Annotated in this window: 46 protein-coding genes and 1 pseudogene (1 of these 47 running past the window's edge); 19 read left to right on the top strand and 28 right to left on the bottom strand. The window is 70.4% G+C overall.

Going from position 1 to position 57671, the window contains the following annotated elements; all coding sequences use genetic code 11:
• The 16 genes from P2Q00_RS48155 to P2Q00_RS48080 all read right to left on the bottom strand — a co-directional run.
• Window positions 1–752, bottom strand: the 5' portion of a protein-coding gene (locus tag P2Q00_RS48155) for a catalase (protein ID WP_275781314.1). Its footprint begins 721 nt before the window's first position; 752 of the gene's 1473 nt are visible here — the first part of the coding sequence; the start codon lies at window positions 750–752; its stop codon lies off the left edge, out of view.
• A gap of 170 nt (window positions 753–922) precedes the next feature.
• A complete protein-coding gene (locus P2Q00_RS48150; RefSeq protein ID WP_275781313.1) occupies window positions 923–1816 on the bottom strand; it encodes a 2-hydroxy-3-oxopropionate reductase in 894 nt (297 codons plus the stop codon).
• A gap of 29 nt (window positions 1817–1845) precedes the next feature.
• Window positions 1846–2667, bottom strand: a complete 822-nt coding sequence (locus tag P2Q00_RS48145; RefSeq protein WP_275781312.1) for a TIM barrel protein — start codon at window positions 2665–2667, stop codon at window positions 1846–1848.
• 167 nt (window positions 2668–2834) lie between these two features.
• On the bottom strand, window positions 2835–3518 hold the full coding sequence (locus tag P2Q00_RS48140; protein WP_275781311.1) for an Rv1363c family protein: 684 nt from the start codon (window positions 3516–3518) through the stop codon (window positions 2835–2837).
• Between the two features lie 32 nt (window positions 3519–3550).
• A complete protein-coding gene (locus P2Q00_RS48135; protein WP_275781310.1) occupies window positions 3551–4054 on the bottom strand; it encodes an Rv1363c family protein in 504 nt (167 codons plus the stop codon).
• Entirely contained in the window at window positions 4027–5298 is a 1272-nt protein-coding gene (locus P2Q00_RS48130; protein WP_275781309.1) for an MCE family protein, read from the bottom strand. The genes P2Q00_RS48135 and P2Q00_RS48130 overlap by 28 nt, the downstream gene beginning before the upstream one ends.
• Window positions 5295–6596: an MCE family protein gene (locus P2Q00_RS48125; protein WP_275781308.1), complete on the bottom strand. Its 1302-nt coding sequence runs from the start codon at window positions 6594–6596 to the stop codon at window positions 5295–5297. Before P2Q00_RS48125 ends, P2Q00_RS48130 begins: the two co-directional genes overlap by 4 nt.
• Window positions 6593–7699: an MCE family protein gene (locus P2Q00_RS48120; protein ID WP_275781339.1), complete on the bottom strand. Its 1107-nt coding sequence runs from the start codon at window positions 7697–7699 to the stop codon at window positions 6593–6595. The genes P2Q00_RS48125 and P2Q00_RS48120 overlap by 4 nt, the downstream gene beginning before the upstream one ends.
• Before the next feature lie 17 nt (window positions 7700–7716).
• Window positions 7717–8697 (bottom strand): MCE family protein, encoded by a 981-nt coding sequence (locus P2Q00_RS48115; RefSeq protein ID WP_275781338.1) that lies wholly within the window; start codon window positions 8695–8697, stop codon window positions 7717–7719.
• 251 nt (window positions 8698–8948) lie between these two features.
• Window positions 8949–9986, bottom strand: a complete 1038-nt coding sequence (locus tag P2Q00_RS48110; RefSeq protein ID WP_275781307.1) for an MCE family protein — start codon at window positions 9984–9986, stop codon at window positions 8949–8951.
• Window positions 9983–11218 (bottom strand): MCE family protein, encoded by a 1236-nt coding sequence (locus P2Q00_RS48105; protein ID WP_275781306.1) that lies wholly within the window; start codon window positions 11216–11218, stop codon window positions 9983–9985. Before P2Q00_RS48105 ends, P2Q00_RS48110 begins: the two co-directional genes overlap by 4 nt.
• Window positions 11219–11223: 5 nt before the next feature.
• Window positions 11224–12027: an MlaE family ABC transporter permease gene (locus P2Q00_RS48100; RefSeq protein ID WP_275781305.1), complete on the bottom strand. Its 804-nt coding sequence runs from the start codon at window positions 12025–12027 to the stop codon at window positions 11224–11226.
• 3 nt (window positions 12028–12030) lie between these two features.
• Window positions 12031–12801, bottom strand: coding sequence for an MlaE family ABC transporter permease (locus tag P2Q00_RS48095; protein WP_275781304.1), 771 nt, complete (start codon window positions 12799–12801; stop codon window positions 12031–12033).
• Window positions 12798–13742: an ABC transporter ATP-binding protein gene (locus P2Q00_RS48090; RefSeq protein ID WP_275781303.1), complete on the bottom strand. Its 945-nt coding sequence runs from the start codon at window positions 13740–13742 to the stop codon at window positions 12798–12800. Before P2Q00_RS48090 ends, P2Q00_RS48095 begins: the two co-directional genes overlap by 4 nt.
• A 239-nt stretch (window positions 13743–13981) precedes the next feature.
• Window positions 13982–15007 (bottom strand): RNA polymerase sigma factor, encoded by a 1026-nt coding sequence (locus P2Q00_RS48085; RefSeq protein ID WP_275781302.1) that lies wholly within the window; start codon window positions 15005–15007, stop codon window positions 13982–13984.
• Window positions 15008–15289: 282 nt separating this feature from the next.
• Window positions 15290–16315, bottom strand: a complete 1026-nt coding sequence (locus P2Q00_RS48080; protein ID WP_275781301.1) for a lytic transglycosylase domain-containing protein — start codon at window positions 16313–16315, stop codon at window positions 15290–15292.
• Window positions 16316–16398: 83 nt separating this feature from the next.
• On the opposite strand from P2Q00_RS48080, the gene polX reads away from it, so the two are divergent.
• The 9 genes from polX to P2Q00_RS48035 all read left to right on the top strand — a co-directional run bounded on the left by polX (window position 16399) and on the right by P2Q00_RS48035 (window position 24558).
• Window positions 16399–18141, top strand: a complete 1743-nt coding sequence (gene polX, locus P2Q00_RS48075) for a DNA polymerase/3'-5' exonuclease PolX (RefSeq protein ID WP_275781300.1) — start codon at window positions 16399–16401, stop codon at window positions 18139–18141.
• A 46-nt stretch (window positions 18142–18187) separates the two neighbouring features.
• Window positions 18188–18448 (top strand): YkoF family thiamine-binding protein, encoded by a 261-nt coding sequence (locus P2Q00_RS48070; protein ID WP_275781299.1) that lies wholly within the window; start codon window positions 18188–18190, stop codon window positions 18446–18448.
• A complete protein-coding gene (locus tag P2Q00_RS48065) occupies window positions 18445–18810 on the top strand; it encodes a helix-turn-helix domain-containing protein (protein WP_275781297.1) in 366 nt (121 codons plus the stop codon). Before P2Q00_RS48070 ends, P2Q00_RS48065 begins: the two co-directional genes overlap by 4 nt.
• A gap of 90 nt (window positions 18811–18900) precedes the next feature.
• Window positions 18901–19410, top strand: a complete 510-nt coding sequence (gene uraD / locus P2Q00_RS48060) for a 2-oxo-4-hydroxy-4-carboxy-5-ureidoimidazoline decarboxylase (protein ID WP_275781296.1) — start codon at window positions 18901–18903, stop codon at window positions 19408–19410.
• Between the two features lie 7 nt (window positions 19411–19417).
• Window positions 19418–19819 (top strand): hydroxyisourate hydrolase, encoded by a 402-nt coding sequence (uraH, locus tag P2Q00_RS48055; RefSeq protein ID WP_275781294.1) that lies wholly within the window; start codon window positions 19418–19420, stop codon window positions 19817–19819.
• Between the two features lie 5 nt (window positions 19820–19824).
• Window positions 19825–20748 (top strand): factor-independent urate hydroxylase, encoded by a 924-nt coding sequence (pucL, locus tag P2Q00_RS48050; RefSeq protein ID WP_275781292.1) that lies wholly within the window; start codon window positions 19825–19827, stop codon window positions 20746–20748.
• A gap of 115 nt (window positions 20749–20863) precedes the next feature.
• The gene (locus P2Q00_RS48045; RefSeq protein ID WP_275781291.1) at window positions 20864–22243 is read left to right on the top strand and encodes an 8-oxoguanine deaminase; all 1380 of its coding nucleotides are present in this window, start codon (window positions 20864–20866) and stop codon (window positions 22241–22243) included.
• 224 nt (window positions 22244–22467) lie between these two features.
• Window positions 22468–23859 (top strand): nucleobase:cation symporter-2 family protein, encoded by a 1392-nt coding sequence (locus P2Q00_RS48040; RefSeq protein ID WP_275781290.1) that lies wholly within the window; start codon window positions 22468–22470, stop codon window positions 23857–23859.
• A gap of 78 nt (window positions 23860–23937) precedes the next feature.
• Window positions 23938–24558: a TMEM175 family protein gene (locus tag P2Q00_RS48035; protein ID WP_275781289.1), complete on the top strand. Its 621-nt coding sequence runs from the start codon at window positions 23938–23940 to the stop codon at window positions 24556–24558.
• Here the strand turns inward: P2Q00_RS48035 and P2Q00_RS48030 are convergent.
• Together P2Q00_RS48030 and P2Q00_RS48025 are read right to left on the bottom strand one after the other, a co-directional pair.
• Window positions 24512–25132, bottom strand: a complete 621-nt coding sequence (locus P2Q00_RS48030; protein ID WP_275781280.1) for a 3'-5' exonuclease — start codon at window positions 25130–25132, stop codon at window positions 24512–24514. The genes P2Q00_RS48035 and P2Q00_RS48030 overlap by 47 nt on opposite strands.
• 64 nt (window positions 25133–25196) lie before the next feature.
• On the bottom strand, window positions 25197–25994 hold the full coding sequence (locus tag P2Q00_RS48025) for a helix-turn-helix domain-containing protein (protein ID WP_275781278.1): 798 nt from the start codon (window positions 25992–25994) through the stop codon (window positions 25197–25199).
• 96 nt (window positions 25995–26090) lie between these two features.
• Between P2Q00_RS48025 and P2Q00_RS48020 the strand changes: the two genes are divergently transcribed.
• Window positions 26091–26948 (top strand): NAD(P)H-binding protein, encoded by an 858-nt coding sequence (locus P2Q00_RS48020; RefSeq protein WP_275781276.1) that lies wholly within the window; start codon window positions 26091–26093, stop codon window positions 26946–26948.
• 175 nt (window positions 26949–27123) lie between these two features.
• Here P2Q00_RS48020 and P2Q00_RS48015 read toward each other — a convergent pair whose 3' ends face one another.
• From P2Q00_RS48015 to P2Q00_RS48000, 4 genes and pseudogenes are all read right to left on the bottom strand, one after another.
• Window positions 27124–27546: an acyl-CoA thioesterase gene (locus tag P2Q00_RS48015; RefSeq protein WP_275781274.1), complete on the bottom strand. Its 423-nt coding sequence runs from the start codon at window positions 27544–27546 to the stop codon at window positions 27124–27126.
• A gap of 65 nt (window positions 27547–27611) precedes the next feature.
• Window positions 27612–28244: a hypothetical protein gene (locus P2Q00_RS48010; RefSeq protein ID WP_275781269.1), complete on the bottom strand. Its 633-nt coding sequence runs from the start codon at window positions 28242–28244 to the stop codon at window positions 27612–27614.
• Window positions 28245–28385: 141 nt separating this feature from the next.
• Window positions 28386–28985: a histidine phosphatase family protein gene (locus P2Q00_RS48005; RefSeq protein WP_275781267.1), complete on the bottom strand. Its 600-nt coding sequence runs from the start codon at window positions 28983–28985 to the stop codon at window positions 28386–28388.
• Window positions 28986–29028: 43 nt separating this feature from the next.
• A pseudogene (locus P2Q00_RS48000) lies at window positions 29029–30223 on the bottom strand (pyridoxal phosphate-dependent aminotransferase).
• A gap of 87 nt (window positions 30224–30310) precedes the next feature.
• Between P2Q00_RS48000 and P2Q00_RS47995 the strand changes: the two are divergent.
• A complete protein-coding gene (locus P2Q00_RS47995; RefSeq protein WP_275781265.1) occupies window positions 30311–30949 on the top strand; it encodes a winged helix-turn-helix transcriptional regulator in 639 nt (212 codons plus the stop codon).
• Between the two features lie 42 nt (window positions 30950–30991).
• On the opposite strand, the gene P2Q00_RS47990 is transcribed toward P2Q00_RS47995, so the two are convergent.
• From P2Q00_RS47990 to P2Q00_RS47980, 3 genes are all read right to left on the bottom strand, one after another.
• Entirely contained in the window at window positions 30992–31801 is an 810-nt protein-coding gene (locus P2Q00_RS47990; protein WP_275781263.1) for a hypothetical protein, read from the bottom strand.
• The gene (locus P2Q00_RS47985) at window positions 31801–33066 is read right to left on the bottom strand and encodes a VWA domain-containing protein (RefSeq protein WP_275781261.1); all 1266 of its coding nucleotides are present in this window, start codon (window positions 33064–33066) and stop codon (window positions 31801–31803) included. Before P2Q00_RS47985 ends, P2Q00_RS47990 begins: the two co-directional genes overlap by 1 nt.
• 66 nt (window positions 33067–33132) lie before the next feature.
• Window positions 33133–34653, bottom strand: a complete 1521-nt coding sequence (locus tag P2Q00_RS47980) for an IucA/IucC family protein (protein ID WP_275781259.1) — start codon at window positions 34651–34653, stop codon at window positions 33133–33135.
• Window positions 34654–34745: 92 nt separating this feature from the next.
• On the opposite strand from P2Q00_RS47980, the gene P2Q00_RS47975 reads away from it, so the two are divergent.
• The 4 genes from P2Q00_RS47975 to P2Q00_RS47960 all read left to right on the top strand — a co-directional run bounded on the left by P2Q00_RS47975 (window position 34746) and on the right by P2Q00_RS47960 (window position 43541).
• Window positions 34746–36245 carry an IucA/IucC family protein gene (locus P2Q00_RS47975; RefSeq protein ID WP_275781337.1) on the top strand — a complete coding sequence of 500 codons (1500 nt, stop codon included), beginning with the start codon at window positions 34746–34748 and terminating at the stop codon, window positions 36243–36245.
• A 314-nt stretch (window positions 36246–36559) separates the two neighbouring features.
• Entirely contained in the window at window positions 36560–39547 is a 2988-nt protein-coding gene (locus tag P2Q00_RS47970; RefSeq protein ID WP_275781257.1) for a non-ribosomal peptide synthetase, read from the top strand.
• A 249-nt stretch (window positions 39548–39796) separates the two neighbouring features.
• Window positions 39797–40585, top strand: coding sequence for a thioesterase II family protein (locus tag P2Q00_RS47965; RefSeq protein ID WP_275781255.1), 789 nt, complete (start codon window positions 39797–39799; stop codon window positions 40583–40585).
• Window positions 40586–40754: 169 nt separating this feature from the next.
• Window positions 40755–43541 carry a helix-turn-helix transcriptional regulator gene (locus P2Q00_RS47960; protein WP_275781254.1) on the top strand — a complete coding sequence of 929 codons (2787 nt, stop codon included), beginning with the start codon at window positions 40755–40757 and terminating at the stop codon, window positions 43539–43541.
• A gap of 48 nt (window positions 43542–43589) precedes the next feature.
• On the opposite strand, the gene P2Q00_RS47955 is transcribed toward P2Q00_RS47960, so the two are convergent.
• On the bottom strand, window positions 43590–44237 hold the full coding sequence (locus P2Q00_RS47955) for a response regulator (RefSeq protein ID WP_275781336.1): 648 nt from the start codon (window positions 44235–44237) through the stop codon (window positions 43590–43592).
• Between the two features lie 19 nt (window positions 44238–44256).
• A complete protein-coding gene (locus P2Q00_RS47950) occupies window positions 44257–45501 on the bottom strand; it encodes a sensor histidine kinase (RefSeq protein WP_275781253.1) in 1245 nt (414 codons plus the stop codon).
• Between the two features lie 155 nt (window positions 45502–45656).
• On the opposite strand from P2Q00_RS47950, the gene P2Q00_RS47945 reads away from it, so the two are divergent.
• From P2Q00_RS47945 to P2Q00_RS47935, 3 genes are read left to right on the top strand one after another with little or no spacing between them, the layout of a single operon-like run.
• Window positions 45657–46214 (top strand): hypothetical protein, encoded by a 558-nt coding sequence (locus P2Q00_RS47945; protein WP_275781252.1) that lies wholly within the window; start codon window positions 45657–45659, stop codon window positions 46212–46214.
• Window positions 46215–46251: 37 nt separating this feature from the next.
• Window positions 46252–46743: a PH domain-containing protein gene (locus P2Q00_RS47940; RefSeq protein ID WP_275781251.1), complete on the top strand. Its 492-nt coding sequence runs from the start codon at window positions 46252–46254 to the stop codon at window positions 46741–46743.
• The gene (locus P2Q00_RS47935) at window positions 46740–48308 is read left to right on the top strand and encodes a PH domain-containing protein (RefSeq protein WP_275781249.1); all 1569 of its coding nucleotides are present in this window, start codon (window positions 46740–46742) and stop codon (window positions 48306–48308) included. The genes P2Q00_RS47940 and P2Q00_RS47935 overlap by 4 nt, the downstream gene beginning before the upstream one ends.
• Before the next feature lie 82 nt (window positions 48309–48390).
• Here the strand turns inward: P2Q00_RS47935 and P2Q00_RS47930 are convergent, their stop codons facing one another.
• Window positions 48391–49512, bottom strand: a complete 1122-nt coding sequence (locus tag P2Q00_RS47930; RefSeq protein WP_275781248.1) for a nucleotide disphospho-sugar-binding domain-containing protein — start codon at window positions 49510–49512, stop codon at window positions 48391–48393.
• 300 nt (window positions 49513–49812) lie between these two features.
• On the opposite strand from P2Q00_RS47930, the gene P2Q00_RS47925 reads away from it, so the two are divergent.
• A partial coding sequence (locus P2Q00_RS47925; RefSeq protein ID WP_439145910.1) for a type I polyketide synthase occupies window positions 49813–57671 on the top strand: 7859 nt, incomplete at its 3' end.

The following is a 57671-nucleotide window of genomic DNA, read 5'->3' as shown; positions in this document are numbered from 1 at the left end:
TGCAGCAGGTCCGTCTGATGCGAGTTGGCGTCCTTGCCCGCGATCCCGGCAGCCTGCTCGGACGACAGTGACCGGACGCCCTGGTTCGTCTTGAAGTGGTACTTGACGAAGAAGGCCTCGCCGTCGGCGTTGGTCCACTGGTAGGTGTGCGAGCCGTAGCCGTTCATGTGGCGGTACGACGCCGGGATGCCGCGGTCGCCCATCAGCCAGGTCACCTGGTGCGTGGCCTCGGGGGCGTGCGCCCAGAAGTCCCAGACGTTGTCCGGCTCCTGCTTGCCGGTGAACGGGTCGCGCTTCTGCGAGTGGATGAAGTCCGGGAACTTGATCGGGTCCTTGATGAAGAACACCGGGGTGTTGTTCCCGACGAGGTCGTAATTGCCCTCTTCCGTATAGAACTTCACCGCGAAGCCGCGCGGGTCGCGCACCGCGTCCGCACCGCCCAGCGAATCGGCCACCGTCGAGAAGCGCAGGAACAGCTCGGTGCGCTTGCCGACCGTGCTCAGGAAGTCGGCGTAGGTGAACCCGGTGACGTCGTCCGTCACCTCGAAGTAGCCGTATGCGCCCGAGCCGCGGGCGTGCACCACGCGCTCCGGGATGCGCTCGCGGTTGAAGCGCGCCAGCTTCTCCAGAAGGTGCTGGTCCTGGAGGAGGAGCGGGCCGCCGATGCCGGCGGAGGCGGAATGCTGGTTGTCTGCGACCGGGGCGCCGGACTCCGTAGTGAGAGTTCTCGCCGTGAGCACGCGCTTCGACATCGTGGACCTTCCGTGCGGGTGTCAGCGGAAACCTGTTTCCGCTTTGTGGAGCCTAGAAGTGGGGCGATCTGGACGTCAACAGTTTGTTGAAGTTGATTCCGGCCGGCGTCGCCGCCTGGGCGCGACAGGACAGATGTCAGCGGCGCCGCCGACCGGAAGCCTGGGATGGGTCAGACCTGGGCGCCGGAGAGGCGCTCCACGGCCCGCAACAGGGCCGAGTGGTCCAGACCGCCGTCGCCCTGCGCACGCAGGCTGGCGACCAGCTGGGCGACCACGGCGCCGACGGGCAGCGCGGCGCCGACATTGCGGGCGGCGTCGGTGACGATGCCCATGTCCTTGTGGTGCAGGTCGATACGGAAGCCCGGCTTGAAGTCGCGGGCGAGGAAGTTGTCCTTCTTGCGCGTCAGCACGGTCGAGCCGGCCAGTCCGCCGTTGAGGACGTCCAGGGCCGCCTTCAGGTCCACGCCGGACTTCTCCAGGAAGACCACGGCCTCGGCGCACGCCTGGATGTTCACGGCGACGATCAGCTGGTTGGCGGCCTTCACGGTCTGACCGGAGCCGTGCGGACCGCACAGCACGATGGTCTTGCCGAGCGCTTCGAGAATCGGCTTCGCGAGGTCGAAGTCGGCCTGCTCGCCGCCGACCATGATCGACAGTACGGCCTCGATGGCGCCGGCCTCACCGCCGGACACCGGTGCGTCCAGCACGCGGATGCCCTTGTCCTGCGCGGCCTTCGCCAGGTCGACCGAGGTCTGCGGGGTGATCGAGGACATGTCGATCAGCAGCGCACCGGAGCGCGCGTTCTCCAGGATGCCGTCGGGGCCGTAGGAGATGGCCTCGACCTGCGGGGAGGCCGGCACCATCGTGACGATCACGTCGGCGTCCCGCACGGCCTCGGCGATCGAACCGGCCGCGGTGCCGCCGGCGGCGGTCAGGCGGTCCAGCTTGTCCTGCTCCAGGGTGAAGCCGGTGACGTCGTAACCCGCCTTGATGAGGTTCTCGGACATGGGGGAGCCCATGATGCCGAGGCCGATCCAGGCAATCTTGGGGAGTGCGTTGCTCATGATGGGGGTGTGCCTTTCGGTAAGGGGGGTCAGCGGGGCAGCCAGTCGAAGGCCTCGGCGCTCGGGCGGTCGCCCGGCTTGTACTCGAGGCCGACCCAGCCGTCGTAACCCGCCTTCTTCAGCTGGTCGAGGAGGCCTTCGAGGAAGAGCGAGCCGGTGCCCGGCGCTCCGCGGCCCGGGTTGTCGGCGATCTGGACGTGGCCGGTCTTCGCCGCGTACTGCTCGATCACCGAAGGGAGGTCCTCGCCGTTCATGGACAGGTGGTAGAGGTCCATGAGGAACTTCGCGTTGCCGAGACCGGTCGCGGCGTTCACCTTGTCGACGATGCCGACGCCGGCCGGGGCGCTCACCAGCGGGTAGAGCGGCGACTCCGGCTTGTTGAGGGTCTCGATCAGCAGGATCGCGCCGATGCGGTCGGCGGCGCGGGCCGCGAGGACCAGGTTCTCCAGGGCCAGCGCGTCCTGCTCGGCCGGGTCCACGCCCTCGACGCGGTTGCCGTACAGCGCGTTGAGCGCCTTGCAGCCCAGCGACTGGGCGAAGTCCGCGGCCACGTCGATATTGGCGCGGAACTTCTCCGACTCCTCGCCCGGGATCGACAGGGCGCCGCGGTCGGGGCCGGGGAGCTGCCCGGCGTAGAAGTTCAGGCCCGTGAGCTGGACGCCCGCGTCCTCGATCGCCTTCTTCAGGGCGTCGAGCTCGGACTGCTCGGGGGTGGGGGAGTCGACCCAGGGCCACCACAGCTCGACCGCGGTGAAGCCCGCCGCGGCGGCGGCCGCGGGGCGCTCCAGGAGCGGGAGTTCCGTGAAGAGGATCGACAGGTTGACGTTGAAGCGCTGGTCGTCGAATCCCATGGGGGTCGGCGCTCCCTTCCTGTTGATGGCTGTGTGCTGCGTATTCCGTATTGTGGAAGTTCGTTTCTGCTTAATGGAAGACTGCCTGTGGCGGGGGAGGCCTGTCAAGAGCGCGCGCACAAAAATGCCCCCGCGCCAAATGCGCGGGGGCAGGTCGAAGCGGCTGATCAGAGTGCGTCCACGGCGCTGACCTTCCAGCCGTCGGAGGTGCGGCTCATCGTCATCCGCACCCGGTTCAGATCCAGCCGTGAGCCCGAGACCTGGGTGCTCTGCGTGACCTGGTTGACGAAGAGCAGGACCGTGACCTTGTCCGGCGACGCCGAGGTGACGGAGGCCGCGGGGACCGTCGCCTTCACCACCCCGTGGTACTTCTTCGCCGTCGGCCCGACCACCGTCGACGTGGTCTTCCCGTACTGGTCCCGGAAATGCCCGGTCAGCAGAGTGCGGGCCCGCGCGAAGTCCCGGTCCAGATGCCGGTAGTCGTACGACAGCACGACCGGCGCCGCCTTCCGCGCGGCGGCGACCGCCTCCGAGCGTGCGCTCTCCGCCCGCCGTCCCTGTCCGTACTGCCAGCCGAGCAGGGCGGCGGCGACCAGAGCCGCCACCAGGACCACACCCAGTACCGCGGTCAGCAGCCTCCGTCCGGGGCGGGGCGGGGGTGCGCTGCCCTCCGGCTCCGCCAGGGAAGCCGGGTCCTGTTCCAGCGGCTCCGGTGTCGGCTCCGGCAGGTCGTCCCAGCCGTCCGGGGCCGACGGCTCGGGCCGCTTCAGGTACTCCACCCGCTTGGCGCGCTTGGCCGCCGCGCGGGCGGCCGCGTTCATCGTGCGGGTTCGGGTGGTCGGGTTCGCCATGGTCGTACTCCTCACTGGGGGGGTGGCGCGGGTCAGCCCACGAACTCGACGTCGGACGTCAGCCAGCGCCCGCCCCGGTACACCAGGTCGAGCTGCAGCCGGTAGGTGCGCGCCTCCCCGCCCGGCACGGCGGTGTTGGTCACCTTGCTGTCGGCGACCACCAGGACGCGGGCCGAGCGTGCGTCGGAGCGGACGATGCCGGCGTCCAGGACCTGCCCCTCGGACACGGACCTGTTCTCGGCGACGAGCTTGGTCAGCTGTGCCGTCTGCGCGGTGAACTGCTTCTTGAAGTCGCCGGTGGCGCCCTTGAGCACGTTCCCGCTGTCCCGGTCGTAGTGCCGGTAGTCGAGCGAGGTGAAGTTCAGCGCCGACTGGCGGGCCGCGCCCAGGATGTCCTGGCGGCGCATCTCCGTCTCGTGCCGGTCGTAGAGGCTCATTCCCAGCCAGAGGGCGATCGCGCTGGTCAGGACCGTCGCCACGACGAGTCCGACCGTGAGCGCCCTCCCGTTCAGGCCATCGGTCCAACGAGCAGCCATTGCCACGACTCCTTTCCGAACACGGTCTGCTGGCCGCCCGTCGAGCCGATCTCGACGGGCCTTCCGTCCGGGCCGGTCGCGGTGCCGGTCTCCGGGTCGTACGGCGTGACGTACGCCGCCTGGTTGACGCCATCGGACGACGTGCCCGGGGCGTTCTGCTCGCCCCGCACTGATGTCTTGCCGCCGCGCGGGGCCGTGCAGTGCGCGGCGGTGTTCGCCTGGCGCCTGCTGGTGTCCGAGGGGTCGCGCCAGGTGGTGCCGTACCCCTTGGTGCACGGAGGCGGGTCATTGGCGTTGACCACCAGCCCGAAGTGGGTGGTGCCGTCGCCCGGGACGACCGTGTAGCTGCCCGCGACCAGTGCCGGGAAGGTGACGAGGGCCTGCTCGACGCCGGGCAGGTGCGCCAGCGTGACCCGGCCGCCGCTGATCAGGTTGGCCAGCAGGACCGACAGCCCGGGCCCGGTCGACTTCAGCAGCGAGTCGACCTGCTGCGCGGCCGGTGTCGCGTTGCCGATCACCTTGCGCAGATCCCCGTCGCTCGACTTCAACTGCGCGGTGAGCGCCGCCAGATCGTGCGCGAACGACTTGATGGACGAGCCCTGGTCGGCCTGCGTCTTGAGGACCTTCCGCGAGTCCTCGATCAGCGAGATCGTCTCCGGCAGGGACTGGGACGCCGACTCCACGAGTGCGTTGCCCGAGTCCACCAGTCGGCTCAGGTTCGGGCCGGTGCCGTCGAAGGCCTTGCCCAACTCGTCGACGGTGACCCGCAGATCGTTCTTGCCGACCGAGTTCACCAGCCGGTCCAGGCTGAGCACGAGGTCCGTCGTGGGCAGCGGCACCCGTGTGCTGTCGCGCGGGATGGCGCTGCCGTCGAGGAGATACGGGCCGTGTGAGGTGCGCGGCTGCAGATCGACGTACTGCTCGCCCACCGCCGAACGGTCCGCCACCACTGCGAGGGTGTCCGCCGGGATGCGCGGCGCCCCGTCTTTGATGTCGAGGGCGACCGAGACGCCCCCGGAGCCGATCAGCCGCAGCGCGCCGACCTTGCCCACGGGCACCCCGCGGTAGGTGACCTCGGCGCCGGGGAAGATGCCCCCGGAGTCGGCGAAGTCGGCGCGCACGGTGTAGCCGCGGCCCAGGACGTCGTCCACCAGGCCGGTGTACTCGGCGCCGACGTACGACACCCCGACCGCGGTGACCGTGGCGAAGGCCAGCAGCTGCGCCTTGACCGTACGAGTGATCACGGCTGGACCCCCTTCAGCATCAGCTCGGCGAGCGCGAGGTCGATGCCCTCGGGCGGCTTTGCTCCGGTCGTGTAGCTGCCGGTGGTGTAGTCGCCGGTGGTGTAGCTGCTCGTGCACACCGGCGGACACAGCGGCCCGCCGCCGCCCGAGCCGGTCGACGGCACGGACGGCGACGACGGCAGGCTCGGTGTGCTCGGCAGCGGGGTCGGTGTCGGGACGCTCGGCAGATCGGGGAGGCCCGGCGCGGTGGAGGTGCCGGGCGTCGGGGAAGCGCCGTTGCCTCCGCCGGAGTTGCTGCCCGCCGTGTTCCCGTAGAGGTCCGCGAGGTTGAGATCCGCGGTGAGGTGCAGGTTGACGTAGTCGCCCTTGACGGCGTCCACGGCGTTGCGCGGGAACGGGTAAGTGGTCAGCAGCTCAAGGGAGTTGGGCAGATCGCTGCCCGACTTGTTCAGCTGCTGCAGAATCGGGCGGAGCTTCTTGAGATTCGCAACCGTGTCGTCGTGCGAGGCGTCGACCACCTTGGTGCCCGCCTTGCCGAGTTTCGACAGGGCGGTGAGCATCTTCGTCAGGTTGCGCCGCTGGTCGGCCAGGACCTTCAGTGCGGGCGGCATCGTGTCGACGGCCGCGGCGATGGTCTTCTTCTCCTTGCCGAGCCGCCCCGCGAGCCGGTCGACGGCCTTGATCGCGCGGATGATGTCCGTCTTCTGCTTGTCCAGTCCGCCGACGAACGTGTTCAGCTCCGTCAGCAGTGACCTGACCCGGTTCTCCCGGCCGTCCAGGGCCTTGTTCAGCTCCACGGTGATCGTCTTGAGCTGGGCGACTCCACCGCCGTTGAGCAGGGCGGACAGTGCGGAGAGCACCTCCTCGACCTCGGGGTTGCGGCCGCTGCGGGAGAGCGGGATGCGGTCGCCGTCGCGGAGCCGGCCCACGGCCGGCGTGCCCGTCGGGGCGGCGAGCGCCACGTACTTCTCGCCGAGCAGGCTGGTCTGCCGGAGTTCGGCGACCGCGTTCGCGGGCAGCTTCACCGAGTCGGCGACCCGCAGCCGCACGCGCGCGTGCCAGCCGTCCAGTTCGACCTTCTCCACCGCGCCCACGGTGACGTCGTTCACCTTCACCGCGGACTGCGGCACCAGGTCGAGGACGTCACGGAAGTCGACGGTGACGTGGTAGGCGTGCCCGTCGTCGGCGGCGCCGCCGGGCAGCGGGACGTCGTACCAGCCGTTGAACTGGCAGCCGGACAGCAGCAGCGAACCGGCCGCTGCCCAGGCGAGCGCCCCGCCCTTGCGTCGTGTGCTCATGCGCTCGCCCCCAGGATTCCGCCGAGCGTCCTGTCGACCGTGCCCGTCACGGCGGTGCCCTGCGTGGGCAGTTGGGGCAGGGAGTCGAAGAGTTTCTTCAGCTGCTTGCAGTCGGGGTTCTTGCCGCCCGTGTCGCCCGCCGTCGTGAGCAGGGAGCACAGCAGCGAGGCCGGATCCTGCGCCTGCTGGGCGTTGTTGCGGGTGTCGAGGGTGCCGGACGACGGGTTGTAGGCGTTGTTCAGGTTCGACAGACCCGCCGGTGCGACCCGCAACAGCTCGTCCAGGGCGGCCCGTTGGGTGACGAGCACCTTGGTCACCTTGCTGAGGCCCTTCACGTCCGTGGTCAGCGAGTTCTTGTTCTTCTTCACGAAGGCGGACACGTCGCCGAGCGCCGTCCCCAGGTTCCTGAGCGCGTCCGCGAGGTCCTGACGCTCGCCCGACAGCTGCTGCGCGACCTGGGCGAGACTGGAGTTGAAGGACCGCACGCTCCTGTCGTCGGACGCCAGCGCCGCCGTGAACACCTGCAGGTTCCGCACCGTGCCGAACAGGTCCTTACGCCCGTCGGACAGCGTGGTGACCGCCTGCGACAGGTCCTGGACCGTCCGGTTGAGGTTCGCGCCCTGCCCGTCGAGGTTGTCCGCGCTCACCCCGAGCAGCCGGGAGAGGGAGCCGTCCTTGTTGGCACCCTTGGGGCCGAGCGCGTCGGCCGTGGTGTGCAGACTGTCGAAGATCCGGTCCAGTTCCACGGGTACGGCGGTGCGCTTCTCGGGGATGACGGCACCGCTGCGCATGACCGGACCCTTCCGGTACACCGGCAGCAGCTGCACATAACGGTCGCTGACCACGGAGGAGTTGATGATCGCGGCCTGGGCGTCGGCGGGGACCTTGCGGCCTTCGTCGTACTCGAAGTCCACCCGCACCCGGTCGCCCTCGGGCGTGATCTTCTTGACCTCGCCGATGCTGACACCGAGGACGCGGACGTCCGAGCCGGGGTAGATGCCGACGGTGCGTGGGAAATAGGCGGTGACGCGCACCGGCTCGGGCCGCGGCCACAGCACATAGGTGAGGCCGACGACCAGGGCCAGTGCGGTGAGCAGGGCCAGACGTCTCTTCAGGCGCTTCACTGTGCGCCTCCCGTCCGCGGCGCGACCGGGGCGGCGACCAGGTTCTGGACGTAGGAGTCGAACCATCGGCCGTTGCCCAGGGCGTTGGTGAAGACCCGCACATAGGGCGCGAGCAGTTGCACACTGCGGTCGAGACTTGCCTCGTTGCGTTCGAGCATCTGCACCACACGCTTCAGGCCCTGGAGCGCGGGCCCGATCTCCTTGTCGTTGTCCTGGACCAGGCCGGAGAGCTCGATGCCGAGGGCGGCGGAGGTCTTCAGCAGCCGGTGGATCGCCTCGCGCCGCCTGCTGATCTCCTTGAACAGCTTGTCGCCGTCCTCGACCAGGGCGGTGAAGTCCTTGGAGCGGTCGGCGAGTACGCCCGTCGTACCGTTCGCGTGGTCGAGGAGTTCACCGAGGGCCTGGTCGCGCGAGGCCACCGTGCGGGAGATCTCCGAGAGACCCTTGATGGACGCACGCACCTCCGCCGGAGAGTCCTGGAAGGTGCTGGAGATGGTGTCCAGAGCCTTCGCCAGCCGGCCGGTGTCGACCTTCTCCGAGGTGGTGGTCAGATCGCTGAACGCCTGCACGACGTCGTACGCCGGGACGGTGCGCCGCAGCGGGATCTCGCTGCCCGGCTTCAACTGACCGGGCCCCTTGGGCTGCAGCGCAAGGTACTTCGCACCGAGGATCGTCTTGACCCGGATCGACGCGCCGGTGTCGGTGCCGAAGCCCGGATCGCCCTTGACCTTGAAGGTGACCTTGACATGGTCGCCGTCCAGGTCGACGTTCTCGATCTTGCCGACCTTGACACCCGCGATCCGCACCTCGTCGCCGGGCTTGAGCCCTCCCGCCTCCGAGAAAGCCGCGCTGTACGTGTTCCCGCCGCCGATGAACGGCAGGCTGTCGGCGTTGAACGCGGCCACGGTCAGCAGCGCGAGGAAGGTGAGGCCCACAGCCCCGATGACGACCGGGTTGCGCTCCCGGAACGGGATCAGGCGGGGACGGCGAAGCCGTATGCGGGGCAGCCTGGGCGGATCGATGCGCACCTTCATCATCGGCTGCGGCTTGCGGGGCCGGGGCGCTCGCCGGGGCAGCCGTGGCTTCGGCAGCTTGGGCGGGTCGATACGGACCTTCATCAACGGTTCCGGCCCTCGCGCACGGGGCGCTCGCCGGGGCAGCCGTGGCTTCGGCAGCTTCGGCGGGTCGATGCGCACCTTCACCAGCGGTTCCGGGCGGGTCTTCCGGCTCATGAGCTGCACCTCGCCCTCGCCACATGCAGGTCGGGGGTGAGCGCCTGCTTCGTCTTCGGCAGCACGATCCGGCCGTCGAAGTCGCAGAGGTAGAAGTTGAACCAGGAGCCGTAGGAAGCGGTCCCCGTCAGCGCGTTGAGCTTGTTCGGCAGCCGCTTCAGGACGCCCTCCACGGTCTTCTGGTTGTCGTTCAACGTCCCGGTGAGATCGGTCAGTTGGGCTATGTCGTCCTTCAGTGGCGGCCTTGCGTCCGTCAGCAGACCCGAGGTGGCGTCCGTGAGATCGCCGATGTTCGCCAGCGACTGCCCGATGGGTGCCCGGTCGGCGGAGAGACCGGAGATCACCCGCCGCAACTGCTTGAGCAGATCGGAGAAGCGGGCGCCCCGCTTGTCCAGCGTCCTCAGCACGGTGTTCAGGTTGTCGATCACCGAGCCGATCAGCTTGTCGCGGCCGGCGAGGGTCGTGGTGAGCGAAGCGGTGTGCACCAGAAGGCTGTTGACGGTGCCGCCCTCGCCCTGCAGGGTCTTGATGATCTCGGTGGCGAGCTGGTTGACGTCCTGCGGGCTGAGCGCCGCGAACAGCGGCTTGAAGCCGTTCAGCAGGGCGTTGAGGTCCAGCGCGGGCTGCGTGCGCCGCAGCGGGATCGTGCCGCCGGGCTTCAGCGGCGTGCCGTCGCCCGCGCCCTCGGTCAGGGCGACGTACCGCTGCCCGACCAGGTTGCGGTAGCGGATGACGGCATGGGTGCTGGTGAACAGCGGCCGTTCGGCGCCGACGGTGAAGGTGATCTCCGCCAGCGTACGGTCCTTGATCCGGATGCCCTGGACCTGGCCGACCCGCACTCCGGCGACCCGGATGTCGTCGCCCTTCTCCAGACCGGTGACGTCGCTGAAGACGGCACGGTAGGTGCGTTCAGGAGTGAAGGAGATATTGACGATGGTGGCGGCGAGCAGAGCCGTCGCCAGGATCGTCACCAGCGCGAAGAGGCTGAACTTGATGAGGGGAGCCGCGGTCTGCCGCGCCGCCGATGTCCTCATACGACACTCACCGCCGTCCCGCGCGCCATCGGCCCGAACAGCAGCGTCGCGACCGGCGGCACCTCGTCGGCGGGCACACCCAGCACGGGCGACACGAGCGAACCGACGGCGCGCTGTTCGGCCCGGGTGGCGGAAACACCGAGCGGACCGGACGAACTGCCCTTCCTGGAGCCGTCGTTGAGATGGACCCCTGGGGCGGGCACCGAAGGATGCGGCAGATCCCGGCAGTCGGGCCCGGACCGGTCGGCGTAACGCGGCTCCTCGCCGGGCTGGTACGCGCCCTGCTGCCGTACGACCTCAAGCGTGATGTGCATCCGGCCGCCCCGGAAGGCCTGCTCGGAGGCCTGCTCCTCGTGGACCAGGCCGGCCAGGAGGCAGGGGTACTCGGGGGAGTAGCGGGCGAAGAGTTCGAGTGTCGGGCGGGAGACCTGCCCCAGGGTGATCAAGCGGTCGCCGTTCGCGTCGAGGAAGTCGTGCGCGGTCGCCGCGGCACCGGCGGTGGTGGTGAGGGCGGACGCGAGCCGGTCCTTCTCCGCGACGAGCGTGCGGCTGGTGGTCACGGTGTTGCGCAGGACCTCCATCAGGTCCGGCGCCGCATCGCCGTACACCTGCGCGACATCGGCCAGCCGGGCGAAGTCCTCGGTGAGGGACGGCAGATGGGGATTGAGGCGGTGCAGATAGGCCTCCAGGCGCGTGAGGTTGTCGCCGATCCGGTCGCCGCGGCCTTCGAGGGCGGTGGCGAACGCGGAGAGCGTGGCGTTGAGCTTGCCGGGCTGCACGGTCCGCAGCAGCGGCAGCAGGTCGTTCATCACCTGCTGCAGCTCGACTCCGACGCGGGTGCGGTCCTGGGTGATGACGTCACCGGCCCGGATCGGCCGGGCCGAGGTGTGCGCGGGCGCGACCAGGTCGACGTACTTCTCGCCGAACAGCGTCTTGGGCAGCAGCCGGGCCCGCACGTCGGACGGGATGTCGGCGGCGTACTCCGGCTTGAGCGCGATGTCGAGCGTCGCCCTCGTCCCGTCGGCGTGCACCTCGCGCACCTCGCCGACCAGCAGCCCGCGCAGCTTGACGTCGGCGCGCGGGTCGAGCTGGTTGCCGAGGCTGTCGGCCTCCAGCCTGATCCGTACCGCCGGGGTGAACGCCTGCTGGTACACGGCGACGGACAGCGACAGCAGCAGGGCGAGTACGGCGATGAACACCACGCCGTACAACCGCAGTCTGAGCACCCTCATACGGTTCACCCCGCAATCCGTACGGTCGTGTTGGCGCCCCAGATGGCCAACGACAGGAAGAAGTCGAGAACGTTGATCGCCACGATCGAGGTCCGCACGGCACGGCCCACCGCGACGCCGACGCCCGCCGGGCCGCCGCTCGCGTAGTAGCCGTAGAAGCAGTGCACGAGGATGATCAGGACGGCGAAGACCAGCACCTTCCCGAAGGACCACAGGACGTCGACCGGCGGCAGGTACTGGGAGAAGTAGTGGTCGTAGGTTCCGGCCGACTGCCCGTAGTAGCCGGTGGTGATCGTGCGGGCGGCGAGATACGAGGACAGCAGCCCGATCACGTACAGCGGGATCACGGCGACGAACCCGGCGATCATGCGGGTGGTCACCAGGAACGGCAGCGAGGGCACGCCCATGACCTCCAGGGCGTCGGTCTCCTCGCTGATCCGCATCGCGCCGAGCTGGGCGGTGAAGCCCGCACCGACGGTCGCGGACAGCGCGAGACCCGCTACGAGGGGAGCGATCTCCCGGGTGTTGAAGTACGCCGAGAGGAACGCCACGAAGTTGGAGGTGCCGAGCTGGTTGAGCGCCGCGTAGCCCTGGAGCCCCACCTCGGTGCCGGTGAAGAAGGACAGAAAGGCGATCACACCGACCGTGCCGCCGACGACGGCGAGGGCGCCGCGGCCGAAGCTCACCTCGGCGAGCAGCCGCAGGATCTCCTTCTTGTAGCGGCGCAGGGTGCGCCCCGTCCACGCCAACGAACGCCCATAGAAGGAGAGTTGACGGCCTAGCTCCTCCAGACTGCTGAACAGCGCCATGCCTCAACCCCTCTGCGGGACGACCTGGAAATACACCGCGGTCATCACGAAGTTCGTCACGAACAGCAACATGAAGGTGATCACCACCGACTGGTTCACGGCGTCGCCCACACCCTTCGGCCCGCCCTTCGCGGTGAGTCCCTTGTACGAGGCGACGATCGCCGCGATCGCCCCGAAGACGAGTGCCTTGATCTCGGCCGCCCACAGGTCGGAGAGCTGGGCGAGGGTGGTGAAGGAGGCGAGATAGGCGCCCGGGGTGCCGTTCTGCAGAACGACGTTGAAGAAGTAGCCGCCGGCCACCCCGACCACCGACACCAGCCCGTTGAGCAGCACGGCCACCACCATCGAGGCCAGCACCCGCGGCACGACCAGCCGGTGGATCGGATCGATGCCGAGGACCTGCATCGCGTCGATCTCCTCGCGGATCTTCCGCGCCCCGAGGTCCGCGCAGATCGCCGTGCCGCCGGCGCCCGCGATCAGCAGCGCGGTGACGATCGGCGAGGCCTCGCGCAGCACGGCGAGCACGGAGGCGGCGCCGGAGAAGGACTGGGCACCGAGCTGCCGGGTCAGGCTGCCGATCTGTAGCGCGATGACCGCCCCGAAGGGAATGGACACGAGGGCCGTGGGCAGGATCGTGACACTCGCGATGAACCAGGCCTGCTGGATGAACTCCCTTGCCTGGAACGGCCGTCGGGGCAGCGTCCGGACGACGTCCAGCGCCATCGCGAACAGATTCCCCGACTGCCGGAGCGCTCCGGTCGGCGACAGTCTCATACGTCCGCCACCGCCTTCCGGCGCCGCAGCTCCGCTTCCCGCTCGGCGATCGCGTTCCAGCGCGGCGGCCGGAGGATGCCCGGGCCCGGCAGCAGGCGGGGAGTCAGAGCCTGACTGCCGGGAGTCTGTGTGCTGCCGTTGCCCAGTTGCGCGAGCTCCTGCTCGACCTGGGCCGCGTCCTTCTCCTCCGCCATGCCGATCGGGCCCTGCATCCTGCCGTTCAGGAACTGCCGCACGACCGGCTCCTCGCTGGTCAGCAGCTCCTCCCGCGGCCCGAACATGACCAGCTCGCGGCGGAACAACAGCCCGATGTTGTCCGGGACCTGGCGGGCGGAGGCGATGTCGTGCGTGACGATCAGGAAGGTCGCGTCGATCTGGGCGTTGAGGTCGACGATGAGCTGGTTGAGATAGGCGACGCGGACGGGATCGAGCCCGGAGTCGGGCTCGTCGAAGAGGATGATCTCGGGATCGAGGACCAGCGCCCGGGCCAGCCCGGCCCGCTTCCGCATCCCGCCGGAGATCTCACCGGGGAGTTTCGGCTCCGAACCGATCAGCCCGACCATGTCCATCTTCTCCAGCACGATGCGCCGGATCTCGCTCTCGGACTTACGGGTGTGCTCGCGCAGCGGGAACGCGATGTTGTCGTAGAGATTCATCGAGCCGAACAGCGCGCCGTCCTGGAACAGCACACCGAACAGCTTCCGCACCTCGTACAGCTCGTGCTCGCGCAGCCGGGTGATGTCCCGGCCCGCGATCTTCACGCTGCCCCGGTCCGGCTTCAGCAGCCCGACGAGCGTCTTGAGGAACACCGACTTGCCCGTGCCGGAGGGCCCGAGCATGACCGAGACCTCCCCGGCGGGCAGCGTCAGCGAGACGTCCTGCCAGATGACCTGGTGACCGAAGGACTTGGTCAGCCCTTCCACACAGATCTCGACACCCATCCGGTCCACCTCTCGGCCCGTGGAGCAGCTCCGACATCTGCTCTACGGGGAGGGGTGGGGGGTCCGTCGCGGGGGAGGCGGATTTTTTTCCAAGGGAGTGCGGGGGCGCACGGCAGCGCCCCGAAGGGGCGCGGGGAACTGCGCGACGAGCCACGATGACGCCGCAGACGATCGACGCACCTCACGGCATCTCACGGCCCCCGCGGCGGAGCCGCACATCGGGCACAGCCAGCGGAGCGCTAAGGCAGCCCGGTCGCAATCGGTGCCGGGACCGAGACCGCCACCGACGGTGTGGCGGGAACCTCGGAGAGGCTGGGCAACGTCGTCGCGGGCGTCGGAGCGTCCGGCAGCCCGGAGAGGTCGGGCGCACCCGGCAGGTCCGGGACGCTCGGGACCTCGGGGACGGCCGGCACCGCTGACAGCGAGGCCTTCGGCAGCGGCGGTACCGACAGCGGCAGCACGGAACGGTCGTGTGCGACGGTCGACGGCGCCCCCGTGGCCGATCGCGACGACAGCTCATGGGCGTTCGCGGCGGGCGTGCGGCCAGGGCTGTCGGGACGCAGGGTCTCGGCTGCCCCGGGGGCGGGGGACGCGGCGGGCCGGGGAGCCGTGGCCGGGCGGCTGCCGTTCAGTGCGTACGGCAGCACAAAGCCCGCCACCGCCAGCGTGGCCGCCGTCGACGCGGCCGCCACGGCCTGCGCCTTGCCGCCCGCCCGCAGCCGACCCCGCCCGAACAGGAACAGCGCGAACCCGAGCGTCCCCGCGAGCGAGGCGCGCAGCGTCCGCCGGGCCCGGGCCAGCAGCGACTCGACGGTCCGGTAGCTCAGCCCCATCCGCACCGCGACCTGGCTGACGTCCAGGTCCTCGGACTTCAGCCGCAGCGCCTCCGCCTGCCGGGCGGGCAGCTCATCGCTGCGCACCGCCAGCCACTTGGCCTCGGCCCGGTCGCACACGGCCTCCTCGACGGGCACCGGGCCCGGCGCGACGAGCGTGGGCCTGCTGTGCACCTCGGCCTCACGGTTGACCTGCCGGTACCGGTCGACGCACAGCCGCATGGTCACCGTCGTGAGCCAGGCCCCGAGCCGCTCGTCGTCCAGGTCCGGCCGCTCGGCGGCACGCAGCATCGCCTCGTGCACCGCGTCCTCGGCGTCCTCCTGGCTCATCGACCTGCGCCGGGCCACCCTGAGCAGCTGCTCCCGGTGGCTCCACATGCGCTGCCAACGCTCGTCGGCGGCTCTTGCCTCCGCAGACATCTCCGTCGCCATGAGGGCCCCTTTGCACTCAGCGCCTGTGTCGTATCCCCGGCCGGGCGCGCGACGCCTGGCACGTACGCTCGCCGCGCTGCCGAAACGCCCTGGCAGCTCCGCTACGAGGGCGCTCCGGCGCCTTGCGATCGCACGCACCAGCCGACGCGCGCTGATCCGGCCGGTGACAGGACACCGGCACTCACCCGCCGGTCTCGTCCCAGCCCGGCGGATGGCGACATTACCGCCCGGTAGCGGCGGTTGTGGAGGGGGAGGCGGGCATCGAGTCCCCGCCGTTACTGGTCAGCCACCGGTCAGCGGAACCCCGCTGGGCAGCAGGCCACCGGTGGGCAGAGCGACGGACGGGGTGGGGACCGGGGCGATCGGCTGCGTCGAAGTCACGGCTGCCGGGCGGGAGTTGGAGGGAGCCGGGGAGGCGGGCGCGGACGGGGTGGTGCTCGGCCGAGGGGACGGCTTCGGCGCCGGTTTCGGCGTCGGCGTGGGTTTCGGGCGCGAGGGTCCAGGACGCGCCGAGGACCGTACCGACGGCCCCGCGGAGCCGTCCGGCACCACCCGATGCCCCTCCAGGAAGTACCCGTACCAGGCCCGCACCGTGCGCAGATAGGCCTCCGAGTGGTTGTAGCCGAGGATCGCCCGGTCCAGCCCCGCAGGCTCGGACAGATTCCCCCCGGCCGCGCACAGATACCGCCCGGCGGCCAGCGCCGCGTCGAACACATTGCCCGGGTCCGCCCGCCCGTCGCCGTTCCCGTCCGCTCCCCAGCGGGCCCAGGTGGACGGAATGAACTGCATCGGCCCCACGGCACGGTCGTACACCGTGTCCCCGTCGTACGCACCACCGTCCGTGTCCGGTACGACGGCGAAGGCACCGCCGTCCAGACGCGGACCCAGGATCGGCGTGACGGTCGTGCCGTCCGCCGTCACCCGGCCGCCGTCCGCCTGCCCCGACTCCACCTGCCCGATCGCGGCCAGCAGCTGCCAGCGCAGCCCGCAGCCGGGTGCGGTGCGCGTGAGCTCCGCCTCGGCGTGCCGGTAGGCGGCGAAGACGGTCGCGGGCAGCGCGCCGCCGGTCACCGATGTCGACCCGCTTTCCGTTCCGGTGCTCGTTGCCTTGTGCCCCCGCGTGAGCGGCGGGAGATCGGTGCGGTACGGAGTGTCACCGGACACGCTCGGCCCGTGCTCCGCGGTCTCCCGGACCGGTACGGAGGCCCGAGCCTCGGTCGCCCCCGGTGCCTGCGACGCGGTCAGCGCGGCCACCGCCGCCGCTGCCACCGCCGTACCCCTGACCCGTCTGACCCTCTGCCCTGCCACGTCCTGTTCCCCTCCCTGCGAGCTGCTCTCGACTGCTCTACGGGGACGGGCGGCACGTCCGTCGGTGTGCCTACCCTGAAGGTGTGGCCCGGTCCAACGACGAGGTCGCCGCGCTGCTGCAGGAGTACGCGGACCTGATCTCGATCACCGGCGGAGACGCGTTCAAGGCGCGTGTCTACGAGAAGGCTGCCCGGTCGGTCGGCGGCCACCACGCCGATGTCTCCACGCTCGACCTCAAGGGCCTCCAGGAGATCCCGAACGTCGGGAAGTCGATCGCCCAGAAGATCATCGAGTACTTCGACAGCGGCAGCGTGTCCGCCGTCGAGGAGCTGCGGGCGAAGATCCCCGCCGGCGTACGACGGCTCACGGCCATCCCCACCCTCGGCCCGAAGAAGGCACTCACCGTCTACGAGGAACTGGGCATCTCCTCGGTCGACGAACTCGCCGACGCCATCCACGAGGAGCGGCTGCGCGACCTGAAGGGCTTCGGGCCGAAGACCGAGGAGAACATCCTCCACGGCATCTCGCTCCTCAAGTCCTCCGGGGGACGCGTCCACATCGACGTGGCCATGGACCTCGCCGACGACATCGTCACCGCGCTGTCCGCCGTGACGGGCTGCCTGCGCTGTACGTACGCAGGGTCACTGCGCCGGATGCGCGAGACGATCGGCGACATCGACATCCTCGCCGCGGCGAGGACATCGGCTCCGATCATGCGGGCGTTCACCGAGCTGCCGTACGTCACCGAGGTGATCGGGCAGGGCGAGAAGAAGACGTCCGTGCGGACGAGCAAGGGCCTCAATGTCGATCTGCGCGTCGTACCGCCGGACTCCTGGGGTGCGGCACTGCAGTACTTCACCGGCTCCAAGGCCCACAACATCCGCACCCGCGAGCTGGCCGTGCACCAGAAGCTGAAGCTCTCCGAGTACGGGCTCTTCGACGTCGAGAGCGGCGAGAAGATCGTCTCCGAGACCGAGGAGGAGGTCTACGCCCGGCTCGGGCTGCCCTGGATCCCGCCGACGCTGCGCGAGGACCGCGGGGAGATCGAGGCCGGGCTGCGCGACGAACTGCCCGACCTGGTGGCGGAGGCGGACCTCCGCGGCGACCTGCACACCCACACCGACCTCACCGACGGCCTCGCCCCGCTGGAGGAGATGGCGGAGGCTGCCGCCCGGCGCGGCTACGCCTACTACGCGATCACCGACCACGGTCCGGACCTGGCCATGCAGCGCATGACCGACGAGCGGATGCTGGCCCAGCGCGAGCGGGTGCGCGAGCTCGACGGGAGGTATGCCACCCGGGGCAGGCACGGCGGTCTGCGGCTGCTGCACGGCGTCGAGCTGAACATCGGCCCGGACGGCGAGGTGGACTGGCCCGCGGAGTTCCTCGCCGGCTTCGACCTGTGCGTGGCCTCCGTGCACTCGCACTTCAACCAGGGGCGCGAGGCCCTGACCCGGCGGCTCGTACGGGCCTGCGAGAACCCGTACGTCAACGTCATCGGCCACCCCACCACCCGCCTCATCGGCAAGCGGCCCGGCATCGACGCCGACCTCGACGCGGTCTTCGCGGCCTGCGCCCGCACCGGCACCGCCCTGGAGATCAACGCCCACCCGGACCGCCTCGACCTGCGCGACGAGGACATCCTGCGGGCCGGGCGGCACGGCGTGAAGTTCGCCGTCGACAGCGACGCCCACGCCGTCCCCCACCTGGCGAACATGCGCTACGGCGTCGGCACCGCCCAGCGCGGCCGGCTCACCAAGGAGGACGTGATCAACACCTGGCCGGAGCGCCGGCTGCGGAGCTTCCTGAAGAAGGGGAGGTCATGACAGAGAGACCTGCCCGAAAATCCGTACAGGGCGTTAGGTTGAGCGCGTGCGATTGAGAGTGGAGTTCACGACCGAGCCCTTCGACCTGGACGAGGCGCCCGCGCACGCGGTGGTCGCCCGTCAGGTCATCGAAGCCGCCGAGCTCGACGCGGTGGACGTCGGCCCCTTCGGCAACACGGCCGAGGGCGGCGCCGACGCCGTGCTCACCGCCGTGGACGCCCTGCTCCGCAAGACACTGGAAGCCGGCGCCACCCGGGTCTCGCTGCAGGTCAACGTCGTCGGCGCGGCGGGGGAGGGCGACGCGTGACCGGCACCGACGAGCCGTTCATCACGGCCGTGAAGCCGCTGGTCGACGCCATGGGCGGCGAGCTGCTGCCGCCCGACGAGGCCGGCCCCGACGACGTCGTGCTCGCCTGGGAGGGCGCCGACGTGGTCGCCGTACGCCTGCCCCAGCTCGCCGACTCCCTCGACCACATCCTCGCCGCCATGGAGCGCAAACAGGGCAGGCCCCTGGCCGACCTGGACCGCAAGGCCAAGCAGGAGGTCGTACGGATACTCGAGGCGCGCGGCGCCTTCTCCGTACGGCACGGCGTGGAGACCGTCGCGGGCGCGCTCGGCGTCAGCCGGTTCACGGTCTACAACTACCTGAACCGCGAGAAGGACAGCTGAGCGTCACCCAGGTCTGTCTCCAGGGTTTGTTACCCCGAATTTTCAACAAAGTGTTGACGGGATGTTGCGTGGGGGCGTTAGCTGACTCCCGTGACTTCGACTTCCGCGTCCCCCGGCCTGGCCCGGTTCAACGCCCTGGAGGAGCACGCGGCCTACGCCGCCCTCCACGAGGCGTGTGCCTCCGCGACCTGGGTGAAGCGACTGCAGGCCGCCCGCCCCTACGCCACCGCCGACGACCTCTTCACCGCGAGCGACGCCGCCATGGCCGAGCTGACCACCGCGGACCTGGAGGAGGCGATGGCCGGCCACCCGCCGATCGGCCGCCCCAAGGAGGGCGACCCGACATCCGCCCGGGAACAGGCCGGCATGGCCGGCGCCGCCGAGGACCTCAAGGCGGACATGCTCGAACTGAACCTGGCCTACCAGGACAGGTTCGGCCATGTGTTCCTCATCTGCGCCACCGGCCGGACCGGCGAGCAGATGCGGGACGCGGTCAAGGAGCGGATCGGCAACTCGCCGGAGCAGGAGCGGGAGATCGTCCGCACCGAGCTGGGCAAGATCAACCGCATCCGACTGGCACGACTCGTCGAAGAGGACTGACAGCAGCATGAGCACAAGCACCACCGCCTCCGTGTCCACACACATCCTGGACACCAGCATCGGCCGCCCCGCCGAGGGCGTCGCCATCGAGCTCTCCGCCCGTAGCGGGCGGGAGGCCGCATGGCAGGCGCTCGGCGGCTCCGCGACCGACGCGGACGGACGGTGCAAGGACCTCCCGGCCCTGCCGGAGGGCACCACACACGTACGGCTCGACTTCGCAGTCGAGGCGTATTTCTTGAAGTTCGAGAACAAGCAAGCCGATGCGCAGCAGGACGCCCCCGCGAATCGGGACAGCGGTGCCGTGTTCTTCCCCGAGGTGGCGATCACCTTCGCCGTGAAGCCCGGGGAGCATTACCACGTACCGCTGCTGCTCAACCCGTTCGGCTACTCCGTTTACCGAGGGAGCTAGCAGACATGCCCACGATCCTGGGACAGAACCAGTACGGCAAGGCCGAGAACCGAGTCGTAAAGATCACGCGGGACGGCGCCACCCACCACATCAAGGACCTGAACGTCTCGGTCGCGCTCTCCGGCGACATGGACGAGGTCCACTACTCCGGCTCCAACGCCAATGTCCTGCCGACCGACACCACCAAGAACACGGTGTACGCGTTCGCCAAGGAGCACGGCATCGAGTCGGCCGAGCAGTTCGGCATCCATCTGGCCCGGCACTTCGTGACCAGCCAGGAGCCGATCCAGACGGCCCGGATCCGCATCGAGGAGTACGCCTGGGAGCGGATCGCGGCGTCCGACGCCAACTCCCAGTTCATCGGCGCGGACGAGGTCAAGCACTCGTTCGTCCGCAAGGGCCAGGAGACCCGGCTCACGCAGATCACCTACGACGGTGAGAAGTGGGAGGTCGTCTCCGGGCTGAAGGACCTGGTCGTGATGAACTCGACCAACTCCGAGTTCTGGGGCTACGTCAAGGACAAGTACACAACGCTCCCGGAGGCCTACGACCGCATCCTGGCCACCCAGGTCTCGGCCCGCTGGCGGTTCAACTGGACCGACGACGAGCAGCGGATGCCCAGCTGGGAGAAGTCCTACGAGCAGACCAAGAAGCACATGCTCCAGGCCTTCGCCGAGACGTACTCGCTCTCGCTCCAGCAGACCCTGTACCAAATGGGTTCGCGGATCATCAACAACCGCAGTGAGATCGACGAGGTCCGCTTCTCGCTGCCGAACAAGCACCACTTCCTCGTCGACCTGGAGCCCTTCGGGCTGAAGAACGACAACGAGGTGTACTTCGCCGCCGACCGCCCGTACGGCCTGATCGAGGCCACCATCCTGCGGGACGGCTGCGAGCCGAAGATCCCCGTGGACCTGACGAACCTGTAGTAGTTCCTTCTCGGCACCCGCGGCCGGCGGGCCTCCTCGCCGGCCGCGGTACTCAAATTCCCCAGGGTCCTGCCGTGCCCGCTCCATAAAGTCCACTGAGCGAAAAGGACGAATCATGGCAGCAGCCCAGCGCACCGTCATCGAGAACTGTTCGATCGCAACGGTCGACGCCGACGACACCGAGTACGGACACGGCCACGTCGTCATCGCCGGCAACCGCATCGAGTCGCTCGGCGCGGGCAGGGCCCCCGAGGGCCTGGAGAACGTCGTACGCCGAATCGACGCCTCCGGCCACCTGGTGACCCCCGGCCTGGTCAACACCCACCACCACTTCTACCAGTGGATCACCCGGGGCCTGGCCACCGACCACAACCTCTTCAACTGGCTGGTCGCGCTGTACCCGACGTGGGCGCGCATCGACGAGCCGATGGTGTACTCGGCCGCCCAGGGGTCTCTCGCGATGATGGCCCGCGGCGGCGTGACCACCGCCATGGACCACCACTACGTCTTCCCGAAGGACTCCGGCGACCTGTCCGGCGCCATCATCCGCGCCGCCCGCGAGACGGGCGTCCGCTTCACCCTCGCCCGCGGCTCCATGGACCGCAGCGAGAAGGACGGCGGCCTGCCCCCGGACTTCGCCGTCGAGACCCTCGAAGGCGCCCTCGCCGCGACCGAGGCCACCGTCAAGGAGCACCACGACGCCTCCTTCGACTCGATGACCCAGGTGGCCGTGGCGCCCTGCTCGCCCTTCTCCGTCTCCACCGAACTCCTGCGTGAGGGCGCCGAGTTGGCCCGCCGCCTCGGGGTGCGCCTGCACACCCACGGTTCGGAGACCGTCGAGGAGGAGCAGTTCTGCAAGGAACTGTTCGGCATGGGCCCGACCGACTACTTCGAGTCCACCGGCTGGCTCGGCGAGGACGTGTGGATGGCGCACTGCGTCCACATGAACGACTCCGACATCGCCGCCTTCGCCCGTACGAAGACGGGTGTCGCCCACTGCCCCTCGTCGAACGCCCGGCTGGCGGCCGGCATCGCCCGCGTCCCCGACATGCTGGCGGGCGGCGTCCCGGTCGGCCTCGGCGTCGACGGCACCGCCTCCAACGAGTCCGGCGAACTGCACACCGAGCTGCGCAACGCCCTGCTCATCAACCGCCTCGGTGCGCACAGGGAAGCGGCCTTGAACGCCCGCCAGGCGCTGCGCCTCGGCACCTACGGCGGCGCCCAGGTGCTCGGCCGCAGCGCCGAGATCGGCTCCCTGGAGCCCGGCAAGCTCGCCGACCTGGTGCTGTGGAAGCTGGACACCCTCGCCCACGCCTCCATCGCCGACCCGGTCACCGCGCTGGTCTTCGGCGCGGCGGCCCCGGTCACGGCCTCCTTCGTCAACGGCCGTCAGATCGTCGAGGACAACCGTCTGCTGCACGTCGACGAGGACGCGATCGCGCGCTCGACACGAGCCGAGGCCCAGCGCCTGGCGCGGATCGCCGCGCAGGGCTGACCAGTTCAAGATCTCCGGTCGAGGGGGACGGCCCTCGACCGGTAGCCGTGGACCCCAGTGGTTCCATGGCGGCCGTATTCGGGGCGCGCATGGACGTGCGCGCCCCGGAACGGTCACCGTTCCCCTCCCCACAGAACGGTCCGTCCCGGTCCCGCACGACCACACGCATCACCTCCATGAAACCCACGTCAGAGCCGACGTGTTAGCCGCTCGGAGGAGCCGCCGTGACCGCCACCCCACCGCTGGACGAGACCCACCCCGTCGACGAGAAACTCCCCGCCCTCAAAATGGCGACCACCGGCCTGCAGCACGTGGCCGCCATGTACGCGGGGGTTGTCGCCCCACCCCTGATAGTCGGCGCGGCCATAGGCCTCTCCGCCACCGAACTCACCTTCCTCACCGGCGCCTGCCTCTTCACCGCCGGCCTCGCCACCTTCCTGCAGACCCTCGGCATCTGGAAGATCGGCGCCCGGCTGCCCTTCGTCAACGGCGTCACCTTCGCCGGCGTCGCCCCCATGACCGCGGTCGTCGCCTCCACCAAGGACAAGTCCGACGCCCTGCCGATCATCTACGGCGCGGTCATCGTCGCGGGCCTGCTCGGCTTCATAGCCGCGACCTTCTTCAGCAAGGCGATCCGCTTCTTCCCGCCGGTCGTCACCGGCACGGTCATCACGCTCATCGGCATCTCTCTGCTCCCGGTCGCCTTCGGCTGGGCACAGGGCCCCAATCCCGCGGCGCACGACTACGGTTCGACGACCAATCTGGGTCTGGCGGCCGCAACTCTCGCGATCGTGCTGGTGCTCCGCCGGTTCACCCGCGGTTTCGTCAAGCAGATCGCCGTACTGCTGGGCCTGGTCGCAGGCACGCTGATCGCGATCCCCTTCGGCGTGACGGACTTCGGTCCGGTGGCGGACGCGCACGTGATCGGCTTCCCGACCCCGTTCCACTTCGGCGCACCGCAGTTCCAGCTCGCCGCGATCCTGTCCCTGTGCGTGGTGATGGTGGTCTCGATGACCGAGTCGACCGCGGACATGCTGGCGCTCGGCGAGATCGTCGAACGCCCGGCGGACGAGAGGACCATCGCGGCCGGCCTGCGCGCCGACACCCTCGGCTCGGCCCTCAGCCCGCTGTTCAACGGCTTCATGTGCAGTGCCTTCGCCCAGAACATCGGCCTGGTCGCGATGACCAGGATCCGCAGCCGCTACGTCGTCGCCACCGGAGGCGGCTTCCTGGTCCTGATGGGCCTGTGCCCGATGGCCGCCTCGCTCATCGCCGTCGTACCGCGCCCGGTGCTCGGCGGCGCGGGCGTCGTCCTGTTCGGCTCGGTGGCCGCGAGCGGCATCCAGACCCTCGTCAAGGCGGGCCTGGACAAGGACAACAACGTCCTGATCGTCGCCGTATCGCTGGCCGTCGGCATGATCCCGATCACCGCGCCGGACTTCTACCACGCCTTCCCGCAGACGGCGAAGATCGTCCTGGACTCGGGCATCTCCACGGGCTGTGTGGCGGCGGTCTTCCTGAACCTGGTCTTCAACCATCTCGGCAAGGGCCGTGAGGCCCAGGACGTCACCCATCCCATGGAGACCGGCGAGCAGATCGCGGCCGCCGCCCACTGACCTGCTGACCCGGTGCTGCGGGGCACGGTTTCCGCCGTGCCCCGCACCCATGACCCGTGATGGGGCAGTCTGTCCTCCATGAACGAGTCCGGCCGCGTCGAGGCCTTCAGCGACGGCGTGTTCGCCATCGCCATCACCCTGCTCATCCTGGAGATCAAGGTTCCGGAGGTGGGCGAACACGGCGGCCTGTGGCACGCGTTGGGTGCCCAGTGGCCCTCGTACGCCGCCTATGTGGTGAGCTTCCTGGTCATCGGCATCATGTGGATCAACCACCACCAGGTGTTCAGCTATGTCGCCCGAGTCGACCGCACCCTGATGTTCCTGAACCTGCTGCTTCTGATGGTGGTGGCCGCGGTGCCGTGGCCGACCGCGATGCTCGCCGAGTACCTGCGCGAGGACGCGGCCTCGCATGTCGCCGCCGCCGTCTACAGCCTGGTCATGGTCCTGATGGCGCTCACCTTCCAGGCCCTGTGGTGGCATCTGACCCGCACCGGCCACCTGTTCGACGCCCGCGTCGACGTCCCGGCGGCCCGGGCGACCCGCGCCCGCTTCGCCCTGGGCACCCTCGGCTACCCGGCCACGGTGGGCCTCGCCTTCGTCTCGGCACCGCTCACGCTGGCCGCGCACGGTCTGCTTGCCTTGTACTACGGCTTCAATCAGGTACCGGTGCCGACGCGCGAGGCCCCGGCCAGTTCATGAGGTTGGCCAGCAACTCGGCCTGCTCGATCGCGTCGTCGAGCGCGTGGTGCGTGTGGCGGCGGTTCGACAGCAGATGGCGGGGCATCGTGCCCTTGGCGACTGCCCGCAGCGGCAGCCCCGCCTTCGTCGCGTACAGCGTCTTCATGTCCAGGCAGCCCGAGTGCCCGAACGGGCTCGCCCCGGTGAAGCGGATCAGGTACCAGTACAGGAACATCCAGTCGTACGGGGCCGGGTAGCCGCACATCACGGGCTGCGCTCCGACGCCGACCTCGCGCACCCAGTCGGTGAACTCGGCGAGTGCGACGGCCGGTTCGGCACCCTCGGCCCTCAGCCGCTCCCGGTCGAGCCCGCTGACCGCGAGCGCCTCCGGCACGAACTCCTCGCTGATCGGCCGTAGTTCACGGTAGAAGGTCTGCCGCTCGGGGTCGGCGGCGGTGAACCCGTCGGCGTCCTGCGTCCCGGCGACCGCGGCGCCGAAGCTCAGCATCGAGTACGGACCGGGGACGGGGCCGTCGGCTTCGATGTCGATGGAGATATAGCGGCTGGGTTTGAGGCGTCGCGTTCTTTCGGCCATGAGGAGGGAGCATCGCAGGTGGGCGGGTCGCCCGCATCCGGAATTCGGGCGCGACGGACGTGCTTCAGCTCCGGCGGATCGCCTGGCAGGGCGTCGCGTCCGGCAGCCGGCCGGTGAAGTACGAGCGGGGCGGTACGCCCATCAGGGTGCGGAAGTCGGTCGTCATGTGCGACTGGTCGTAGTAGCCGATCGCGGCGGCCAGTTCGGCCCAGGAGCAGGTCGGGGCGTGGTCCAGCACCGTGCGGACGCGGTTGATGCGGGCGTAGTGCTTGGGGGAGAGGCCGACGCCCTCGGCGAACAGATTGCGCAACTGGCGCTCGCTGACGGCGAGTTCGCGGGCCACGTCGCCCACGTGGACGGGCGTGCGGCCGGTGCGGACCGACATGGCGTCGACGCCCGCCCGCACCAGTTCGGTGCGGGAAGGGTCCGTGGCGGCCGCGAGTCGTTCGGGGAGCACCTCGGCGAGATGGGCCAGAGCCTCCTCGGGCTCCAACCGGCCCAGCACTTCGGCCAGTTGGCGTGCGAACGGGGCTGGAAGCTCGCCCAGCTGCACCGCACGGCCGACGAGGTCGACGGCCGGAATGCCGAGCAGGGGGCGGACGGTGCCGGGCGCGAGCCGCAGCTCCACGCAGGACGCGCGGCGCTTGCCCCGGTGGTAGGAGGCGCGGGCGCGCGGGCCGACGACCAGGGCGCTGCGCGTGCCGTGTTCCCCGGTGCGGACGACCACCTTGGTGGCGGCCTCCGGGAGATGGACGAAGGGCTCCGACGGCACGTCACCGACCCACACGGACCCGATGCCCGCGATCCACGGGCGCAGCACCTCGGGCGTGGGCAGGACCTCTCGGGACACGATGTTCGTCACCCCTCCACGGTAAGCGCGCCGCACAGCCGACCGGGCCCCGGAACCGTGCCGGAATTTCCAAGAGATACGGGCCGTCCGCCGCCCACTGTGGTGGACATGATCCTTGTGACGGGTGCCACGGGCACCATCGGCAGTGAAGTCGTACGGCGACTCGCGGCGCGCGGCGAGAAGGTCCGCGCACTGACTCGGGACCCGGCGAAGGCCCGGGTGCCGTCCGGAGTGGAGTCCGTGCCGGGTCACCACCGCGACCGGGCCTCGGTCGAGGCCGCGATGGCGGGTGCCCAGGCCGCCTTCCTGGTGGGTGTGTTCGGGCCGGGGGAGGCCGAGCACGACCGCGGGCTGGTGGCGGCGGCGCGGGCCGCGGGAGTGCGGCGGATCGTGAAGCTCTCCTCGATCGGCACCGGCGACCCCGAGCTGGGTGTCTTTGCGACCTGGCACATGCCCGGTGAGGAGGCCGTGCGGGACAGCGGACTGGAGTGGACGATCCTGCGCCCCTCCTCCTTCGCCTCCAACACCCTGAACTGGGCCGCGGCGGTCCGCGAGGGCGCGCCCGCGCCGAACATGATGGGCGACGGCAAGCAGGGTGTCGTGGACCCGCGGGACATCGCCGAGATCGCCGTGGCGGCGCTGCTCGACCCCGCGCACTCGGGGCGCACGTACACCCTGACCGGTCCCGAGACCCTCAGCGCCCACGAGCAGGCCGCCGTCCTCGGCGAGGTCCTCGGCCGTGCGGTGCCGCTCCACGACCTCTCCCCGGAGGAGCGCCGCGAACAGTTGCTCTCGGCCGGCCTGGGCGAGGCGTACGCGGACAGCCTCATGGCCGCCGCCCGGTTCATCAGCGAGGGCGGCAACGACATCGTCGCCGAGGACGTGCCGCAGGTGCTGGGCCGACCGGCGCGGACGTACCGGTCGTGGGCCGGGGACCACCGGGACGCTTTTGCACCGGCCGACTGATACCTGGCGGCGGCCGTCAGTCACGTACCGGCTCGGTACGGGTCCTGACCACGGCCGCCGCCAGCACCAGCGCCCCCGCCGCGATCAATGCCGCCACCCGGAACGCCAGCTGGTACCCCTGTGCCGTGGCCGGTACCCAGCCCGGAGCTGTTGGACGCGTAGGCCGCGCGGCTTGCTACAGCCCGAACAGCGCCGGGTCCGTGGACAGTTCCTTGAAGAACTCCCGCGGGTTGGGCACCAGCCGCCGCTGCTTCAGGTCCATCAGGCCGACGACCGCGGTGACCTCTGCCGCCACCGTGCCGTCGGCCTTCCGTATCGTCTGCTCGATGTGGAACGTCTTGCCGCCGCCCCACTCGAACGCGCACGTCACCTCGATCTCGTCGCCGGCGACGAGCTCACGCTTGAAGTGCAGGGTGGTGGACAGGGCCGCCGGGCCCACGCCCCTGGCCAGGAGGGTCGCCTGGGTCATCCCGGCCGCATGCAGTAAGGACCAGCGGGCGTGCTCCGCGTAGTTGAGGTACACGGCCTGGTTGAGGTGCCCCAGCACATCGGTCTCGTACCCGCGCACGGTCACCGGGACGGAAAACGGTTCGGTCACTGCTTTCTCTCCTCGTACAGCTCGCACTGATGGACGATGTGACCGACCGATCTTGGCATGCCTCGCTATGCCCGGCGGGGCGATGCCAGCACATAACGCGCCCTGGAACGTGCGTCGTTGTGCTCGCCGACCTGCCATCCCGCCGCCTCCAGCGTGGTCGCGCAGGCCCGCAGCGCCCCCGGATCCGGCTCGTGCACGGCGACGGCCTCCGGCTGCGGGGTGGCACGCACCCGGTACCCGACCAGGTCCGCACCGGCAGGGCGGTGACCGGCCGCCTCCAGAGCGAGCGCGGCGGCCTGCACCAGATGCGTACGCTCCCAGCCGCACGGCCGGTCCATGGCACCGTCCGGATTGGTCATCCGGCGCAGCTCCAGCAACCCCTGCCAGGCGCTGCGCACCTCGCGGGTACGGGCGGGGCCGGTGCCCGGCGGCTCCTCCTCACCACCGACCCGCGCGACGAACACTCCGGTGGCGGCGGGCGCCTCGGGCTCGGGGTCGGGTGTCCCCGGCTCCTCGGCCTCCCGTATCCGATGCCCGGCCGGCGTCAGAAAGTGGTCGTGCGGAGGCCGCGGATGGCGGAAGGCGAACCCCCACTTCACCAGCGCCGCCAGCTGCGCCTGCGTACCCCTCAGCCGCCCGGTCACAGGGTCGGCGGCATCGATCACACGCCGCTGCGCGGCGGTCGGCGGTCGTGTCACGGCATGCCCCTTTCCGGCCTTCCCGGCGTTGGGCCCCTGGTCTCCCCAGGCCCCCACCTGCTTCGAAGGCTACGACGCGGGTCTGACAACCGGTCCCGTCACGACCACCGGTCCGGGCACGACCCCCGGCCCGCCCGACGCCTACGCCCCGGGCCGCACATTCCACCCCGCGATCACCGGCCGCCCGTGCTCCGTCCCCAGCCGGCACACCGTCCCCGTCGCCAGCTGGAACAGCGCACCGCCCGACGCCGGCAGCCCCAGCCGCCGGGCCGTCAGCACCCGTAGAAAATGGCCGTGCGCCACCAGCACCACGCACCCCTCGGTGTTCGCGAGCGCCGCGTCCACCTTGGCCAGCATGCGGTCCGCGCGGTGGCCGACCTGCTCGGGTGTCTCCCCGGGGTGGTCCGGCGGTCCGGGCACGACCCCGTCCGTGAACAGGAACCAGTCGGGCCGGGTGCGCTGGATCTCGACGGTGGTGATGCCCTCGTAGCCGCCGTAGTCCCACTCCCGCAGGTCCGGGTCGACCCGGACGTCGTGCAGCCCGATCAGCTCCGCCGTCTCCCGTGCCCGCTGCGACGGGCTGACGAACGCGGCGCCGATCCGGTGCGAGCGGATCAGCGGCACCAGCTGCCGGGCCTCCTCCCGGCCGCGCTCGGTCAGCGGCACATCCGTCCAGCCGGTGTGCCGCCCGGACCGCGACCATTCGGTCTCGCCGTGCCGGACGAGGAAGACATCGCTCATGCCTGACAGGCTAGGAGGCGGGCGGGCCCGGCGCCCGGCGCCGCTACTGCCGGTACCCGCTCAGGAACCGCCCGATCCGCCCGATCGCCGCCTCCAGATCGTCCGCATACGGGAGTGTGAGGATGCGGAAGTGGTCCGGGGTCGGCCAGTTGAAGCCGGTGCCCTGGACCACCTGGATCTTCTCCCTCAGCAGCAGGTCCAGGACGAACTTCTCGTCGTCGTGGATCTTGTGCACCTTGGGGTCGATGCGCGGGAAGGCGTACAGCGCGCCCTTCGGTTTCACGCAGGACACACCCGGGATCTCGTTCAGCTTCTCCCAGGCGACATTGCGCTGTTCGTGCAGGCGGCCGCCCGGTGTGGTCAGGTCGCGGATGGACTGGCGGCCGCCGAGCGCGGCCTGGATGGCGTACTGGGCGGGCGCGTTGGCGCACAGCCGCATGGAGGCCAGCATGGTCAGGCCCTCCAGGTAGTTGCGTGCGTGCTGCTTCGGCCCCGTGACGACCAGCCAGCCCGAGCGGAAGCCCGCCACCCGGTATGTCTTCGACAGGCCGCAGAAGGTGAGGACCACCAGGTCGGGGGCGAGGGCCGCGGCCGAGTGGTGGACCGCGTCATCGTAGAGGATCTGGTCGTAGATCTCGTCGGCGAAGACCATCAGGCCGTGGCGGCGGGCGAGGTCGAGGATGCCCTCGATGATCTCCTTCGGGTAGACCGCGCCGGTGGGGTTGTTCGGGTTGATGATGACCACGGCCTTGGTGCGGTCCGTGATCTTCGACTCCATGTCCGCCAAGTCCGGGTACCAGTCGGACTGTTCGTCGCAGAGGTAGTGGACCGCCTTGCCGCCCGCGAGGGTCGTCACCGCCGTCCAGAGGGGGAAGTCCGGGGCGGGGATCAGGATCTCGTCGCCGTCCTCGACCAGCGCCTGTACGGCCATCGAGACCAGCTCGGAGACGCCGTTGCCCAGGAACACGTCGTCGACGCCGACCTCCAGGCCCCGCTCCTGGTAGCGCTGGGCGACGGCCCGGCGGGCGGAAGTCGGTGTAGCCGTGCGCCTGCGGGAGCATCCGGATCATGTCCTGGAGGATCTCCTCCGGCGCCTCGAAGCCGAACAGCGCGGGGTTGCCGGTGTTCAGGCGCAGCACGCTGTGGCCCGCCTCCTCCAGTGCGTTGGCGTGCTCGATCACCGGGCCGCGGATCTCGTAACAGACCTCGCTGAGCTTGTTCGACTGCCGGAACTCCATGCTCGCTCGCCCCTCCGGTTTCGTGTGTTGCTTGGTTTTACCAAGTTCGAGCTTGGAAAGTCCAACAACTTGTCTAGACTGCGTCGCATGTCACCACGCCGAAGCTACGACCAGTACTGTTCCGCCGCCCGCGCCCTCGACCTCGTCGGCGACCGCTGGACCCTGCTGATCGTCCGGGAGCTGCTGGCCGGACCCCGCCGCTACACCGACCTGCACGCGGACCTGCCCGGCGTGAGCACGGACGTACTCGCCTCCCGGCTGAAGGACATGGAGCGGGACGGACTCGGCACCCGCCGCCGGCTGCCGCCGCCCGGTGCGGCCTACGTCTACGAACTGACCCCGCGGGGGCGGGAGTTGTTGCCGGTGCTGCAGGCGCTGAGCCGGTGGGGAGAGGCCGAGCTGGGCGAGCGGCGACCCACGGACGCCCTGCGGGCGCACTGGTTCGCGCTGCCTCTCCTGCGTTCGCTGGAGAGTTCCTCGGGCGGGGAGGGGCTCGTCGAAGTCCGCCTGGAGGAAGGGGACTTCCATCTGTACGTCGGTGCCGACGACGGGCCCGTGTACGGTGACGGGCCGGCTCCCGGCGAGCCCGACGCGCGCCTCGTCCTGGACGCCGACACCTGTACGGCCATCGGCCGCGGGGAATTGAGCATGGCCGACGCGGTGCGCGACGGGCGGGTCGCCGTCACCGGCGACGGCACCTTCGCGAAGGCGTTGCGCGAGGCGTGAGACGAGAGAAGGCCCGCCTGAAGCGGGCCTTCTGTCGGCGCGTCAGGCGCCCGGCGGCATCCGCGAAGGCCGCCCCGCCCCCCGCGTCAGCGCGTATCCGCCGATGCCTGCCAGTGCGGCCAGCGCCGCGCCCACCGCGGTCCACACCCACCGGTCCGACCACCAGCCGGACGCCCAGCCGTCCTCGGGCTCGATGCTCGACAGCACGGCGGACTTCGACGAATCCCCCTCGTCCGACTGGGACTTGGACGTCACCGCGATCCCCGGTACCAGCGGCTTCGCCAGCGAGCCGTCCACCGCCGCCGAGCCGCCGATGTCCTTCGCGTCGGCCTGGACCGAGGCGCCGATCGGCTGACCGAGGTCGGCCGTCGCCAGGTTCACCACCGTCAGACGTATGTAGTACGTCCCCGGCAGCGGGTCATTGGCCCAGGCCTCCGACCAGGCGCGCACGGTACGCAGGGTGCAGGCAAGGTCGACCGAGGCGGTGCCCGGGGCCGCGGTGCGCGTCTGCGCCCCGTACTGGCAGGCCTGGCGGCGCCGCAGTCCGTCGTAGACGTCGATCTGCCAGGTCTGCGCGGCATGCGCGGCCGGGAGCTTCACCGTCGCCTTGACAGTGGGGCGCTGACCGGCGTCCGCGGGGAACGACCAGTACAGGTAGTCGCCCGTGGAGCCGCTTGCCGTGGCCTGCTGCCCCTGCTCGATCTCGGTCGCCGTACGGAAGGACGTACCCGCCGAGGTCGGCGCCGAGCTGTCGCCCGAGGCGCTGGGCGACGGCGAGGAATCGGCGGCCGCGGGAGCGGCCGCCAGCCCCAGCATGAGCAGGGCCGCGCTCAACACACGTGTCATCCACATCAGTTGGTCCTCCAGACCGCGACCCGCCAGCGCGACAGCCAGCCCCAGATCAGACCGGCGAGGAAGCCGACCAGCACCAATACGCCGAGCAGCCACCAGCCGCGTCCGAGGCCGAAGGAGGCCACGTCACCGGCGTGGGAGGGGCCGCTGACGACGTCGACGGTCAGCTCCAGCGGCAGGCCGGGCGTGGCCTTCACGCCCGAGGCCGCCGAGAAGGAGTTGGTGACCTGGAGGCACACCGTCTCGGCCGGTGCGTTGTCATCGTCGCTCTCGGCCCTCGGATAGCGCAGACCCGTCGAGATCACGTCCGTACGGCCGTTGCCCGTCCCCTCGCCACGTACGATCTCGCGGCCCTTCACGGTCACCGCACGCAGCAGCACGCCGTAGTCCGGGTTCACGGCCCGGTCGGCCGCCACACTCACCGAAGCCCGCAGCTCCTGGCCGGGGTTCACGTCCACGCGGTAGAAGCGCTGCTGCCCGAACTCCTCGCGGTCGGTGTACAGACCGGACTTCAGGGTCGGGGCGTCGGTGCACTGCGCGGCGCCCTCGGTGGCGACCGGCGTCACCACGGGGTCGGCCGCCCGGTCCACCAACTGGTTGACCCTGTCGGTGAGTTCGTCCGCATGCTCGACCGAGGTGTATGTGCCGCCGGTCGCCTCCGCGATACAGCTGAGCTGCTTGCGCATCTTCGTGTTCGGCACCAGACCGAGCGTGTCGATCGTCATCCCGATGCCCTTGGCGGCTATCTCGCGGGCCACCTCGCACGGGTCGAGCGGGGCGCAGGTGTCCTCGCCGTCGCTGATCAGCACGATCCGCTTGGAGCCGGTGCCGCCGTTCAGGTCGTCGGCCGCCTTCAGCAGGGCCGGGCCGATCGGGGTCCAGCCGGTGGGCGAGAGGGTCGCCACCGCCGTCTTGGCCTCGGTGCGGTCCAGCGTGCTGACCGGGTAGAGCTGCGCGGTGTCCTTGCAGCCCGTCTTCTGGTCGTTGCCCGCGTAGTTGGCGCCGAGCGTGCGGATGCCGAGCTGGACCTCCTCGGGCGTCGCGTCGAGCACCTCGTTGAACGCCTGCTTCGCCGCGGCCATCCGGGTCCCGCCGTCGATGTCCCGGGTCCGCATGGAACCACTGACGTCGAGGACGAGATCGACCTTCGCGGTGGCCTCGCCCGTGGGTTCGCCGGCGGTCGCCGCGGCCGGGAACGCGATCCCGGCCGCCAGGGCGGCGAGCAGGGCGCACACCCCTGCCGCCAGCCGTTGTCTTCTGATCATCGGCGGATCCTATTGATCAGAGGCGCCGCCCTCCAAAACGAGCGCGGAACGAGCGCCGAACGACCGTCAGCCGGCCTGCGGCCGCAGGGGATTGGGCAGCCGGGCCCACTGGTCCCCGGGCGTCCCCGGCTCCATCCGCATCAGCGTCAACGCCTTCGCGGGCAGCGGCTCTTCGAGCAGCGCGACCAGATCGGGGGTGCGCGGCAGACTCCGTACGGCCGTCTCCAGCGCCGTCCCGAGCGCAGCCGCCGAACCCGCCGTACCCGCAAGGGCGCCCGCCACCAGCGACCCGAACAGCTTGCGACACAGCGTCGCCACGTCGTCCGTGACGATCCGTCCGGAAAGATCCGGGACGGGGATGCCGTGCCGGGCCAGCCGCGCCGGGCTGACGCGGATGTCCGCGAGATCGCGGTAGACCAGCCGCAGCGGGGCACCCGTCTCCGACAGGACCACCAGGAGGTTCTGGCCGTGCGCCTCCAGGGCCACTCCAAGCTCCAGCAGGCGCAGGCCTACGGTCAGGGTGAGGCGGGTGAAGTCGGCGAGCCAGGCGGGGGATTCGGGCAGCGCGGTGGTGGCGAGCGCGGCCACCGGCACGACCCGCTCGCCGCGCGCCGTCGAGGCGTACGTCTGCGGGGACTCCCGCAGTACGGCGGCGAGGTCCGGCGACTGGGCCGTGGCCGCACCCAACGTCCGCGTGACGTGCAGGAGGCCGTCGGCGCGCGCCGCCAGCGACTCCGCGAAGGCCGACAAGGTTGCCGACAGCGCGATCGAGTAGACCGAGATGTCCCGCACCGAGGACGTCAGCCGGGCGCTCAGCGCGGTCTTGACATGCGGCCCGCCGGGCACCGCGAGCGTGCGCAGGGACATCAGCGGATGCACCGCGCGCCAGTCGTCGCACGTCCGCTTGAGCACATGCGCCGCCTGCCACGGGTGCACCGGGAGCAACAGCCGCCCGCCGTCCCGCAGTTCGTCCGGCCACGCCCCCGTCAGCAGGCACTCCGCCGCCCGCACCGGCACCGTCCCCAGCGTCACCACCGGCCGGTGCTCAGGCCCGTAGGCGAGCTGCTCGGCCACCGAGAAGCCGGGCCGGGAACGGCAGCCCGGGTGATACGGATGCCCGTCGACGACCCGCTGCTCCCACCCCCAGTCGACCGCGGGCCACTCCGTCGTATGGCGCGTGAGGTGTTCCCGACCGGCCCGCGACAGCGCCAACGACGCGACGCTGTGCCCGAGTTCGGCCGCGAAGCCGACGCAGTGCGGTACGCCGAGGTCCGCCATCAGCCGCGCCGGATGGTCGTACGCCATGCTGTCGAGATGTACGACGGAGACGTACGGGGCGGTGGCATACGGATCCGCCGTCGGTCCATGCAGCCGGCGGCCGTCGCGCAGGCGCAGGGTCAGGCCCTCCCGGTCCTGCTCCCGGCCCGTGATCCACGGCAGCGGCTCATGGGCGAGCGCGCGCCACAGCCGGGTCAGCACGGCGGCGCGGGCGCCCGGCAGCTCGGCCGCGTACCGTGCCGAGAGGGCCGGACGTACGCCGGCCAGCTCGTCGGCGACCTCGGCCTCTGCGGGGTGGGGACGGTGCACGGGCGGGCTCCTCGGGTACGAGTAGGGCGTCACGAACCGGGGTGACGGCATACATACTGATCGTCTCCGCCCGAACGGACTCCAGGGAACGAGTGGACCGCGTGGATCTCATCCCCCCGCCAGCCGGTGACGACGCCGACGCATACGCGGCCGCACCGCTCCTCAACTGTCTGCTGCGCGAGGTCGCGGAGCCCGTCGCGCGGTCCGGCGCACACCGGACGTACCGGCTGCCCGGCGTGGACCGTCTGCTGCGCGTCCGCGGCGAACGGCGGCCCACCGGGCCCGAGGTGTACGCGGCGGGTCACTGGCACCACATCGGCCACACCGAACTCGTCAAGCTCGTCGCCGAGGAACTGCGCCGCCACACGGGCCTCTCCAACCACGAACTCCCCGCCGAGATGATCGACAGCCGCGACGCGGTGGCCGCGCTGCTCGCCGCACGCGCGCGCGTGACGGTGCCCGAGGACCCGTACCAGCGCTCCGAGCAGTCCCTCATCACCGGGCACCCGTACCACCCCGCCCCCAAGGCGCGCGGCAGCGGCCCGATCGCCGGCTGGCTGCCGTACGCCCCGGAGGCGCACGCCCGTTTCCCGCTGGTGCTGCTCGGTGTGCGCGAGGACACGGTCGTCGAGGAGGGTGACACCTCCGCGCTCGACGCCCTCGGCGAGGCCCCGCCCGGCTACCGGCTGCTGCCTGCCCACCCCTGGCAGCTGGACCTGGTGGACCTCGCGCCCGCCTTCGCCGACGGCCGCCTGGTCCGGCTGGGCACCACCGCCTTCGAGGCCTGGCCCACGGCCGCGATCCGCACCCTCTACGCCCCCGGACGCGACCTGTTCCTGAAGTTCAGCCTCGATGTGCGCATCACCAACGACATCCGTCGGCTATGGCGCCACGACCTGCTGAAACTCCGCCGGACGGACGGGGCTGCGGCCGCCGCCTTCGCCGCGATCGACGGCCCGGCCGCCTGGCTCAGCGACCGCAGCTACCGCACCGCCGACTTCGCCTTCGAGGAGCTCGCCGTCCTCGTCCGCGACGGACTGCGCGGCCATCTGCTGCCCGGCGCGACCCCGCTGCTCGCCGCGGGCCTGGTGGAGGGGTTCGCGGGCAGCCCGCTCGACCGGACCTCCGATCCGGCGGCCTGGTGGGAGGCGTATCTGAGGGCCGTGGTCCCTCCTGCCCTGTCGGTCTTCGCCGACCACGGCGTCGTACTCGAAGCACATCTGCAGAACACGCTGGTCGCGGTCGACGCCGACGGCACCCCGGTGCAGGCGCTGTTCCGGGACGCGGAGGGCGTGAAGCTGCTGCCGGAGGTGGACCGGGCGGCCGGCTGGGAGCGGCTCGTCTACTGCCTGGTCGTCAACCACCTCACCGAGGTCGCCGGTGCCCTGGCCGAACGCCATCCCGGGCTCGACCCCTGGCCCGCCGTACGCCGCGAACTCTCCCGCCACGACCTCCCCGAGACCGCCGCCCTGCTCACCTCGCCGACCCTCCCCGGCAAGACGAACCTGCTGCTGCGCTGGACGGGCGCGGACGGCGCGGACGCCCGCTATCTGCCGCTGCCGAACCCCCTCGCAGGTCGGACGCGCTCGTAGCAGCCGTCGAGGCCGCCCTGGGCCCGCTTGTTCTTCGGGAACTTGCCTATTACAGCCATGGGTTGTTTCTCCCTGTTCACAGGGCCGTATGCGGGCTGCGTCCGTGCGCGAGGGGTCTCCACAGGGGAATCGCAGGGTTTGCGGGTGCGGGAGAACGCGGGCCTTAGGGGCTGTCGCGGGTGCGGTGATGGCCTAGATGTGGAGGTATCGAGAACACCGCGCGTCCGCCTTGGGCGGCGAGGCGCCTTCGCCGTGCGCAGCCGGCGCCGTCGAATGGGGGAGAAGTGATTGAGTTGGCATCTTTCGTGAGAAAAGTGGCTCCGCTGGAGTGGGCCTTTCTCGGCATCGAGCCCGGGCTGAGGGTGATGCAGCACCTCGTCGAGGGCGACGGGACGATCTCGCCGATGCGGCTGACGGCGGCGGTCGCCGCAGCGGCCCGCGTGCATCGCGGGGTCCGGCTGATCCGGCACGAGGACCGCTGGGTGGACAGCGGCGTGGCTCCCCTCGTACGCGTGCTTGAGGCCGACTCCCTCGACCCGGCACGGCTCGACGCTCCGGCGCTGCGCGCGCCCTTCGACGAACTGACCGCGACCTGCGAGGTGCTGCTGGTGCCAGGCAGCCCATCCACCGTGGTGTTCCGTGCCGACCACGCCGTGATGGACGGCCGCGGCCTGCTGATGTGGGCGCGCGATGTCTTCCGTGCGCTGCGCGGCGAGGACCCGATGGGCGCGCCCGACGACGACGGCATCGAGGAGTTGCTGCGGCGGCTGCACCCGGACGGCGAGCCGCCCCGCGCCGGCGACCGCGGCCTGTCGTTCCGCTCGCTGCTCGGTCCCCGACCACGGGAACAAGAAGGTCTGTTGTGGCGCCGCCGCACCGTCGACGGCACCCATCTCGCGGCCACTTCCAAGGTGGCGGCGGCCGTCGCGGCCGCCCATGGCCCGGGCCGGTTCCACATCCCGGTGGATCTGCGCCGTCACCTGCCGGACCTGCGGTCCACCGCCGCCCTCTCCCACGCCGTCGATCTGGAGGTGGAGGCGGGTGACGGCTGGGAGCAGGTGCAGAGCCGGCTGCTGGCCGCCCTGGCGGACCACCGTGACCTGGCGGGCGGAACCGATCCGGCGATCATGGAGCTGCCGCTGCCGATGCTGCGCGAGGGCATCGCTCACCTCGACCGCACCGCCGCCGACGCGGACCGGTACAGCGGACGGGCCTGCGTCTCGCACCTGGGCACCGTCGACCCCGACGACTTCAGCGCCGACGGCTTCCGGGCCACCGCGGTCTACGCGCTGGGCGGCATGACTCCCGGCGGCCCGCCCGAGATCGGCCTCGTGGAACTTCCCGGACGCACGGAGATCACCGTGAGCTGGTACGACGGCCCGGACGTCGCAGCCCGGGCCGACGCGCTGCTGGACACCGTCGAGGAAGCGCTCTCGCCCCGGGCGAACCGCCGTTGGGCCGGCAACCGCCTCGGGCAGCCGCTGCCCGGCGAGGAGTCGGTGGTACGGCTCTTCCGTGAGCAGGTCGAGCGCACCCCGCACCGCACCGCACTGAGCGGCCCGGAGGGCGAGGTCAGCTACCTGGAACTCAGCCGTCGCGCCGACGCGGTCGCGGCCGAGTTGCGCCGCCTGGGCGCGGGACCCGGCACCGTGGTCGGGCTGCTGGCCGGCCGCACCGTGGCGTCGATCGCCGGACTGTGGGGCGTCCTGAGGGCGGGGGCCTGCTATCTCCCGCTGGACGTACGCCACCCGGACAGGCGGCTGTCGGAGCTGCTGACGGACGCGGGCAGCACCCTGTGCCTGGTCGAGGCCCCCCATCAGGAGCGCAACTGCTTCCCGGCCGGCTGCCGCATGCTGCCGCTGGACGCCCTCGCCGCGGACGGTGCCCCGGCGGACGACCCGCGGCCGGATGACGCGGAGACCCACCCCGGCGACCTCGCCTACGTCATCTACACCTCGGGATCGACCGGCCGGCCCAAGGGGGTGCAGATCGAGCACCGCAATCTGCTCAACTACGTGCACTGGGCCACCCGCGAGTTCGACATCGACGCCGACACCTGCATGCCGCTGCTCACCTCCCCCTCCTTCGACGTCTCCGGCACCTCCGTCTTCCTGCCGCTGCTGACGGGCGGCGAGGTGGTGCTGATGCGGGACGACCCCCAACACCTCTCGCTGCGCCGCCTGCTGACCGGGACGCGGGCCAACGCGCTGAACCTGACCCCCTCCCACCTCGACCTGATCGGCGGGCTGGACATCGCGCCGGACGGTTACCGCAGTGTGGTCGTGGTGGGTGAGCAGCTGCGCGTGGAAGTGGCCGCCAGGGCGCAGGAGATGTTCGGGCCGAAGTGCCGGATCATCAATCTGTACGGGCCGACCGAGGCCACCATCGGCTGCACCGCGCACACCTACGACGAGGAGACCGACGCCGAGGGGACGGTCGTCCCCATCGGCCTGCCCGCGGACAACACCACGGTGTTCCTGCTCGACGCCGAGCGGCGGTTCGTCGCCCCCGGCGAGGTGGGCGAGATGTATCTCGGCGGTGCCCAGCTGGCCCGCGGTTACCTCGGCCGGCCCGACCTCGACCGGGAACGCTTCCCTCGTCTGGCCGACGGCACTCGCGTCTACCGCACCGGCGACCTGGCCCGCGTTCTGCCGTCAGGAGAGCTGCAGTTCGTCGGGCGCATCGACGACCAGATCAAGATACGCGGTCATCGGGTGGAGCCGGCCGAGGTGGCGCGGGCGCTGGAGGAGCACCCGGCGGTGGACCGGGCCGTGGTGGTACCGCGAGCGGCGATCGGCCACAACAGCAAGGCGCTGTACGGCTACGTGCTGGTGAACAGAGCGGTCGGCACGCGGGAGCTGACGGCGCATCTGGCCGAGCGGCTGCCCGCCCACATGGTTCCCGCGGCCCTGGTCGTGGTCCCCGAACTGCCGTACACGGTCAGCGGCAAGGTGGACGTACGGGCCCTGCCGGACCCGGCCGGGAGCGAGCCCGACGGCAGAGTGCACGGCGCCCCGCGCGCGGCCTTCTTCGCCGACCCGCTCGCGGAGGCGGTGGCCGGAACATGGGCGCGCACGCTCGGGGTTGAGCGGTCCCGGCTGGACGGGCAGTGCGACTTCCACCGACTGGGCGGTGACTCGTTGTCGCTCCTGGCGATGCTCGCCGGGGTGGGCCGCGAACTGCTCGACACCGCCGCCGAGGAGGCCTTCATGGCCCGGCTGCCCGACATTCTCCGGGAACCGACGCTGGAACGCGTCACCGCGCTGGTCCGGCAGGCGTGCATCGAGGCGACAGGGGTGTGAGTAACGCTACACCGAATACGGGTCGGAAAATGGAACCCCCAGTTGCCGCAGTGCCCCGTTCGATACCCGTGGAGCGCGGCCCCAAACCTAGGGGTACCCCCTAGATCAAGCGTTCTGCTAGACATGGATTGGTCGAAGCGACGGCAGGAAGCGCCGGAAAGGATTCGGCAGCGATGACTGTGTTCGAGACCGACACAAAAGGGTCGGCCTCGTCGCTGACAGGCAATCTCAGGAAAGAGTTTTGGTGCAGTGGGTGAATTCCAGGACCCCAGCCGTTGGATACGTCGCTTCCATCCCGCTGCGGACAGCGGAGTGCGTCTCGTCTGCCTCCCGCACGCCGGCGGGTCGGCACCCTTCTATTTCCCGATGTCGCGTGCGCTGAGTCCCGAGGTGGATGTCGTCTCGGTGCAGTACCCGGGACGACAGGACCGCCGCATGGATCCGGCGATCGAGGACATCGGTGAATACGCGGACGCGATCGCGGCCGAGATCAAGCCATGGCTGGACCGCCCGGTGGCGCTGTTCGGGCACAGCATGGGAGCGGTGCTCGCTTTCGAGGTGACCAGGCGTCTGGAACGGGACCTCGGCTTCGTGCCTCTCGCCGTGTTCGCCTCGGGCCGCCGGGCCCCTTCGCGGTACCGCGACGAGAACGTCCACCGGCGTGACGACGACGGAGTCGTCGAGGAGATGCGGCTGCTGAGCGGAACGGACGCGCAGATCCTCGGCGACGAGGAGATCCTGCGGATGGTGCTGCCCGCGATCCGCAGCGACTACACCGCGATCGAGAACTACCGCGCCGCTCCCGGGCTCACGGTGAGCGCCCCGATCACCGTGCTGACCGGCGACAACGACCCCAGGACCAGCCTGGAGGAAGCCGAGGCATGGCGGGGTCACACCACCGGGGCGTTCGACCTGCATGTGTTCTCGGGCGGTCATTTCTTCCTGGCGAACCACCAGGACGAGATCCTGAAGATCGTCTCGGAAGCGCTCAGCACCTCCCTTCCCGGGCTTCCCGGTGGGAGCGCTTCCATTGCCTGACCCGGGGGGGCCTCGCTGACCAGCGGTCCCCCCGGCTGTGATCAGGCTCGCGATGCCCGATCCGATCGCATTCCGCCGCCCGAGAAGTCACCGGCTCTTCAGTACACGCACCTGCCGCGTCCCGCCCCACCCAGCAATTCGGGCGGAAAGCGGTTTCCGGGGGATAAAAATGACCTTGTCATCGAAATTGGTCGAACGAGAGAGTCACCTGAGCGCACTGCGCGAGCAGTTGCACAGCGCCGGCACCGGACGGGGCCGCGTCGCCCTGCTCAGCGGTCCGGTCGCCAGTGGCAAGACCGAACTTATGCAAGCGTTTACTGAGCAGGCGATCGATGAGGGCGCAATACTGCTCGACGCGACGGCTTCCCGCATAGAAAGCGCTTTGCCCTTTGGAATCCTGAGAAAGATTTTCGACCACACCTCGGTGGCTCCCGAAGTCCGCGCCGAGGCGCTGCGGCTGATGGACGAGGCGGCGCACGAAACGAGCCAGCGAGACCGAATGCGGCCCATGCCCTATGCCGCCTGGGCCCTTCTGCAACTCTCCCACGAACATCCGATCGTCATCGCGATCGACGATGTCCACTGCACCGACGAAGAATCTTCGCAATTTCTCCTCTATCTGGCCCGGCGAATACGGCAGGCGCGCATCCTGATAGTGCTCACCGAGGCCACCCGGCTGCGCCAGGAACAACTCGTGTTCCACGCCGAACTGCTGCGCCAGCCGCACTGCAGCCGCATCCACATCGGCATGCTGTCCCCGCAGGGCACCGCGGCCGTCATCGCCGGCCACTTCGTTCCCGCGCTGGCCGCCCGGCTGGCTCCGGAGTTCCACGCCAAGACCGGCGGCAACCCGCTGCTGCTGCGTGCGTTGCTGGAGGACTGCCAGGGTGCCGCCGATCGCAACGAACCCTTCCAGCGCGTCGTACCGGCCGACAAGTACGCCCAGGCCGTGCGGGATTGTCTGCACCGCGGCGAGCCGGACATGCTGACCCTCGCCCGGGGTGTCGCCGTGCTCGGCGACGCCGGCTCGCCCACCCTGCTCGGCCAGGTGCTCGGCATCCGGGCCCAGCAGGCGGAACAGGGTGTGCAGGACCTCGTACGGTGCGCTGTGCTCAACGGCCAGACCTTCCGCGATCCGTCGGCCCGCGCCGCCGTTCTGGAGGTCACGCCGCCCGAAACCCTCGCCTCGCTGCACCAGCGCGCCGCGGCCCTCCTGCACCGCGACGGCGCCTCGGCCCTGGAGGTGGCCCAGCACCTGCTGTGCGGTCGGCAGGACGTCGACTCCGGCATGATCTCCGTCCTGCAGGAGGCGGCCGAGTACGCGCTGATCGACGACGACATCGAGGTGGCGCTGCGCTGTCTGGAACTGGCCCACCAGGCATGCCGGGACCGCGAGACGCAGACGTCGATCAAGGCTCGGCTCGTCAGTCTGGTGTGGCGGCTCAATCCCGCAGCCGCCGAGGCCCATCTGCCGCAGCTGACAGCCGAACTCGTCTCGGGGCGGCTGCCCGGCGGCGACCTCGCCACGTCGGTGTCCTACCTCGGATGGTCCGGACGGCTCGGCGAGGCGAGTGACGTGGTGCACGCCCTGTCCCAGAGACCCGAGCAGCTGCCCGCGCGCCAGGCGGCCGCCCTGGAGTCCGCGCGCCGCTGGCTGACGATGATCAACCCCTCGCTGGAACCGGTTCTCCGGGAAGCCGAACCGCACCGGGACCCGGCACCCGGTGGCCGCGGCACCGTCGAGGACGCCCACGCCCTGGCCGCCTCGGCCATCTCCGCCGCACTGACCGGCACCCTCGGCGACAACGCTGTCGCCGAAGCCCAGCGCCTGCTGCAGCGCCACCGCATCAGCGACAACTCCCTGCAGCCGCTGGTCTTCTCGCTCCTGGCGCTCATCTACGCCGACCGCACCGATGTGGCGCTGGCCTGGTGCGACCGGCTGCTCGGCGAGTGCTCCACGCGGCGCGCGCCCGGCTGGCAGGCGCTGCTGTCCGCGGTACGGGGCGACATCGCGCTGCGCCAGGGCGACCTCCCCGGTGCCGCGCACCACGCCCGCGCCGCCCTGTCGCTGATCTCGCTGCAGAGCTGGGGCATCGGCATCGCGCTCCCGCTCAGCACGCTGATCCAGGCGGAAGTCGGCATGGGCCGGCACGACGAGGCCGTGGCCCTGCTGGAGCAGCCCGTTCCCGAAGCGCTGTTCGACACCCTGCTGGGCCTGCAGTACATCCGCGCCCGGGGCCGCTGCCATCTGGCCACCGGCCGCTACCACGCCGCCGTGGAGAACTTCCTGACCTGCGGCAGGCTGATGGAGAAGTGGGGGATCGACGCCCCGGAACTCGTGCCCTGGCGCGTCGACGCCGCCGAGGCGTGGCTGGCCCTCGGCGAGCCCGAGCGAGCCCGTGCCCTGGCCGAGCGGCAGCCGCGCCGCGGCGGTGCGGCCCCCAGCCGTACCCGCGGCGCCCAACTCCTCGTCCTGGCCCGCACCGTGGAGGTCAAGCGCCGACTGCAGCTGCTCAACGAGGCCGTGGAGATCCTGGAGAACAGCGACGACCGACTGCACCTGGCCGCCGCACTGGGCGAACTGGGCAACAGCTACCGGTCGCTCGGTGACTTCAACCGGGCCCGGCTGCTGGTCCGCAAGGCGTGGCACGTGGCCAAGGCCTGCGGCGCGGAACCGCTGTGCCAGGAGCTGATGCCGGGCGACGCCGACGCCGATCCGGCCGGCGGCCAGGGCGGTGACCTGTCCCGCGAGGCCGAGGCCCTCACCGAGGCCGAGTCGCGCGTCGCCGTCCTCGCCGCACACGGGCACACCAACCGGGAGATCGCCACCAAGCTCTATGTCACGGTGAGCACCGTGGAGCAGCATCTGACGCGCATCTACCGGAAGTTGAACGTAAAACGGCGCCGTGACCTGCCGTCCAAGCTCTCCGACAGCAGTCTCGCCGGTATCGCCTGACCCCCGCCCGGCCACGCGGCCATCGCACGTTCCAGGACCTCGCCGCCGTCACAACAACCCGCGCTCCAACGCGGTGATGGCGGCGGCGGTCCGGTCGGTCACGTCCAGCTTCCGGTAGGCCCGCAGCAGGTGGGTCTTCACGGTCGCCTCGCCGATGAACAGCTTCCGCCCGATCTCCGCGTTCGTCAGTCCCTGGCTGACCAGGCGCAGCACCTCGCACTCGCGCTCCGACAGCTGCGGGACGTCCACCGTCCGGGCCCGTACCAGCTTGCCCGCCAGCGACGGTGTCAGCACGGTCTCACCCCGGGCGGCGGCCAGCACCGCGTTGATCAGCTCCGCCCGGCTGCTGCCCTTGAGTAGATACCCGGCGGCACCCGCCTCCACCGCGCGCAGGATGTCCGCGTCACTCTCGTACGTGGTGACGATGACGACCTTGGTGCGCGGGCACCCGCGTCGGATGTGCCCGGTGGCCGCCACCCCGTCCATGTCGCCCATCCGCAGGTCCAGCAGCACGATGTCGGGTTCCAGCCGGGCCGCGAGCGCCACCGCCTCCTCCCCGGAGCCGGCCTGACCGACGACGGTGATGCCGTCCGCGGATTCCAGGATGGCGCACAGCCCCTCCCGTACCACCGGATGATCGTCGGCGAGCAGGACCCGCAGACCGTCCCCTGCCGCCGGCTCCGTGTGGTTCGTCATCTTCTTGCCGTCCGCCTTCTCATCGCTCATCGGCGAGCTCCTCGGCAGCCGCCAACGGGACCGTCACCTCGATGGCCGTGCCCCGGCCGGGCCGGCTTCTGACGGTTGCCTCCCCGTTGATCTCCTGCACCCGTGCCCGCATGCCGCTCAACCCGAAACCCTTGTCGTCCAGGCGCACTTCGAAACCCTCACCGTCGTCACGGACCAGCAGCCCCACGGTGTCCGGCGCATAGCGCAGAACCACGTCCACGCACCGGGCCCGCGAAGCGTGCTTGCGCACATTCGCGAAGGCCTCCTGCACCGTGCGCAGCAGGACCACGCCGACCGCCATCGGCAGCGGCACCTCCGGACCCTCCACCCGGCACCGCACCGTCAGCCCGGTCTGCGCCATCAGGTTGTCCGCCTGCCGCTGGACCGCCTGCACAAGCGAACTCTCGCGCAGCGAGGGAGGCGTCAGCGCGGCAACGAACTCCCTCGCCTCCACCAGACTGTCCTTCGCCACCCGCCCGGCCAGCTCCAGATGCCTGCAGGCCAGTTCGGGCAACTCGGCCACCTCCGACTCCGCGGCCTGCACCAGAGAGATGATGCTGGTCAGTCCTTGAGCCAGCGTGTCGTGGATCTCCCGGGCCAGCCGCTCGCGCTCCGCGGCGACCCCCGCCTCGCGGGACAGCTGCGCCAACTGCTCACGGCTCTGCCGCAACTCCTCGATCAGCTGGGCGCGTTCCCTGCTCTGCCGCACCACCCGGGTGATCCACTGCCCCTGCAACACCGACAGCGCGATACCCAGGAGCGAGATGGGCAGCACCGCGCCGATCTGCCCGCCGGTCAGCCACACCACCGTCACCGGCACCAGGTTGGCCAGCAGCACCACCGCGATCGCCGGGGTGGTGGACAGCGCCATCATCAGCATGGGCACCACGGCGAACAACGCGAAGGACGCGGCGATGTCGCACGCGGTGGCAACCGTGAACAGCAGGAACAGACCGACCCCGAAGACCACATTGCGCGGGCCGAAGGTCCGCTGGCCCGTGTTGTGCACCATCAGGCCACGGCCCAGCGCCGCGTACCACGGCACGCCCAGCGTCAGGGCGCCGATCGCGACGGCCCGGAGGGTCTGGTCACCGCTGATGGTGAACAGCAGCACGGTGGTCACGGCGTAGCTGACGGCGAAGTAGCCGTCCCACAGGGCGAACCACCTGTTGCTCGCCTCGGGTGGTCGGCCGCCGCGTCGCTCCGCCGCGTTCACCTGGGTGTGAGTGTGCACAGCACAAGTCGTACCACCTGTGGCCCCGCGCCGTGTCCACCGGTCGGCGGACAGCCGGTTCAACCGGTCGGTCGTCCCGGCGACACACCACCCGAGCCTACGTTGGATGCAACGGCGCAGGCAGACGAGCGCCACCACGAAAGGCCAGACCTCACATGAGCCCGTTCCTCACTGCGCTCATCGCCAGCGCGACGATCCTCACCATCATTCTCGCCACCGACCTGGGGCGCAGGAAAGTCACCAACATGCGCCTGCTGCGCTCGCTCCTCGCGGTCGCCATCGTCATCGCGCTGTTCGTGCACTCGCTGCCGACGGCCGGGAACGACGTCTCGCTGCAGCTCGCGGGTATCGGACTCGGCGCCATCTGCGGCCTGATCGCCGGAGCCCTCCTCCCCGCCCACCGCGAGGCCTCGGGCGAGATCTACACCCGCGGAGGCATCGGATACGCTGTGCTCTGGATCGTCCTGTCCAGCAGCCGTGTGCTGTTCGCCTACGGCACGGAACACTGGTTCCCCGCGGGCATCATCAAGTTCAGCATCGACTACAAGCTGAGCGGGCAGGACGTCTACGCCAACGCCTTCGTGTTCATGTCGCTCGCCATGGTGCTGGCCCGCACCGGAGTCCTGCTGGCCCGTCGCCGCAGGCTGAACGCAGAGGGCGCCGAAACCACCGTCCCCAGCCGGTACGAGCAGCGCGCCGACACCGCCGCGTAACGACCGGCAGCCCCTCCCGGAGTGGAAGCAGAAAGACATGGATGACGTGAGGCTCCGGCCGCCGCGCAATCGCGTAGAGCGCCGAGCCATCGCCTGGTGGACCACGCAGTCGTCCATCTTCGCACTGCCCCTGCCGATCGTGTTCGCGGTGCTCTACCTCTTCATCCCGCCGGCCCGCACCTGGTTCGGCTGGTGCCTGGCGGCGACGCTGATACCCGGACTGGCCTACATGGCGGTCATGCCGGCCTGGCGCTACCGGGTGCACCGCTGGGAGACCACCGAAGAAGCCGTCTACGCGGCGTCGGGCTGGCTGTGGCAGCGCTGGCGCGTGGTCCCGCTCGCCCGGGTCCAGACCGTCGACATCCTCCGCGGACCGATCCAGCAGATGTTCGGACTGTCCGGCTTGACGGTGACCACCGCCTCCAGCGCCGGAGCGGTGAAGATCAAGGGACTCGACCAGCGGACCGCCACGGACGTCGTCGACCACCTCACCAAGTACGCACAGGCCGCGCCCGGAGACGCCACATGACCCAGCAGACCGTGGTGGACCACACGGTGGCCACGGAGCCGGCCGACTCCTGGCAGCGGCTCAACGCCCGCCTGATCCTGGTCCATCTGAGCGTCCTGGCCGCGCCGGTCGCGTCCTGGGCCGGCACCCTGCTGGTCGCCGGCGGGACCTTGAACCTGCAGGCACTGATCACTCTCGGCTCCCTGGCCATCACCGCCCTGGTGGTCACCGGCATCGGTCTGATGCGGTTCCTGACGACCCGTTACCGCATCACCGACGGAAAGATCGAACTGCGCTCGGGGCTGCTCTTCCGCAGCCACCGCTCCGTCCGGCTCGACCGGATCCGCGGCGTCGACCTGACCGCCAACCCGGTCCACCGCCTGTTCGGACTCACCTCGGTCCGGATCGGCACCGGCGACCAGACCTCGGCCTCCAGCCGACGGCTCTCCCTCGACGGCGTCAGCCGGGCACAGGGCGCCGAACTGAGGCAACGGCTGCTCAGCCGCCGCGACGCGGTGCGCGGACCCGTCGCCGACGAGCACGACGCGACCATTGCCGACCTGGACTGGTCCTGGATCCGCTACGCGCCCCTGACCGTCTGGGGCGTCGGCAGTGTCCTGCTCGGCGTCGGCACCGTCTACCGCACGCTGCACGAGATGCGCATCGACCCGCTCGAACTCGGCTTCGTCAAGGACATCGAGCACCGCTACGGGTCCGTCCCGCTGTGGTTCGGAATCCTGGTCACCGTGCTGATCCTCGTCGTCATCGGCGTGATCTGCTCCACCGCCACCTTCACCGAGGGCTGGTACGGATACCGTCTGGAGCGCGAGGAACCCGGCACCCTCCGGGTGCGGCGCGGACTGCTCGTCACCCGGTCCGTCAGCATCGAGGAACGCCGGCTGCGCGGAGTGGAGCTGGGCGAGACCATGCTGCTGCGCTGGGCGGGCGGCGCCCGGCTCAACGCCGTCGCCAGCGGCCTGGGCGACCGGGACGAGAACAGCAAACGGCGGATGCTCACACCCCCGGCACCGCGCGCCGAGGCACTCCGGGTCGCCGCCGACGTACTCGGCGAGACCGAGTCACCCACCGAGGTCACCCGTCTCCAGCCGCATCCACGCGTCGCCCTGCGCCGCCGCGTCAATCGCGGGCTGACCGTCACGGCGCTGATCACCGCCGTACCCGCCGTGCTCGGCGCGCTGCTGTGGACACCGCTGCTCTACGTGGCCGCGGCCTGCGCGGTGCTGCTCCTCCCGGTCACCGCAGTGCTCGCCCTCGACGCCTACCGCGCCCTCGGCCACGGCCTGAACGACCGCTACCTGGTGACCCGGTACGGCACCTTCTCGCGCCGCACGGTCGCTCTGCAGCGCGAGGCGATCATCGGCTGGAGCGTCTCCCGCTCCTTCTTCCAGCGGCGCGCCGGCCTGCTCACCCTGGGAGCCGCCACGGAGGCAGGCGACCACTGCTACAAGGTGCGCGACGTGGCCGTGCCGGAAGGGCTCAGCCTCGCCGAAGAGGCCGTACCCGGACTGCTCGCGCCCTTCCTGGAGCGACAGCCCGCCGCCCGGCGCGGCCACCGGCGCCGCTGACCCCACAGACCAACTGTCCCATCCCCCGGGAACCGGAGGGGCGACTCCCCCGTCGCCCCTCCGCTTCCGTTTTCCGCAGGACTCAGCCGGCGGCCAGTTCCTCCAGCCGCGGCACCACGAGCGCGGGAGTGGGCATGCCCTCGATCTCCTCCCGCACCTCCGCCGCGACCGCTCGCATCTTGTCGTCCGCCACCAGCTGCCGCAGCAACTGCGCGTCGATGTCCTCGGCCTGGGCACTGATGCCCGCGCCGCGGTCGTGCACCGCGGCCGCGTTGACGAAGCGGTCCGCGCCGTCCGGCAGGACGATCTGCGGCACACCGGCGTTCAGCGCAGCCAGCGTGGTCCCCGAGCCGCCGTGGTGCACCGCGCCGACACAGGTGCGCAGCAGCATCGTCAGCGGCACCCAGCCCACCACCCGCACATTCGCGGGCAGTTCACCGAGCGCAGTGGTGTCGACGTCACCGAGGGCCAGCACGAACTCCGCGTCCACCGGCTCGGCCGCCGCCAGCAGCCGCTGGACCGGACCCAGCCCCGTGACATGGACCGACGCCGTACCGAGAGTGACACCGATGCGCGGCCGCTCCGGCCGCCGCAGCACCCAGTCCGGCAGCACCGCACCGCTGTTGTACGGCACCGGCCGCATCGACCAGCCGTCCGGCTCGGGTTCCACCATGCTCGGCGGTGCGATGTCCAGGGTCGTCACCCGCTCGGGCACCCCGTCCACACCGTGTCGGCGCATGGTCTCGCCGAGCTGGGCGACGGTCATCGCACGGATGTCCGCCCCGCGCGCGAAGCCGAAGTTGTGCTGCACGGCGGGCACACCCAGCTTGCGGGCGGCGATCAGCGCCGAGACGAAGATCTGCTCGTAGACCACCAGATCGGGGCGGAACGCCTCCGCGGTGCGTACGATCGCGTCGGTCAGATGGTCGTTGAGGTGGGCGAACAGCTGGATGCCGGCGATCGGATCCGGACCCTCCGGGTTCCGCACCCGCGTCAGCAGGTCCGGAACCGTCTCCTGGAAGAAGCACTCCATGTCCAGGCCCGGGGCGACATCCGCCACGTGCAGACCGGCGTTGGCCGCTTCCAGACCGGTGCACCCGGTCGCGACCAGCACCTCGTGACCGGCCGCACGCAGGGCCCAGGCAAGCGGAACCGTCGGGAAGACATGGCCGATGGCCGGATAGGCGACGAACAGGACGCGCATGAGCACGCGCTCCCTTCTGACTGATGAATTGCAGTCGTATTCTTGACTTTTCGTCCTTGTCGAGCGCATTCTCGACGGGGTCCGAGGAAGCCGTCAAGGCAACGGAAATACCTCAGGAACACCCTCGTCGCCGATCATCGCGAAACGCAGGGAACTCCCATTGCGTACCGACGCGGAACCCCTTGTCCGGCACCCAAAGATAGGGGTTCATAGGGGGTTTGGAGGGGTTTCTCGCGCACCCCACCCATGGCAGGCTCTGAAATAGTCGTTGGATTCTGTCTGTCAGGGTAATGGAGCGCGTTGATGAGTGGATCCCAGGATTTCACGCCCGAGCACAGCGACGTGATGAAGGACCTGGGTCCGAACGGCGCGCCGGACCGGACGACCGAGGACCGGCCGTCCTGGCGGGAGCGGCTCACCGGCCTGTCCGAGGCCGAGCAGGAACAGCAGCTGACCGACTGGGTCGTCACCCTCGTGCGGGCCGCCCTGCGGGACAACGCCCCGCAGGCCCTCGATCCCCACCGCCCCTTCCTCGACCTGGGCTTCGACTCGCTCGCCGCCGTCGACCTGCACAGCAGGCTCACCGCGGCCACCGGCCTGAAGCTGCCGGTCACCCTCGCGTTCGACCACCCCACACCGGCCGCCCTGGCCCGCCTGCTGCGCACCGAGATCCTCGGTCTGACCCCGCAGCCCGCCGAAGCCGGCATCCACCCCGTCGGTGCCGCGGACGACGAGCCCGTCGCCATCGTGGGAATCGGCTGCCGCTACCCCGGGAACGTGCACTCGCCCGAGGATCTGTGGCGGCTGGCGCTCTCCGGCACCGACGCGATTTCCGAATTCCCCGTCGGGCGCGGCTGGGATATTTCCGGCCTGTACGACCCCGACCCCGACAACCCCGGCACCAGCTATGCCCGCGAAGGCGGATTCCTGCACGACGCCGACCGGTTCGACCCCGGATTCTTCGGTATATCCCCGCGCGAGGCACTCGCCATGGACCCCCAGCAGCGACTGCTGCTGGAAACCTCCTGGGAGGCGTTCGAACGCGCCGGAATCGACCCCGGCGAATTCCGCGGCCGGCCGGCAGGTGTCTTCGTCGGCGCCGAGAACCAGGATTACGGCCCCCGCCTCCACGAGGCCGAAGAAGGCATCGAGGGCTATCTGGTCACCGGCAACGCGGCGAGCGTCGCCTCCGGCCGCATCGCCTACACCTTCGGTTTCGAGGGTCCCACCGTCACCGTCGACACCGCCTGCTCCTCCTCCCTGGCCGCCCTGCACCTCGCCGTCCAGGCACTGCGCAGCGGAGAGTGCTCCATCGCCCTCGCCGGCGGCGTGGCCGTCATGGCCAACCCCGGCTCCTTCATCGCCTTCAGCCGGCAGCGCGGCCTCGCCCCCGACGGCCGCTGCAAGCCCTTCGCCGCGGCCGCCGACGGCACCGCCTGGGGCGAAGGCGTCGGCATGCTCCTGGTCGAGCGGCTCTCCGACGCCCGCCGCAACGGCCACCCCGTGCTGGCGGTCGTCCGCGGATCGGCCATCAACCAGGACGGCGCGAGCAATGGCCTGACCGCTCCCAACGGTCCCTCTCAACAGCGCGTCATCCGCCAGGCCTTGGCCAACGCCGGGCTCTCCACGGCGGACGTCGACGTGGTCGAGGCGCACGGAACGGGCACCCGGCTGGGTGACCCGATCGAGGCGCAGGCGCTTCTGGCCACCTACGGCCAGGAGCGCGGCGAGGACACGCCGCTGCTGCTGGGCTCGATCAAGTCGAACATCGGCCACACGCAGGCGGCGGCCGGCGTGGCCGGTGTGATCAAGATGGTGATGGCGATGCGGCACGGCGTGCTGCCGGGCACGCTGCACATCGACGAGCCGACCCCGCACGTGGATTGGTCGGCGGGTGCGGTGGAGCTGCTGACCGAGGCCCAGGACTGGCCGGAGTCCGGCCGCCCGCGCCGGGCAGGCGTCTCCTCCTTCGGAATGAGCGGCACCAACGCCCACACCATCATCGAAGAGCCGCCGGCGATCGCCGAGGCGGAGGGCGACGAGACTCCGTCGGTCCGTGTCCCCTCCGTGGTGCCGTGGGTGCTGTCCGCCAAGGACGCGGGTGCGCTGCGGGATCAGGCCGGCCGTCTGCGTGCGCAGCTGCTGGCCGACGAGGATGTGGACCTGGTCGACGTGGGTTACTCGCTCGCCACCGGCCGTGCTGCCTTCGACGAGCGTGCGGTGCTGGTGGCCGGTGATCGCGAGGAGCTCCTGCGGCAGTTGGGCGCCCTCGCGAGTGCCGACTCGTCCGCCTCGTCCGCCGGCACGATCACGGGATCACGCGCCGGCGGCAAACTGGCGTTCCTGTTCACAGGGCAGGGCAGCCAGCGGCTGGGGATGGGCCGGGAGCTGTACGAGGAGTACCCGGTCTTCGCCGAAGCGCTGGACGACGCGCTCTGGTACCTGGACGAGCAGCTCGAACGCCCCCTGGCCGACGTGCTGTTCGCCGAACCGGGCTCGGCCGAGGCCGGGCTGATCGACGACACCGCGTATACGCAGCCTGCGTTGTTCGCGGTGGAGGTGGCGCTGTTCCGGCTGGTGGAGTCGTGGGGTGTGCGGCCGGACTTCGTGTCGGGCCATTCGATCGGTGAGATCGCGGCGGCGCATTGTGCGGGGGTGCTGTCGCTGGAGGATGCGTGCACGCTGGTGGCGGCGCGTGGTCGGCTGATGCAGGAGCTGCCGTCCGGTGGGGCGATGGTGGCGGTGCAGGCGACCGAGGACGAGGTGGCGCCGTATCTGACGGATGTGGTGAGCATCGCGGCCGTCAACGGGCCGACGTCGGTGGTGGTCTCGGGTGACGAGGACGTCGTACTGGAGATTGCGGCCCGCTTCGAGGAGCTGGGCCGTAAGACGAAGCGTCTGACGGTCAGTCACGCCTTCCACTCCCCGCACATGGACGGCATGCTCGCGGAGTTCCGGCGCATCGCGCAGGTGCTTGAGTTCCAGGCACCCCGCATTCCGCTCGTCTCGAACCTCACCGGTTCTGTGGCGGGTGTCGAGGAGGTCTGTTCGCCGGAGTTCTGGGTGCGGCATGTGCGGGAGGCTGTGCGGTTCCTGGACGGTGTGCGGGTGCTGGAGGCCGAGGGCGTCACGACGTTTGTCGAGCTGGGTCCGGACGGTGTGCTGTCGGCGATGGCACAGGACTGTGTGACGGGGGACGGGTATGTGTTCGCGCCTGTGCTGCGCGCGAGCCGTCCTGAGGTGGAAGCGGTTGTTTCGGCTGTTGCCCGGGCTCAGGTCAGGGGCTTTGGCGTGAACTGGGGGGCGTATTTCGCGGGGACGGGTGCGCGCCGGGTGGAGTTGCCGACGTATGCGTTCCAGCGGGAGCGGTTCTGGCTGGAGGTTCCGGCTGTTCCTGTTGCGGGTTCGGTGGTTGCGGGTGATGCGGGTTCGGTGGATGCGCGTTTTTGGGAGGCGGTGGAGCAGGGGGATGTGGGGTCGCTGGCTTCCGAGTTGGAGGTTGGTGCTGAGCAGCCGTTGAGTGAGGTTGTGCCGGCGTTGTCGGCGTGGCGTCGGCAGGTGCGTGAGCGGTCGGTGGTGGATGGCTGGCGTTACCGGGTGGTGTGGAGGCCGGTGTCCGGGCGTGCGGCTGGTGTCGTGTCCGGTACGTGGCTGGTGGTTGTTCCGGCCGGGGGCGTGGACGCTGGTCTGTCCGGGGCGGTTGCCGGGGCGTTGTCGGCGCGGGGTGTGGATGTGTGCACCGTGACGTTGCCGGCGGGGCTGGGGCGGCATGAGGTAGCCGAGGTGCTGCGGTCAGCTGTGTCTTCGGGTGCGGGTGTCTCGGGTGTCTCGGGTGTGCTGTCGTTGCTGGCGTTGGACGAGTCGGCTGGTGTGTCGGTGTCTGCGGTGTTGGTGCAGGCGTTGGGTGATGCGGGCATTGATGCCCGGTTGTGGTGTGTGACGCGGGGTGCTGTGTCGACGGGTCGTTCGGACCGGTTGGGCAGTGCGGTGCAGGCCGGTGTGTGGGGTCTGGGCCGGGTGGCGGCGTTGGAGGTGCCGGGGCGTTGGGGCGGTCTGGTGGATCTGCCGCGGGGTGTGGTGGATGAGCGTGCGTGGGGTCGGTTTGCGGATGTGCTGGCCGGTGTGGGCGGTGAGGATCAGGTCGCGGTGCGGGCGTCCGGGGTCTTTGCGCGTCGGCTGGTTCGGGTGTCCTCGTCGTCGGGTGTGGTGCCGGGTGGGGGGTGGATGCCGGGTGGCACGGTGCTGGTGACGGGTGGTACGGGTGCGTTGGGTGCCCGGGTGGCGCGGTGGCTGGTGGCGGGTGGTGCTGAGCATGTGGTGCTGACCAGTCGGCGGGGTGTGCAGGCGCCGGGTGCGGCCGAGCTGGAGGCGGAGCTCGTTGCGGCGGGCGCGCGGGTGACGATCGCCGCGTGTGATGTGGCGGACCGTGAGGCGCTGGCCGGGCTGCTGGAGCCGCTGCGTGCCGGGCTGACGGCGGTGTTCCACACCGCGGGTGTGCTTGACGATGGTGTGCTGGATGCGCTGACCCCGGAGCGGTTCGAGCGCGTGTGGCGGGCCAAGGCCGACTCGGCGCGTCATCTGCATGAGCTGACGCGTGATCTGGATCTGTCGGCGTTTGTGCTGTTCTCGTCTGTGGCCGGTGTGCTGGGTGCTGCGGGGCAGGCCAATTACGCTGCTGCGAACGCGTTCTTGGATGCGTTGGCGGGGGAGCGGTGTGGTTTGGGGCTGCCGGCGGTGTCGGTGGCGTGGGGGCCGTGGGCTGATGGCGGGATGGTGGCGGAGGGGGTTCTGGAGCGGCGGTTGCGGCGTGAGGGTATGCCGCCGATGGATCCGCGGTTGGCGATGCGGGCGTTGGAGCAGGCTGTCGGTCTGGGCGAGCTGGGTGATCCGGCGCTGTGTGTGGTGGATCTGGACTGGGAGCGATTCGCGTCCGGCTTCACCGCCGTACGCCCCAGCACACTCCTCGACGAACTGACCGAGGCGCGAAAGACCTCGCAGACCTCGGGCAACCCCCGCGTCGTCACCGACGCCAACGAGGCCACCACCGTCACCGAGCGGCTGATGGGCCTCACCGGGCCGGAGCAGCACCGCGAACTGCTGGAGCTGGTGCGTGCCCAGGTCGCGGCCGTGCTCGGGCACAGTGGTGCGGATGCCGTCCTGGGCGACCGTGCGTTCCGGGAGCTGGGCTTCGACTCCCTCACCGCTGTGGAGCTGCGCAACCGTCTGGGCGTCGTTACTGGGCTGAGCCTGCCGACCACCCTGGTCTACGACTACCCCACGGCCTCCGCACTCGCCGCCCACCTGCGCGACGAACTCCTCGGGCAGGAGGCCGCGGTGGGCACCCCGGCCCCGACCGCCGTCGCCACGGACACCGACGACCCGATCGCGATCGTCGCGATGAGCTGCCGCTTCCCCGGCGGTGTCAGGTCACCGGAGGACCTCTGGCACCTCGTGACCGACGGCCGCGACGCCATCTCCGGCTTCCCGACCGACCGCGGCTGGAACCTGGAACGCCTCGCCGACCCCGACCCCGAACGGCAGGGCACCTCCTACACCCGTGCGGGCGGCTTCCTCGACGACGCCGACCGGTTCGACGCAGCCTTCTTCGGCATCAGCCCGCGTGAAGCGCTGGCGATGGACCCGCAGCAGCGGCTGCTGCTGGAGACCTCCTGGGAGGTCTGCGAACGCGCCGGGATCGACCCCACCACGGTGCGCGGCAGCCGCACCGGCGTGTTCGTCGGCACCAACGGACAGGACTACGCGTCCCTGATCGCCGCCCCGCCCAAGGGCATCGAGGGTCACCTCGGCACCGGTAACGCGGCGAGCGTGGTCTCCGGACGGATCTCCTATGTCTTCGGGCTCGAAGGCCCCGCGGTGACCGTCGACACCGCCTGCTCCTCCTCGCTCGTCGCCCTGCACCTGGCGGTGCAGGCGCTGCGCAGCGGCGAGTGCACGCTGGCGCTGGCCGGCGGTGTCACCGTCATGTCCACCCCCGATGCGTTCGTGGACTTCAGCCTGCAGCGTGGTCTTGCGGCCGACGGCCGGGTGAAGGCGTTCGCGGCGGGTGCGGACGGCACCGGCTGGGGCGAGGGTGTGGGCATGCTCCTGGTGGAGCGGCTGTCCGACGCCCGTAGGAACGGCCACCCCGTGCTGGCCGTGGTCCGCGGTACGGCCATCAACCAGGATGGTGCGAGCAATGGTCTGACGGCGCCGAATGGTCCGTCGCAGCAGCGGGTGATCCGTCAGGCGCTGGCGAGTGCCGGGCTGTCGGCCGCCGATGTGGATGCGGTGGAGGCGCACGGTACGGGTACGACGCTGGGTGATCCGATCGAGGCGCAGGCGTTGCTGGCGACCTACGGTCAGGAGCGCGGCGAGGACCGGCCGTTGTGGCTGGGCTCGATCAAGTCGAACATCGGTCACACGCAGGCCGCGGCCGGTGTCGCGGGCATCATCAAGATGGTGCTGGCGATGCGGCACGGTGTGCTGCCGCAGACCCTGCATGTCGATGAGCCGACCCCGCATGTCGACTGGGCGGCGGGCGCGGTCGAGCTGCTGACCGAGGCCCGTCAGTGGCCGGAGACCGATCGCCCGCGCCGGGCAGGTGTCTCCTCGTTCGGCCTGAGCGGCACGAACGCCCACACCATCATCGAGCAGGCTCCCGAGCCGGAGACCGAGGCGGTCCCGGACGGCACTCACCACCTTCCGGTACTGCCCTACGTGCTGTCGGCCAAGGACACCGGCGCCCTCCGCGCCCAGGCCGGCCGGCTGCATGCCCTCGCCCATGAGAACGCCACGCTTCGTGGCACCGACCTCGCCTATTCCCTGGCGACGGGTCGTGCCGGGTTGGAGCAGCGGGTGGTTGTGGTCGCGGGTGATCGTGAGGGGTTGCTGGCGGGTCTGGATGCGGTGGCTGGTGAGGGGGGTGCTGCCGGGGTTGTGGCTGGTGTGCCGCGGCCGGGTGGGGTGGCGTTCCTGTTCACCGGTCAGGGCAGTCAGCGGCTGGGGATGGGCCGGGAGCTGTACGACGCCTATCCGGTGTTCGCGGATGCGCTGGACGCGGTGTGCGCCCATCTTGACCGTCACCTCGGGGTGCCGCTTCTCGATGTGCTGTTCGGGGGCGATGCGGAGCTGATTGACCAGACGGCGTATACGCAGCCTGCGTTGTTTGCGGTCGAGGTGGCGCTGTTCCGGCTGCTTGAGTCGTGGGGTGTGCGGCCGGACTTCGTCTCCGGCCACTCCATTGGTGAGATCGCGGCCGTGCATTGTGCGGGTGTGCTGTCGCTGGAGGATGCGTGCACGCTGGTGGCTGCGCGTGGCCGGTTGATGCAGGAGCTGCCGTCCGGTGGGGCGATGGTGGCGGTGCAGGCGGCCGAGGACGAGGTGGCGCCGTATCTGACGGACGTCGTGAGCATCGCGGCGGTCAACGGCCCGACCTCGGTGGTGGTTTCCGGTGACGAGGACGTCGTACTGGAGATTGCGGCCCGTTTCGAGGGGCAGGGCCGTAAGTCGAAGCGTCTGACGGTCAGTCATGCGTTCCACTCGCCGCACATGGACGGGATGCTGGAGGCGTTCCGCGAGGTTGTCGAGGGTCTGTCGTACGAGGCTCCGCGGATCCCGGTGGTTTCCAACCTGACCGGTGCTCTCGCGGCTGCGGAGGAGATTACCGACGCCGGTTTCTGGGTGCGGCATGTGCGGGAGGCTGTGCGGTTCCTGGATGGTGTGCGGGTGTTGGAGGGCGAGGGTGTCACGACCTTCGTGGAGCTCGGGCCCGACGGTGTCCTGTCCGCCATGGCGCAGGAGTGTGTCTCGGGTGGCGCGCCGGTCTGCGCTCCGTTGATGCGTCGCGGTCGCGACGAGGCAGGGACACTCGTCGCGGCGCTGGCCCAGGCATACGTGGCGGGCGTGGACGTCGAATGGGAGGCGTTCTTCGCCGGGACTCGCGCTCGTCGGGTGGAGCTGCCCACCTATCCCTTCCAGGGCGAGCGTTACTGGCCCGGACCGGAAGCACTCGTCGGCGGCGATCTCGAGGCCGTCGGTCTGGGTGTTGCGGGTCATCCGTTGTTGGGTGCTGCGGTGGCGTTGGCGGACAGTGATGGGTTTTTGTTCACGGGTGTGTTGTCTGCGGGTGTGCAGGGGTGGCTTGCGGATCATGTGGTGCT

Source organism: Streptomyces coacervatus, assembly GCF_029223485.1.
Taxonomy (GTDB): domain Bacteria; phylum Actinomycetota; class Actinomycetes; order Streptomycetales; family Streptomycetaceae; genus Streptomyces; species Streptomyces coacervatus.
The sequence above is the reverse complement of the archived record's forward strand: the minus strand, read 5'-3'. Positions and strand labels throughout refer to the sequence as shown.

Bases quoted from the DNA above. Each gene is read 5' to 3' on its own strand.
- P2Q00_RS48005 (WP_275781267.1), bottom strand. From the start codon at position 28,985: ATGAGCGATGTCTTCCTCGTCCGGCACGGCGAGACCGAATGGTCGCGG.
- P2Q00_RS48140 (WP_275781311.1), bottom strand. From the start codon at position 3,518: ATGGCGAACCCGACCACCCGAACCCGCACGATGAACGCGGCCGCCCGC.
- P2Q00_RS47960 (WP_275781254.1), top strand. From the start codon at position 40,755: ATGACCTTGTCATCGAAATTGGTCGAACGAGAGAGTCACCTGAGCGCA.
- P2Q00_RS48045 (WP_275781291.1), top strand. From the start codon at position 20,864: ATGGCAGCAGCCCAGCGCACCGTCATCGAGAACTGTTCGATCGCAACG.
- P2Q00_RS48035 (WP_275781289.1), top strand. From the start codon at position 23,938: ATGAACGAGTCCGGCCGCGTCGAGGCCTTCAGCGACGGCGTGTTCGCC.
- P2Q00_RS47945 (WP_275781252.1), top strand. From the start codon at position 45,657: ATGAGCCCGTTCCTCACTGCGCTCATCGCCAGCGCGACGATCCTCACC.
- P2Q00_RS47930 (WP_275781248.1), bottom strand. From the start codon at position 49,512: ATGCGCGTCCTGTTCGTCGCCTATCCGGCCATCGGCCATGTCTTCCCG.
- P2Q00_RS47935 (WP_275781249.1), top strand. From the start codon at position 46,740: ATGACCCAGCAGACCGTGGTGGACCACACGGTGGCCACGGAGCCGGCC.
- P2Q00_RS48105 (WP_275781306.1), bottom strand. From the start codon at position 11,218: ATGAGGGTGCTCAGACTGCGGTTGTACGGCGTGGTGTTCATCGCCGTA.
- P2Q00_RS48095 (WP_275781304.1), bottom strand. From the start codon at position 12,801: ATGAGACTGTCGCCGACCGGAGCGCTCCGGCAGTCGGGGAATCTGTTC.
- pucL (WP_275781292.1), top strand. From the start codon at position 19,825: ATGCCCACGATCCTGGGACAGAACCAGTACGGCAAGGCCGAGAACCGA.
- P2Q00_RS47990 (WP_275781263.1), bottom strand. From the start codon at position 31,801: ATGTGGATGACACGTGTGTTGAGCGCGGCCCTGCTCATGCTGGGGCTG.
- P2Q00_RS48110 (WP_275781307.1), bottom strand. From the start codon at position 9,986: ATGAGGACATCGGCGGCGCGGCAGACCGCGGCTCCCCTCATCAAGTTC.
- P2Q00_RS48125 (WP_275781308.1), bottom strand. From the start codon at position 6,596: ATGAGCACACGACGCAAGGGCGGGGCGCTCGCCTGGGCAGCGGCCGGT.
- P2Q00_RS47940 (WP_275781251.1), top strand. From the start codon at position 46,252: ATGGATGACGTGAGGCTCCGGCCGCCGCGCAATCGCGTAGAGCGCCGA.
- P2Q00_RS48090 (WP_275781303.1), bottom strand. From the start codon at position 13,742: ATGGGTGTCGAGATCTGTGTGGAAGGGCTGACCAAGTCCTTCGGTCAC.
- P2Q00_RS48030 (WP_275781280.1), bottom strand. From the start codon at position 25,132: ATGGCCGAAAGAACGCGACGCCTCAAACCCAGCCGCTATATCTCCATC.
- P2Q00_RS47955 (WP_275781336.1), bottom strand. From the start codon at position 44,237: ATGACGAACCACACGGAGCCGGCGGCAGGGGACGGTCTGCGGGTCCTG.
- P2Q00_RS48150 (WP_275781313.1), bottom strand. From the start codon at position 1,816: ATGAGCAACGCACTCCCCAAGATTGCCTGGATCGGCCTCGGCATCATG.
- P2Q00_RS47995 (WP_275781265.1), top strand. From the start codon at position 30,311: ATGTCACCACGCCGAAGCTACGACCAGTACTGTTCCGCCGCCCGCGCC.
- P2Q00_RS48135 (WP_275781310.1), bottom strand. From the start codon at position 4,054: ATGGCTGCTCGTTGGACCGATGGCCTGAACGGGAGGGCGCTCACGGTC.
- uraH (WP_275781294.1), top strand. From the start codon at position 19,418: ATGAGCACAAGCACCACCGCCTCCGTGTCCACACACATCCTGGACACC.
- P2Q00_RS48085 (WP_275781302.1), bottom strand. From the start codon at position 15,007: ATGGCGACGGAGATGTCTGCGGAGGCAAGAGCCGCCGACGAGCGTTGG.
- P2Q00_RS48145 (WP_275781312.1), bottom strand. From the start codon at position 2,667: ATGGGATTCGACGACCAGCGCTTCAACGTCAACCTGTCGATCCTCTTC.
- P2Q00_RS48020 (WP_275781276.1), top strand. From the start codon at position 26,091: ATGATCCTTGTGACGGGTGCCACGGGCACCATCGGCAGTGAAGTCGTA.
- P2Q00_RS48100 (WP_275781305.1), bottom strand. From the start codon at position 12,027: ATGGCGCTGTTCAGCAGTCTGGAGGAGCTAGGCCGTCAACTCTCCTTC.
- P2Q00_RS47985 (WP_275781261.1), bottom strand. From the start codon at position 33,066: ATGATCAGAAGACAACGGCTGGCGGCAGGGGTGTGCGCCCTGCTCGCC.